Origin of the sequence: Actinomadura opuntiae (assembly GCF_030283205.1) — a bacterium.
Taxonomy (GTDB): Bacteria; Actinomycetota; Actinomycetes; order Streptosporangiales; family Streptosporangiaceae; genus Spirillospora.
Genome location: NZ_JASNWF010000032.1, coordinates 1 through 57,671 on the forward strand (window position 1 = coordinate 1; position 57,671 = coordinate 57,671).

General features: G+C 71.9%; 52 protein-coding genes (1 of these 52 running past the window's edge). 22 read left to right on the forward strand and 30 right to left on the reverse strand.

Going from position 1 to position 57,671, the window contains the following annotated elements:
* Window positions 1-772 (forward strand): ComEA family DNA-binding protein (locus tag QP089_RS43750; protein ID WP_285920472.1); only part of this gene is annotated, 772 nt, incomplete at its 5' end.
* Between the two features lie 12 nt (window positions 773-784).
* Here the strand turns inward: QP089_RS43750 and QP089_RS43755 are convergent.
* From QP089_RS43755 to QP089_RS43770, 4 genes are read right to left on the reverse strand one after another with little or no spacing between them, the layout of a single operon-like run.
* On the reverse strand, window positions 785-1,741 hold the full coding sequence (locus QP089_RS43755) for a complex I subunit 1/NuoH family protein (protein ID WP_285920473.1): 957 nt from the start codon (window positions 1,739-1,741) through the stop codon (window positions 785-787).
* Window positions 1,734-2,348 (reverse strand): NADH-quinone oxidoreductase subunit C, encoded by a 615-nt coding sequence (locus QP089_RS43760; protein ID WP_285920474.1) that lies wholly within the window; start codon window positions 2,346-2,348, stop codon window positions 1,734-1,736. Before QP089_RS43760 ends, QP089_RS43755 begins: the two co-directional genes overlap by 8 nt.
* On the reverse strand, window positions 2,345-3,406 hold the full coding sequence (locus QP089_RS49090; RefSeq protein ID WP_285920475.1) for an NADH-quinone oxidoreductase subunit B: 1,062 nt from the start codon (window positions 3,404-3,406) through the stop codon (window positions 2,345-2,347). Before QP089_RS49090 ends, QP089_RS43760 begins: the two co-directional genes overlap by 4 nt.
* A 39-nt stretch (window positions 3,407-3,445) precedes the next feature.
* The gene (locus tag QP089_RS43770; RefSeq protein ID WP_285920476.1) at window positions 3,446-3,817 is read right to left on the reverse strand and encodes an NADH-quinone oxidoreductase subunit A; all 372 of its coding nucleotides are present in this window, start codon (window positions 3,815-3,817) and stop codon (window positions 3,446-3,448) included.
* A gap of 152 nt (window positions 3,818-3,969) precedes the next feature.
* On the opposite strand from QP089_RS43770, the gene QP089_RS43775 reads away from it, so the two are divergent.
* The 7 genes from QP089_RS43775 to QP089_RS43800 all read left to right on the forward strand — a co-directional run bounded on the left by QP089_RS43775 (window position 3,970) and on the right by QP089_RS43800 (window position 12,951).
* Entirely contained in the window at window positions 3,970-5,313 is a 1,344-nt protein-coding gene (locus tag QP089_RS43775; protein WP_285920477.1) for a hypothetical protein, read from the forward strand.
* Between the two features lie 119 nt (window positions 5,314-5,432).
* Window positions 5,433-7,037, forward strand: a complete 1,605-nt coding sequence (locus tag QP089_RS43780) for a hypothetical protein (RefSeq protein WP_285920478.1) — start codon at window positions 5,433-5,435, stop codon at window positions 7,035-7,037.
* Between the two features lie 75 nt (window positions 7,038-7,112).
* The gene (locus QP089_RS48970; RefSeq protein WP_353070687.1) at window positions 7,113-7,250 is read left to right on the forward strand and encodes a putative leader peptide; all 138 of its coding nucleotides are present in this window, start codon (window positions 7,113-7,115) and stop codon (window positions 7,248-7,250) included.
* 332 nt (window positions 7,251-7,582) lie between these two features.
* Window positions 7,583-9,424, forward strand: a complete 1,842-nt coding sequence (locus QP089_RS43785) for a 2-oxoacid:acceptor oxidoreductase subunit alpha (RefSeq protein ID WP_285920479.1) — start codon at window positions 7,583-7,585, stop codon at window positions 9,422-9,424.
* On the forward strand, window positions 9,417-10,496 hold the full coding sequence (locus QP089_RS43790; protein WP_285920481.1) for a 2-oxoacid:ferredoxin oxidoreductase subunit beta: 1,080 nt from the start codon (window positions 9,417-9,419) through the stop codon (window positions 10,494-10,496). Before QP089_RS43785 ends, QP089_RS43790 begins: the two co-directional genes overlap by 8 nt.
* A gap of 199 nt (window positions 10,497-10,695) precedes the next feature.
* Complete coding sequence (locus QP089_RS43795; RefSeq protein WP_285920483.1) at window positions 10,696-11,940, forward strand: SecDF P1 head subdomain-containing protein; 1,245 nt, start codon at window positions 10,696-10,698, stop codon at window positions 11,938-11,940.
* Window positions 11,941-11,982: 42 nt separating this feature from the next.
* A complete protein-coding gene (locus tag QP089_RS43800) occupies window positions 11,983-12,951 on the forward strand; it encodes a LysR family transcriptional regulator (protein WP_285920484.1) in 969 nt (322 codons plus the stop codon).
* Here QP089_RS43800 and QP089_RS43805 read toward each other — a convergent pair.
* Window positions 12,948-13,775 carry a YceI family protein gene (locus QP089_RS43805; RefSeq protein ID WP_285920486.1) on the reverse strand — a complete coding sequence of 276 codons (828 nt, stop codon included), beginning with the start codon at window positions 13,773-13,775 and terminating at the stop codon, window positions 12,948-12,950. The two genes, QP089_RS43800 and QP089_RS43805, sit on opposite strands and share 4 nt — an antisense overlap.
* 82 nt (window positions 13,776-13,857) lie before the next feature.
* On the reverse strand, window positions 13,858-16,512 hold the full coding sequence (locus QP089_RS48975; protein WP_353070685.1) for an MFS transporter: 2,655 nt from the start codon (window positions 16,510-16,512) through the stop codon (window positions 13,858-13,860).
* Between the two features lie 59 nt (window positions 16,513-16,571).
* On the opposite strand from QP089_RS48975, the gene QP089_RS43820 reads away from it, so the two are divergent.
* From QP089_RS43820 to QP089_RS43830, 3 genes are all read left to right on the forward strand, one after another.
* Complete coding sequence (locus QP089_RS43820) at window positions 16,572-17,237, forward strand: TetR/AcrR family transcriptional regulator (protein ID WP_285920488.1); 666 nt, start codon at window positions 16,572-16,574, stop codon at window positions 17,235-17,237.
* Window positions 17,238-17,349: 112 nt separating this feature from the next.
* Window positions 17,350-19,818 carry an alpha/beta fold hydrolase gene (locus tag QP089_RS43825; RefSeq protein WP_285920489.1) on the forward strand — a complete coding sequence of 823 codons (2,469 nt, stop codon included), beginning with the start codon at window positions 17,350-17,352 and terminating at the stop codon, window positions 19,816-19,818.
* Entirely contained in the window at window positions 19,815-20,702 is an 888-nt protein-coding gene (locus tag QP089_RS43830) for an ABC transporter permease (RefSeq protein WP_285920490.1), read from the forward strand. Before QP089_RS43825 ends, QP089_RS43830 begins: the two co-directional genes overlap by 4 nt.
* 364 nt (window positions 20,703-21,066) lie before the next feature.
* On the opposite strand, the gene QP089_RS43835 is transcribed toward QP089_RS43830, so the two are convergent.
* Window positions 21,067-21,384, reverse strand: coding sequence for a GNAT family N-acetyltransferase (locus tag QP089_RS43835; RefSeq protein WP_285920491.1), 318 nt, complete (start codon window positions 21,382-21,384; stop codon window positions 21,067-21,069).
* Window positions 21,385-21,413: 29 nt separating this feature from the next.
* On the opposite strand from QP089_RS43835, the gene QP089_RS43840 reads away from it, so the two are divergent.
* The 10 genes from QP089_RS43840 (at window position 21,414) to QP089_RS43885 (ending at window position 32,488) form a co-directional block, all read left to right on the forward strand.
* A complete protein-coding gene (locus QP089_RS43840) occupies window positions 21,414-21,962 on the forward strand; it encodes a TetR/AcrR family transcriptional regulator (RefSeq protein WP_285920492.1) in 549 nt (182 codons plus the stop codon).
* Between the two features lie 259 nt (window positions 21,963-22,221).
* Window positions 22,222-22,779, forward strand: coding sequence for a dihydrofolate reductase family protein (locus tag QP089_RS43845; protein WP_285920493.1), 558 nt, complete (start codon window positions 22,222-22,224; stop codon window positions 22,777-22,779).
* Window positions 22,780-23,570: 791 nt separating this feature from the next.
* Window positions 23,571-23,951: a hypothetical protein gene (locus tag QP089_RS43850; RefSeq protein WP_285920495.1), complete on the forward strand. Its 381-nt coding sequence runs from the start codon at window positions 23,571-23,573 to the stop codon at window positions 23,949-23,951.
* Window positions 23,952-24,298: 347 nt separating this feature from the next.
* Window positions 24,299-25,666 carry a cytochrome P450 gene (locus tag QP089_RS43855; RefSeq protein ID WP_285920496.1) on the forward strand — a complete coding sequence of 456 codons (1,368 nt, stop codon included), beginning with the start codon at window positions 24,299-24,301 and terminating at the stop codon, window positions 25,664-25,666.
* Window positions 25,666-26,577, forward strand: coding sequence for a terpene synthase family protein (locus QP089_RS43860; RefSeq protein WP_285920498.1), 912 nt, complete (start codon window positions 25,666-25,668; stop codon window positions 26,575-26,577). The genes QP089_RS43855 and QP089_RS43860 overlap by 1 nt, the downstream gene beginning before the upstream one ends.
* Complete coding sequence (locus QP089_RS43865; protein ID WP_285920499.1) at window positions 26,574-28,274, forward strand: prenyltransferase/squalene oxidase repeat-containing protein; 1,701 nt, start codon at window positions 26,574-26,576, stop codon at window positions 28,272-28,274. The genes QP089_RS43860 and QP089_RS43865 overlap by 4 nt, the downstream gene beginning before the upstream one ends.
* Before the next feature lie 312 nt (window positions 28,275-28,586).
* Window positions 28,587-31,034 carry a sensor histidine kinase gene (locus QP089_RS43870; protein WP_285920500.1) on the forward strand — a complete coding sequence of 816 codons (2,448 nt, stop codon included), beginning with the start codon at window positions 28,587-28,589 and terminating at the stop codon, window positions 31,032-31,034.
* On the forward strand, window positions 31,031-31,456 hold the full coding sequence (locus tag QP089_RS43875; RefSeq protein ID WP_285920502.1) for a roadblock/LC7 domain-containing protein: 426 nt from the start codon (window positions 31,031-31,033) through the stop codon (window positions 31,454-31,456). Before QP089_RS43870 ends, QP089_RS43875 begins: the two co-directional genes overlap by 4 nt.
* Window positions 31,453-31,881 (forward strand): DUF742 domain-containing protein, encoded by a 429-nt coding sequence (locus QP089_RS43880; protein ID WP_285920503.1) that lies wholly within the window; start codon window positions 31,453-31,455, stop codon window positions 31,879-31,881. The genes QP089_RS43875 and QP089_RS43880 overlap by 4 nt, the downstream gene beginning before the upstream one ends.
* Window positions 31,862-32,488 (forward strand): GTP-binding protein, encoded by a 627-nt coding sequence (locus QP089_RS43885; RefSeq protein ID WP_285920504.1) that lies wholly within the window; start codon window positions 31,862-31,864, stop codon window positions 32,486-32,488. The genes QP089_RS43880 and QP089_RS43885 overlap by 20 nt, the downstream gene beginning before the upstream one ends.
* Before the next feature lie 288 nt (window positions 32,489-32,776).
* Here the strand turns inward: QP089_RS43885 and QP089_RS43890 are convergent, their stop codons facing one another.
* The 19 genes from QP089_RS43890 to QP089_RS43980 form a co-directional block, all read right to left on the reverse strand.
* Complete coding sequence (locus QP089_RS43890) at window positions 32,777-33,805, reverse strand: polyprenyl synthetase family protein (RefSeq protein ID WP_285920552.1); 1,029 nt, start codon at window positions 33,803-33,805, stop codon at window positions 32,777-32,779.
* 22 nt (window positions 33,806-33,827) lie between these two features.
* Window positions 33,828-35,435 (reverse strand): NADH-quinone oxidoreductase subunit NuoN, encoded by a 1,608-nt coding sequence (nuoN, locus tag QP089_RS43895; RefSeq protein ID WP_285920505.1) that lies wholly within the window; start codon window positions 35,433-35,435, stop codon window positions 33,828-33,830.
* Window positions 35,432-37,021: an NADH-quinone oxidoreductase subunit M gene (locus QP089_RS43900; protein WP_285920506.1), complete on the reverse strand. Its 1,590-nt coding sequence runs from the start codon at window positions 37,019-37,021 to the stop codon at window positions 35,432-35,434. The genes nuoN and QP089_RS43900 overlap by 4 nt, the downstream gene beginning before the upstream one ends.
* Complete coding sequence (gene nuoL / locus QP089_RS43905; protein ID WP_285920507.1) at window positions 37,018-38,934, reverse strand: NADH-quinone oxidoreductase subunit L; 1,917 nt, start codon at window positions 38,932-38,934, stop codon at window positions 37,018-37,020. The genes QP089_RS43900 and nuoL overlap by 4 nt, the downstream gene beginning before the upstream one ends.
* 10 nt (window positions 38,935-38,944) lie before the next feature.
* On the reverse strand, window positions 38,945-39,244 hold the full coding sequence (nuoK, locus tag QP089_RS43910) for an NADH-quinone oxidoreductase subunit NuoK (protein WP_151543260.1): 300 nt from the start codon (window positions 39,242-39,244) through the stop codon (window positions 38,945-38,947).
* The gene (locus QP089_RS43915; RefSeq protein WP_285920508.1) at window positions 39,241-40,197 is read right to left on the reverse strand and encodes an NADH-quinone oxidoreductase subunit J; all 957 of its coding nucleotides are present in this window, start codon (window positions 40,195-40,197) and stop codon (window positions 39,241-39,243) included. The genes nuoK and QP089_RS43915 overlap by 4 nt, the downstream gene beginning before the upstream one ends.
* On the reverse strand, window positions 40,194-40,805 hold the full coding sequence (nuoI, locus tag QP089_RS43920) for an NADH-quinone oxidoreductase subunit NuoI (RefSeq protein WP_446474138.1): 612 nt from the start codon (window positions 40,803-40,805) through the stop codon (window positions 40,194-40,196). The genes QP089_RS43915 and nuoI overlap by 4 nt, the downstream gene beginning before the upstream one ends.
* Window positions 40,792-42,129 carry an NADH-quinone oxidoreductase subunit NuoH gene (gene nuoH / locus QP089_RS43925; RefSeq protein ID WP_285920509.1) on the reverse strand — a complete coding sequence of 446 codons (1,338 nt, stop codon included), beginning with the start codon at window positions 42,127-42,129 and terminating at the stop codon, window positions 40,792-40,794. The genes nuoI and nuoH overlap by 14 nt, the downstream gene beginning before the upstream one ends.
* Window positions 42,126-44,591: an NADH-quinone oxidoreductase subunit G gene (locus QP089_RS43930; RefSeq protein ID WP_285920510.1), complete on the reverse strand. Its 2,466-nt coding sequence runs from the start codon at window positions 44,589-44,591 to the stop codon at window positions 42,126-42,128. Before QP089_RS43930 ends, nuoH begins: the two co-directional genes overlap by 4 nt.
* A complete protein-coding gene (gene nuoF / locus QP089_RS43935) occupies window positions 44,588-45,886 on the reverse strand; it encodes an NADH-quinone oxidoreductase subunit NuoF (RefSeq protein ID WP_285920511.1) in 1,299 nt (432 codons plus the stop codon). The genes QP089_RS43930 and nuoF overlap by 4 nt, the downstream gene beginning before the upstream one ends.
* Window positions 45,883-46,665 carry an NADH-quinone oxidoreductase subunit NuoE gene (gene nuoE / locus QP089_RS43940; RefSeq protein WP_285920512.1) on the reverse strand — a complete coding sequence of 261 codons (783 nt, stop codon included), beginning with the start codon at window positions 46,663-46,665 and terminating at the stop codon, window positions 45,883-45,885. The genes nuoF and nuoE overlap by 4 nt, the downstream gene beginning before the upstream one ends.
* The gene (locus QP089_RS43945) at window positions 46,662-48,008 is read right to left on the reverse strand and encodes an NADH-quinone oxidoreductase subunit D (RefSeq protein ID WP_285920513.1); all 1,347 of its coding nucleotides are present in this window, start codon (window positions 48,006-48,008) and stop codon (window positions 46,662-46,664) included. The genes nuoE and QP089_RS43945 overlap by 4 nt, the downstream gene beginning before the upstream one ends.
* The gene (locus QP089_RS43950; protein WP_285920514.1) at window positions 48,005-48,751 is read right to left on the reverse strand and encodes an NADH-quinone oxidoreductase subunit C; all 747 of its coding nucleotides are present in this window, start codon (window positions 48,749-48,751) and stop codon (window positions 48,005-48,007) included. The genes QP089_RS43945 and QP089_RS43950 overlap by 4 nt, the downstream gene beginning before the upstream one ends.
* Window positions 48,752-49,300, reverse strand: coding sequence for a NuoB/complex I 20 kDa subunit family protein (locus tag QP089_RS43955; protein ID WP_285920515.1), 549 nt, complete (start codon window positions 49,298-49,300; stop codon window positions 48,752-48,754).
* A 1-nt stretch (window position 49,301) separates the two neighbouring features.
* Window positions 49,302-49,661, reverse strand: coding sequence for an NADH-quinone oxidoreductase subunit A (locus QP089_RS43960; RefSeq protein WP_285920516.1), 360 nt, complete (start codon window positions 49,659-49,661; stop codon window positions 49,302-49,304).
* Window positions 49,662-49,902: 241 nt separating this feature from the next.
* Complete coding sequence (locus QP089_RS43965) at window positions 49,903-51,159, reverse strand: geranylgeranyl reductase family protein (RefSeq protein ID WP_285920517.1); 1,257 nt, start codon at window positions 51,157-51,159, stop codon at window positions 49,903-49,905.
* Between the two features lie 135 nt (window positions 51,160-51,294).
* Window positions 51,295-51,996, reverse strand: a complete 702-nt coding sequence (locus QP089_RS43970; RefSeq protein WP_285920518.1) for a demethylmenaquinone methyltransferase — start codon at window positions 51,994-51,996, stop codon at window positions 51,295-51,297.
* Window positions 51,997-52,068: 72 nt separating this feature from the next.
* Window positions 52,069-52,308 (reverse strand): DUF4229 domain-containing protein, encoded by a 240-nt coding sequence (locus QP089_RS43975; protein WP_285920520.1) that lies wholly within the window; start codon window positions 52,306-52,308, stop codon window positions 52,069-52,071.
* 76 nt (window positions 52,309-52,384) lie between these two features.
* On the reverse strand, window positions 52,385-53,347 hold the full coding sequence (locus QP089_RS43980) for a threonine ammonia-lyase (RefSeq protein WP_285920521.1): 963 nt from the start codon (window positions 53,345-53,347) through the stop codon (window positions 52,385-52,387).
* 257 nt (window positions 53,348-53,604) lie between these two features.
* Here QP089_RS43980 and QP089_RS43985 point away from each other — a divergent pair, with 257 nt between their 5' ends.
* A complete protein-coding gene (locus QP089_RS43985) occupies window positions 53,605-53,808 on the forward strand; it encodes a BldC family transcriptional regulator (RefSeq protein ID WP_151543245.1) in 204 nt (67 codons plus the stop codon).
* A 181-nt stretch (window positions 53,809-53,989) separates the two neighbouring features.
* On the opposite strand, the gene QP089_RS43990 is transcribed toward QP089_RS43985, so the two are convergent.
* The 4 genes from QP089_RS43990 to resB form a co-directional block, all read right to left on the reverse strand.
* Window positions 53,990-54,286: a hypothetical protein gene (locus QP089_RS43990; protein WP_285920522.1), complete on the reverse strand. Its 297-nt coding sequence runs from the start codon at window positions 54,284-54,286 to the stop codon at window positions 53,990-53,992.
* A gap of 47 nt (window positions 54,287-54,333) precedes the next feature.
* A complete protein-coding gene (locus QP089_RS43995; RefSeq protein ID WP_285920523.1) occupies window positions 54,334-55,308 on the reverse strand; it encodes a hypothetical protein in 975 nt (324 codons plus the stop codon).
* A gap of 185 nt (window positions 55,309-55,493) precedes the next feature.
* Window positions 55,494-56,486, reverse strand: coding sequence for a c-type cytochrome biogenesis protein CcsB (gene ccsB / locus QP089_RS44000; protein WP_285920524.1), 993 nt, complete (start codon window positions 56,484-56,486; stop codon window positions 55,494-55,496).
* A gap of 4 nt (window positions 56,487-56,490) precedes the next feature.
* A protein-coding gene (resB, locus tag QP089_RS44005; RefSeq protein WP_285920525.1) for a cytochrome c biogenesis protein ResB crosses the window boundary here: on the reverse strand, window positions 56,491-57,671 show its 3' portion. Its footprint extends 601 nt past the window's final position; only the last 1,181 of its 1,782 coding nucleotides appear in the window; its start codon lies off the right edge, out of view — the gene reads right to left on this strand; the stop codon is at window positions 56,491-56,493.

Genomic DNA, 57,671 nt, shown 5'->3' on the forward strand with positions numbered 1-57,671 from the left:
CGCGCCGCGTCCACCGGCGCCGCCGCGGCCCGCCGCGCCGCCGCGCCCTCCGCGTCCGGGCCTGCCGGTCGACCGGCCCGACCGGTCTCCGGGCTGGGGATCGGGGGGATACCCGGTCCCGCCGCTGCGTCCGGTGCCGCCGCTCCCGCAGCCGAACGGCGTCCTGTGGGCGATCCTGCCGTTGATCACGTTCGGTTTCGCGACGCCCGCGACGTTCTTCTACGCCGCCGTCAAGCGCAACTCGTGGAACTACGGCGCCGCCTCGGCCGCCTACGGGTTCGGCCTGGTGACGATGCTGGCCGCCCTCGACAGCGGCAACGCGCTGCTGATCGTGCTCGGCACGATCCTGATGCTGACGCTGTGGCCCGTGGGAACCGCGCACGCCTTCGCCGTCCGCCGGAGGGTGTACCCCCGCGAGACGCCGGGCAGCCACCACAACAAGAGCGCCGTCGAGTACGCCAAGTACCGGCGGAACCTGCGCGCCGACGCCCGCGCCATCGCCGCCGACGACCCGGCGCTCGCGCACGAGCTGCGGATCGGCCGCCCGGACGTGCCCCGCGCCTACGACGACGGCGGGCTCGTCGACGTCAACCACGCCCCGCTGGAGATCGTCGCCGCGCTGCCGGGGATGACGGACGCGCTGGCGGAGCGGGTCGTCCGGCACCGCGACGAGCACGGCACGTTCGTCTCGGTGGAGGAGATGGCCATGGACTGCGACCTGCCGCCCGCGGTCATGCCGCAGCTCGCCGAGTACACGATCTTCCTGCCCTGACCCCGCGGACGCTCAGGCGAAGGCGACCTTGAGCACGCCGGTCAGCGCCAGCTGCGCCAGCGACAGCGGGACGAGCCACGCCCAGGCGAGCTTCTGCAGCTGGTCCTCGCGCATCCGCGGGTAGCTGACCCGCAGCCAGATCACGCAGAACGCCAGCACCGCGACCTTGACCAGCGTCCAGAGCCAGCCCAGCTCGGTGTTGAGGAACGGGCCCTTCCAGCCGCCGAGGAACAGCACGGTCGTCAGCGCGCACAGCACCACGATCCCGGCGTACTCCGCCAGGATGAACAGCGCGAACCGCAGCCCGCCGTACTCGGTGTACGGACCGAAGATGATCTCCGAGTCGGCGACCGGCATGTCGAACGGCGGGCGCCGCAGCTCCGCCAGGCCCGCCACGAAGAACACCACCGCGCCGACCGCCTGCCAGGGCAGCCACCACCAGCGCCACTCCACGACGATGCCCTGCAGCGACAGCGTGCCCGCCGCCATCGCCACCGACGACGCGGCGAACACCATCGGCAGCTCGTAGGACATCAGCTGCGCCGCGACCCGGATCCCGCCGAGCAGCGCGTACTTGTTCGCGCTCGCCCAGCCCGCCATGATCGCGCCGATCACGCCGACGCCCATCACCGCGAGCGCGAAGAACACCCCGACGCCGAGGTCGAGCGCGACCTGCCCGTCCGGGCCGACCGGCACCACGGTCAGGACCAGCAGGTACGGCACGAGAGCGACGCCCGGCGCCAGCTTGAACACCCACCGGTCGGCGTCGCGCGGGACGACGTCCTCCTTCTGCGCGAACTTCACGCCGTCCGCGACGAGCTGCGCCCAGCCGTGGAACCCGCCCGCGTACATCGGGCCGAGGCGGCCCTGCATGTGCGCCATCACCTTGTGCTCGGCCTGCCCGACCAGCAGCGGCAGCAGCGCGAACGCCGCCGCGACCAGCACCAGCTTGCCGATGATCTCAAGCATCCGGGTCCCGCTCCTCCCGCGGGCGAGCGGCGGCCCGGCGGCGCTCCGCCGCCTCCGCCCACGGGCCCTCGTCGGGCACGCCGGGCGGGCGGACGCGGCGGCGGCTGGGCGCTCCGTGCCCCGACTCGCCCGGCTCCTTCGCGCCCGGCCAGGGCTTGGCGACGCGCGCGGCGAGCACGAAGTCCTTGCGCAGCGGATGCCCCTCGAAGCCGTCCGGCAGCAGCAGCGGGACGAGGTTCGGGTGCCCCTCGAACACGATGCCGAACATCTCCGCCGTCTCCCGCTCGTGCCACGCCGCGCCCCGGTAGACGCCCGTCGCGGTCGGCAGGGCCGGCGCCTCCCGCGGCACCCGCGTCCGGACGAGCATGTGGTGGCGCCGCTCCAGCGAGTACACGTGGACCACGACGGCGAACCCGGCCTCCAGCTCGTCGACGCCGGTCAGCCAGTCGAAGAACCCGCAGGCCAGCTCGTCGCGGGCGAAGGTGAGCGCCTCCACCCACCGCTCCGGCGGCACGCCGACGGCCAGCCCGCCGGCCGTCTCCTCGGTCGTCACGTCGTCGCCGAACCGGTCGGTCCAGGCGGCGACCGGCTCCGCCGGGGCGCTCACCGGTTCCGGCCGATCTCGTCGTCGTTCCCGTCGTCGTCGAGGCCCGGGATGATCGACGGATCGTGCTCGTGGCGGGCCCGCCTGCCCGGCGGCTGTTCCTCGGCGGCCGGATCCGGCCGCGCCGCGTCATCCGGCTCCACAGTCGGCAACGGCCGCGTCGTCCCCTCGGCGGGCGACGCTTCCGGTTCGACAGTAGGCACGGGCCGCGTCTCCTCGTCCGGTCCCGCGGCATCGGCGGCCGACGCGTGCTGCCCCTCCGGCTCCACATCCGGAAGCGGCCGCGTCGGTTCGTCCGGGCGCACGGCCTCAGGGGGCGGCGCGTCGTTGCGCTCCCCTTCCGCCGCCGCGGTCGGCACCGGGCGCGTGGCCGCATCCGGCCGCGCAGTTTCGGAGGGCGGCGCATCGTCGCCGCGGCCCTCGGGCTCCACGGCCGCGGGTTCGGACGGTGGCGGCGGGACGGGCTGCGTCGCGTCCTCGGGCGGCGGCTGGAGGGGGCGGCGCAGGACGGTGGCCGAGAACGGACGCGGCGCGGGCGGCGGGCTCGTCGGGTCGCCGCCGTCGTAGCGGTCGCCGAGCGACTCGGCGGCGATCTTCTCCTGGAGGTGGACGATGCCCTGCAGCAGCGCCTCGGGCCGGGGCGGGCAGCCCGGCACGTACACGTCCACCGGGATGATCTGGTCGACGCCCTTGGTCACGCAGTAGGAGTCCCAGTACGGGCCGCCGCAGTTGGAGCAGGCGCCGAACGAGATCACGTACTTGGGCTCGGGCATCTGCTCGTAGAGCCGCCGGACGGCGGGCGCCATCTTGTCGCTGACGGTGCCGGACACCACCATCAGGTCGGCCTGGCGGGGCCCGGGCGCGAACGGGATGACGCCGAGCCGGATGAAGTCGTGCCTGCTCATCGAGGTGGCGATGAACTCGATCGCGCAGCATGCCAGGCCGAAGTTGAAGACCCACAGCGAGTAGCGGCGGCCCCAGTTGAGCACGAACTTGACCGGCTTGGGCGCGAGCCGCGACAGGGGTCCGACGCTCGGCGGCGGGAGATCGATGGTGCCCACGCAAGCATTGTTACAGCCCGGGGAAGGCCCGCCGCGGCCTCAGACCCAGGACAGGACGCCCTTCTTGCCCGCGTAGAGCAGCCCGACGGCCAGGAACGCCAGGAAGACGAACATCTCGCCGAGCGTGGTGGCGCCGTAGCCGGGGGCGGAGAAGACCGTCGCCCAGGGGAAGAGGAACACCGCGTCCACCGCGAACACCACGTAGAGGTAGGCGAACACGTAGTAGCGGATGTAGGAGTGGGCCCAGCCGCCGCCGACCGGGTCGACGCCGCACTCGTACGTGGTGAGCTTCTCCACAGTCGGGCGGTGCGGACGGAGCATCCGGTTCGCGGCCAGGCCGCCGCCGACGATCCCGCCGCCGGCGACCAGCAGCGCGGCAAGCCCGACATATGAGTCGAAATAGTTATGCACCGCCACCCTCCCATCCGCGTCCAAGCAAGTATCCCCGAAAGGGGCGTGCGGAGTGTGGCGTCGTACCTCCACCGCGGAGGATCACAATGTCATCGTTTTGCTGCACACTAGAGGATGCATTGGGGTCAGTTGACCTGGAAGGACGTGACCGGATGAGCAACCCCCCGCCGAACCCGGGCTGGGAGAACCCGGGTGGCGCCTCGTGGCCGCCTCCGCCGCCGCCCGCGGGGCCCGGCGGTTCCCCTGGTCCGGGCGGCCCCGGCTACCCGGGCGGCCAGGGCGCTCCGGGCGGCCCCGGTTATCCGGGCGGGCAGGGCGCGCCCGGCGGCCCCGGCGCTCCGCCTCCCCCCGGCGGGTACGGCGGCCCGGGCACGCCGCCGCCCTTCTTCCCGCCCCCGCCCGGCGCCCCGATGGGCCCGGGCATGCCGCCGCCCAAGCGCAGCAGCGGGCCGCTGATCGCGGCCCTGGTCGGCGGCGCCGTCGTGGTGATCCTCATCATCGGCGTCGTGGTGTTCGTGGTGGCGTCCAAGGGCGGCGGCAAGTCGCCCGAGGAGAAGCTGCGCGCCGCGGCCGACTCGATGTCCGCCGGGCGCGCCGTCGGCCTGAAGGGCACCTTCGGCGGCGGCGCCGACAGCATCCAGGGCCAGCTGGACGTCACCAAGGGCGGCCGCGCGACCGGCCCGGTGACCTGGAACAGCGACAACGTGACCCTGCTGTCGGCGGACGGCAAGCTGTTCGTGAAGGCCGACCAGTCGTACTGGCGCGACCAGATCGACAACGTCGAGGGCACGCCGTACTACCTCAAGAGCGGGCAGCAGTGGGGCCGGCTGAGCTCCGACAAGCTCGACGTCGACTTCAAGAACGAGCTGTCGCCGACCGCGCTGGCCGCCAAGCTCCGCGCGGCCGCCACCGCCAAGGTCAAGCCGCTGAAGACGACGTGGTCGGGCAAGAAGGCGCTGAAGTTCAGCACCTTCACCTCGACCCTCTACATCACCGACGCCGACGACGCCGAGCTGCTGCGCTACGAGGCGACCACGCCGCGGGTCGCGCTGGACGTCACGCCGAAGTCCTCGTCCGAGGCGTCCACGGTCATCTCGAACATGCGCACCAGCATGGGCGAGCTGAAGGACTCCTTCGACGCCTCGGCGCGCCCCTCGGTCGACGAGTGGAAGAAGGGCGGCTGCAACAGCAACTCCGGCTGCACCGTCGAGGCGAAGATCCGCCCGCCGTACGGTGCGTCCACGCCGATCACGATCGACGTCCGGTTCAACATCACCGCCGGCACGCTGACCGGCCGGGACCTCGGCAACTGCACCGACACGATCACGATCAACGGCAGCGACTCGGTGTGGGCGAGCTGCCGCGTCGCCACCTCCGCCTGGCAGAGCTGGGCCAAGTCCACCGGCGGCACGTTCTACAAGCACGCCCAGTACAAGGTGATCGGCGCCACGGCGTCGGAGGTCGCCTCGCTGCAGAGCGGCCTCGACAGCGAGTGACACCGCAGGTGGGGGCGGTCGGCGCGGAGGCCGGCCGCCCCCGCCCGCGGTGCCGGTATGCCCGGCGATGGCACGGTTTCCGGTCCGGCCGCTCGCATCGTCGGGCATCCTTGTGCCTTGTGAGCGCTGATCAGGACGACCCTTCCGCGGAGTCCGGACCTGCCCGGCCCGCACCGGACGACGTCCTCGTCGCGGGCGGCCCGCCCCGGCGGCCCGCGTCCGCCCCGCCGCAGGCCGACACCACGGTCGCCGACGGCCTCGCCGTCCCCGGCGGCGGCACCGCGGGCACCACTTCGCCGGACGGATTCCCGGCGCGAAGCGGCTACACCCCGCAGGACGGCTACGCCCCGCACGACGGCTACGCCCCGCAGGACGCTCACCCGGCGCAGACCGCGCCCCAGGCCGGTTACGCGCAACACGACGCCTACCCGCCGCAGGACGGGTTCGAATTCCAGGACGGCTACGCGCCGGGGTGGGACGGCGACATGGGCCAGGGTCCGGTGCCGCCGCAGGGGCCCGGTATCCCCGGCATGCCGCTGCCGCCCGGCATCGGCGGGCCGCAGCCGCGAGGCGGGAAGCTCAAGAAGCGGCTGGTGACCGGCGCAGGGGTCGCCGCGGTCGTGGCGGCGGCCGCGACGGTCGCCATGGTGTTCGTCCACGACGACGAAGGGCCCGGCAAGCCGCGCCCGAAGCCGTCCTCGACGGCGCCCGCGGCGTGGGCGCTGAAGGCGGGACGGCAGCTCACCTCCGGTCCCGGGTTCCACTACCGCGGGACGCTCACCGGTGCCAACGGCGCTCAGATCCAGGCCGACCTGCAGGTCACGACGGCGGGCTCAGCGGTCGGCACGCTGACGGCGGGAGCGTTGAAGGCCGACGTCGTGGCGGTGGACGGCGAGACCTACATCAAGGCGGGCCTGGGATTCTGGCGCGAGTACGCGGGCGAGCGGTCGCACCCCGAGAACTTCGCGGGCCGCTGGTCCAAGGCGCCCGCGGCCGTTCCCGGTTTCGACGTCCCGGACGTCCTGGGCGCGCAGGCGATCGCCGAGTCGCTCACCAAGGCGGCGGCGAATCCGCCCACCCAGACCGTGAACGGCGTCCGCACCTACAGGATCGCGGCCAAGGGCGCGACGTACCTGGTGTCGGCGGAGGCGCCGTACCGGCTGCTCGGCGTGCAGGCGGCCGGGACGGACGGCGCCCGGTTCAGCGTCGCCGACCTGCCCGATGCCGGCACGCTGTTCACCCGGCTGCGGCCGCGCGTGAAGGCGCTCGCCGGCGCCGCCGACCCGAACCTGCACTTCGACCCGGGCACGCTGACCTTCGTCGACTGCGACCAGAACACGGCGGGATGCACGGTGCGGGTGCCGGCGACGCTGTCGGCGCCGCAGGCGGTGCCGGACGGGGCGCGCGCCGCCCTGCGCGCGTCGATCGCGACCCGCGGCACCGCGCTCGGGTCCTGCGCCGCGTCCGCCCCGGTGCCGTCCGACCGGTCGCTCGTGCTGTCCTGCACCGTCACGGGACGGGCCTGGCGGACGTGGGTGAAGTCGGCGCTCGACCATCCCGGCTCCTACCCGTACTCGGCGCAGGCACGGGTGATCGGCGAGGCGCTGACCCGGGCGGACGTCAGGGCGCTGCTGGCCAAGGTCGACCGGGAGCGGAGCAAGATGGTCAAGAGCTCGCTGTCCGGCGCGTCCGGCTCCCCGTCGCCGGGGACGGGCGGGCACTGAAAGCCCTGCCGGGCCGCCGGGGGCCGGTGGAACAGAACGGAATTCAGCCTGTCTACACTTCGGGCTGTGAACTCCGTGCCCTCGGGGAGCGACGGCTCCCCGGCCCATCCAGCCCGGCTGGTCAGGCGACTGCACGTCGACCTGTGCCGGCTGGCCAGCTCCCTGTGTTCAGTGGTGAACCCGGGGACCAGTCCGGCTCGTAGCACCGGTTAGGACCCGCCCGAATCCAGCCGGGACGCGTGATCTTCCGCCTGAGGTGATAACCCTTGTGATACGGGGTCATGACCTCCCTGAGGGCGGGATGTCGCACATGACGGGCGGAGCGACGGCCGCGGTCTGCGCCTCTCAGACCACGGCCACCACCAGCGGACGCCGAGCGGCGGACGGCATCGGGCCGCACGCCCGGCGCCGCCGTACCGCGGGGCGGCCCGATCCCCGAGACCAGCATTCCATCCCGGACATACCATGAAGGTAAGCCTTAGTAGCATCACGATCCTGGGCGCCTCCCCCAGGACGGGTGCTGCGCGTCGAGGAGGTCTTCCTCTGTGACCAAACAGGTCCAGCAGCTCGACCGCGTCATCATCCGCTTCGCCGGGGACTCCGGTGACGGGATGCAGTTGACCGGCGACCGCTTCACCCAGGAGACGGCGGCGTTCGGCAACGACTTGTCGACCCTGCCGAACTTCCCGGCCGAGATCCGCGCCCCCGCCGGGACGCTCCCCGGCGTGTCGAGCTTCCAGCTGCACTTCGCCGACCACGACATCCTGACCCCGGGCGACGCACCCGACGTGCTGGTCGCGATGAACCCGGCCGCCCTCAAGGCCAACCTCGGGGACCTGCCCCGCGGGGCGGACCTGATCGTCAACACCGACGAGTTCAGCAAGCGCAACCTCGCCAAGGTCGGCTACGCCGCCGACCCCGTCACCGACGGCTCGCTCGACGAGTACCGGGTGCACGCGCTGCCGCTCACCTCGATGACGGTGACCGCCCTCGAGGGCTACGACATCTCCAAGAAGGACGCCGAGCGCGCGAAGAACATGTTCGCGCTCGGACTGCTGTCGTGGCTGTACCACCGTCCCACCGAGGGGACGGTCGGCTTCCTGGAGAAGAAGTTCGCCAAGAAGCCCGAGATCATGAAGGCCAACATCGCCGCGTTCCAGGCGGGCTGGAGCTACGGCGAGACCACCGAGGCGTTCTCGGTGCAGTACGAGGTCAAGCCCGCCGAGCACGACGCCGGCCTGTACCGCAACATCACCGGCAACGCCGCGCTGTCGCTCGGCATCGTCGCCGCCGGCGTGCAGAGCGGCCTGCCCGTCTACCTCGGCTCGTACCCGATCACCCCGGCCTCCGACATCCTGCACGAGCTGTCCAAGCACAAGCGGTTCGGCGTGCGGACGTTCCAGGCCGAGGACGAGATCGCCGCGGTCGGCGCGGCGCTCGGCGCCTCGTTCGGCGGGTCGCTCGGCGTCACCACGACGTCCGGGCCGGGCATCGCGCTGAAGAGCGAGACGATCGGCCTGGCGGTCGCGACGGAGCTGCCGCTGCTGGTCATCGACGTGCAGCGGGCAGGGCCGTCCACCGGCATGCCGACCAAGACCGAGCAGGCCGACCTGATGCAGGCCATGTACGGCCGCAACGGCGAGGCGCCCGTCCCGGTGATCGCGCCGCAGTCCCCCGCGGACTGCTTCGACGCGGCGCTGGAGGCGGCCCGCATCGCGGTGACGTACCGCACCCCCGTCATCCTGCTGTCGGACGGCTACCTCGCCAACGGCTCCGAGCCGTGGAAGCTGCCGGACGTGGCGTCGCTGCCGACGATCGAGCCGAACTTCGCCGCGCCGTCCGAGGACGGCTTCGAACCGTTCCGGCGCGACCCGCAGACCCTGGCGCGCCCGTGGGCGATCCCGGGCACCGCGGGGCTGGAGCACCGGATCGGCGGCCTGGAGAAGGCCGACGTCACCGGCAACATCTCCTACGACCCGGCGAACCACGACACCATGGTCCGGCTGCGCCAGGCCAAGGTCGACGGCATCGCCAACGACATCGCGCCGCTCGCGGTGGACGACCCGTCCGGCGCGGCCCGCGTCCTGGTGATGGGCTGGGGCGGCACCTACGGCGCGATCTCCGCCGCGGTCCGCCGCGTCCGGGCGGAGGGGCGCGACGTGGCGCAGGCGCACCTGCGGCACCTCAACCCGTTCCCCGCGAACCTGCCGGAGGTGCTGCGCTCCTACGACAAGGTCGTGGTCCCGGAGATCAACCTCGGCCAGCTGGCGATGCTGCTGCGCGGCCGGCTGCTGGTCGACGTGATCGGCTACAACCAGGTCCGGGGCCTGCCGTTCAAGGCCGAGGAGCTCCAGGACGTGATCCAGGAAGTGATCGACAGTGAGTGACACCAACGGGACCGGCGCCGCGAACGGCAACGGGAAGAGCCTGCTGTCGCTGGTCCCCAAGACCGACGCCAAGCAGACGATGAAGGACTTCAAGACCGACCAGGAGGTGCGCTGGTGCCCCGGGTGCGGTGACTACGCGATCCTCGCGGCCGTCCAGTCCTTCCTGCCCGAGCTCGGACTGCGCCGCGAGAACATCACGTTCATCTCCGGCATCGGCTGCTCGTCGCGGTTCCCGTACTACATGAACACCTACGGCTTCCACTCGATCCACGGCCGCGCGCCCGCGATCGCGACGGGCCTGGCGACCTCCCGCCCCGACCTGTCGGTGTGGGTCGTCACCGGCGACGGCGACGCGCTGTCCATCGGCGGCAACCACCTGATCCACGCGCTGCGCCGCAACGTCAACCTGAAGATCCTGCTGTTCAACAACCGGATCTACGGGCTGACCAAGGGCCAGTACTCGCCCACCTCCGAGGTCGGCAAGATCACCAAGTCGACGCCGATGGGCTCGCTGGACTCCCCGTTCAACCCGCTGTCGCTGGCGATCGGCGCGGAGGGCACCTTCGTCGCCCGCACCATCGACTCCGACCGCAAGCACCTGCAGTCGGTGCTGCGCGCCGCCGCCGAGCACCGCGGCACCGCGCTGGTCGAGATCTACCAGAACTGCAACATCTTCAACGACGGCGCGTTCGACCCGCTGAAGGACGCCGCCGTCCGCGACGACATCACGATCCGCCTGGAGCACGGGCAGCCGGTCGTCTTCGGCGCCGACCGGCAGAAGGCGCTGCGCCGGACGCCGTCGGGCTCGTTCGAGGTGGTGAACGTCGCCGACGTCCCCGCGTCGGACATCGTCGTGCACGACGCCTCGAACCCGGACCCGTCGGCGGCGTTCGCGCTGTCGCGGCTGGACCAGCCGGCGTTCGAGCACACCCCGATCGGCATCTTCCGCAACGTGGACCGCCCGTCCTACGACGAGCTGATGCGCGCGCAGGTCGACGAGGCCGTCGAGACGCAGGGCAGGGGCGACCTCGCCGCGCTCCTCGGCAGCGGCGACACCTGGCGCATCGACTGATCCGTCCGCGTTCCGCAAAGCCCGTCCCCGCATGCGCGCGGGGACGGGCTTTCGGCGCTTTGGAACCGCCCGGACGGGGCAGTGTTCATCACGTGACGAGCAATCCGCGATCGTTGGCCGGGTTCGGCCGCGACACGGTGCGGGGCACCGTCTCATCCTGAAAGACTGTTGGAGATCTTGTCAGCCCGGGGAGGTGACGATGCGGGTCGTTCCGCGCCGCAGGAAGGATCGTCGGCAGCCAGAGGACGCCGCCCCTGCCCCGCAACCGCCCCCGCCCGCCCGGCCGGACCGGGCCCTGTCCTGGCCCCCGCCTCCCGTTCCCCTCGTCCCGCCTTCCGAGGCCGCCCCGCCCGAGCAGCCCACGCCGCCCGACCAGCCCGCGCCGCCCGAGCAGCCCACGCCGCCCGACCAGCCCGCGCCGCCCGAGCAGCCCGCACCGTCCGACCAGCCGACACAACCCGCGCCGTTCGGGCAGGACGCGCCGCTTGGCCAAGCGGCATCGCCCGACCAGGCCGCGTCCACCGGGCAGGCCGCGCCGTTCGGGGAGGGCGCATCGGAACGCGGGGGGCGCTACGAGCACGAGTCGGCCGCCGCGGTGCTCGGGCAGGACGATCTGAGCGGCCGGGCGCCGACCGAGCCGATCCCGCCGGTACCGGGCCCGACGCTGATCCCGGAGCCGGAACGGCAGGCCGCGCCGCCTCCTCCCGGGCCGGCGAGGCCGGCGCGGGCGGCGGGGTTCGCGCCGTCCGGCGGCCCGGAGCGCGCGACGGCGGTGCTGCCCGCGGCCGACGTCCCGGACGCCGACCGGCGGCGGCGCGCCCGCGCCGAGCAGCGGCGGCGGGCGGCCGCCGAGACCAAGCGCAGCCGCGCCGCGCGCCGCCAGGGCCTGGCCTACCGCGAGCGGCCCGTCCCGGCGCCGGCCGCGGCCGCCGACCAGCACCGGTCCGCGCTGGTGATCATGGTGCTGACGCTCGGGCTGCTGATCGCCGCGGTCGCGGTGACCGGCGGGCTGATCGCGGCGTCGATGCGGACCAAGCCGGTGACGCTGGCCGCGCCGCTGCACGTGTACCCGGTGACGCAGGCGTCGCCGGGGCAGTGCCAGGCCGGGACGCCGGGGATCACCGGGCAGTCCGCCGCCGGGGTGACCTGCTACCGGCTCGCCCAGGGCATCGCGATCCGCAAGGTCGCCGACCTGCGGGTGCAGAAGTCGCGCGGGCCGTCCGCCGGGTACGACGTGGCGCTCACGCTGCGGCCGGTGGACCGGCACGCGTTCGCGCGGCTGACCCGCGCGACCGTGGGCCGCGACCTGGCCTTCGTGGTGCGCGACCGCCTCGTCACGCTGCCCCGCGTCGACATGCCGATCCTGGACGGGAAGGTCGTCGTGACCGGCCCGCCGAACCGCGCCGCCGCGAACACCCTCGTCCGCGAGCTCAAGGGGCACTGATCCCTTTTTGACAACCGCCGGTCGTCGGGCAGGGTGGACGCCGTGGACCTGGATCTCGCGCAGGTGCGGGCGTTCGTCGCGACCGCCGAGCACCTGCATTTCGGGCGCGCCGCCGGCGAGCTGTTCCTCACCCAGCAGGCGCTGTCGAAGCGGATCGCGCGGCTGGAGGACGTCCTCGGCGTGCGGCTGTTCGACCGCACCGGGCACGCGGTGGCGCTGACGGCGGCTGGCGAGCGGTTCCTGGAGCCGGCGCGGCGCGCCCTCGCGGCGGCGGACGACGCGATCGTGGCGGCCCGGCGCGACGACCGGCCGCTGCGGCTGGACGTGTGGGGCCACCTGTTCGACCCGATGCGCACGATCGGGCAGGTCGTCGCGCGCCGTCCCGACCTGCCGATCGAACCGAACCTGAAGCGCGGCCTGCCCGAGGTCGTGACCGCGCTGCGGCGCGGCGACGGCGATGCGGGCTTCGGCCGCGTCCACGCCCTGGACGAGCCGCTGCCCGGCGGGCTGGCGCACCGGCTGGTGCGGCTCGCGCCGATGGCGGCGGTGATGAGCGAGGAGCATCCGCTGGCGGGCGCGGCGTCGCTGCGTCCCGCCGACCTGAGCGGCACGACGATGTGGTTCCCCGCCGAGATCGGCAAGCTGGACTTCCTCGACCGGTTCCTCGCCGACTTCGGGCTGGCCGGGGAGTTCGGCGGGGTCAACCTCGGGCTGGAGTTCTTCCTCGGCCACCTGCGCGCCGAGACCGGGCACGTGTCGCTGCTGCCGGCGGACGTGCCGGTGCCCGCGGGCGTCCGGTCGGTGCCCCTGGCCGATCCCGTCCCGCTGTACTCGTGGTCGCTGATCTGGCGGGCCCGCGAGCAGCACCCGGTGCTGCGGTCGCTGCTCGCGGAGTTCGCGGCGGCGGCGCGGGAGCACGGCTGGCTCGACTACGACCCGGCCGTGCACTGGCTCCCGGCCACCGAGCTGGACGCCCGCCCCGCCGGGCGCCCCGCTCCCGGCGACCGTTAGGCCTGCGGCAGTTCGGTTCCCTGGACGGCCTGGATCTCCAGCTCGACCTTGAGGCTCTCGCCGACCATCGCGATCCCCGCCTCCAGCAGCTGGTTGTAGCGGATCGCGAAGTCGGTGCGGCGCAGCTCCGCGGTCGCGCGGAACGCCGCGCGCGTCCCGCCCCACGGGTCGGCGCCGCTGCCGAGGTACAGCAGGTCCAGGTCGACGGGCTGGGTGATCCCGTTGAGGGTGAGGCGGCCGTGCACCGTCCAGCGGTCCGGGCCGGTCGCGGTCAGCCCCTCGCCCTCGTAGGTGATCACCGGGTGCTGGTCGACGTTGAGGAAGTCGGCCGAGCGCAGGTGGTCGTCGCGCAGCTTGTTGCCGGTGTCGATGGAGGCCGCCTCGATCCGGGCCGTCACCCGGGACGCCTCCACCGGCTCGGTGATCTCGATGCCGCCCTCGAACGCGGCGAACCGGCCGCGCACGCTGGACAGCCCGAGGTGCTGCGCGACCGCCCCGACGTTGGAGTGCGCCGGGTCGATCGTCCACGGGCCGGGCGGCGGCAGCTCGGTGCCGCCCGCGCGGGCCAGCACCAGCGTGCCGAGGTCCGCCGCGCCGGACCCGTGCACGATCAGCGTCGACGCCGCCGGCTGGAACCCCATCGCCGTGACGATCACCGTGTAGGTGCCGGCGGGCAGCGGGCCGGCGGCGAGCACGCCGTCCTCCCCGGTCTGCTCCCGCGCGACCTGCCGGCCCGCCAGGTCCGTGACCGTGACGATGGCGTGCCGCACCGCCCAGCCGTCCTTCGTCCGCACCGATCCGCGCAGACCGCGCCTGTCATCCATCAACGACCCGCACTTTCCGTTCCGTGGCTCGTGTGATTGCGCCTGCCGGGGCCGCCCCGGTCGGGCGGCCCCGGGACCGGCCCTACTCGTCGGGGTAGCCGAGCTTCAGGTCGTGGTCGTCCAGGCCGCCGCCGGCCAGCGACAGCCCGGTCGCGACCGGCGGGTAGCCGGAGGCGATCACGGTGTACTGCCCGCCGGTCAGGTCGGTGAACGCGTACTCTCCGTCCGGGCCGGTGATCGCCATCGCGACGACGTTGCCGGCCGCGTCGACCAGCGTGACGCGGGCGTCGCCGACCGGTTCGCCGTCCTCGTTGCGGACCGTTCCGCGCACCCGCGCACCGGCCGGCATCTCGACGTCCTGCCGGGTCTGCCCGCCGCCGGCCACCTCCACCGGCAGCGCGACCGGACGGTGCGCCGCCGCGCTCACCGCGAGCGTGTACGCGCCGGTCACGACGTCCTTGAAGGCGTACTGGCCGGACGCGTCGGTCCGTCCGGTGCCGACGACCTCGCCGCGCACGTCGGTGACGACGACCATCGCGTTCGCGATCGGGCTGCCGTCGGCGCTGCGGACCGTCCCGCCGAGGCCGCCGTTGCCGGCCAGCATCAGGTCGAAGTCGACCGGCCGGTCGCCGACGACGAGGGTCGCGGCCTGCGGCTCGTGCTCGCCGGTCGCGGCGATCAGCACGTAGGTGCCGGGGCCGGGGGTCGGCAGCGCGTACCGGCCGTCGTCCTGGGTGATCGCGCGGCCGAGCTGGTGCCCGTCCACCCCGATCAGCGTCAGCGCGGCGGACGGGACGGGCGCGCCGTCGCCGGCCCGCACCACGCCCCGGACGGGGACGCCGCCGCCGTGCGCGTTCTGCGCCTGGGCGTTCTGCTGCGCGAGCAGCCGGGCCTGCGCGGCGGGATCGGCCGCCCGGGCCCCGCCGGAAGCGGCGGCCATGCCGTTGGGCGACAGTCCGTTCGCGGGCATCTCGTTCATCGCACCGACCATCTCCTTGGGAACCGTACCCGCCGCGACCGACGCCAGCTGCTGCTCGGCGAGGTGCTGTTCGTGTCCGCGGGCGTGCCTGCCGACCGCGGACGCGGCGCCGCCGGGGGCGGTGGACGCGGGCGGCCGGACGACGCCGTCGTCCACCGGCGGGGTGGTGGGGACGGTGGCCTGCGGGGCGCCCCGGCCCGTGCCGGCCTTGCCGCGCAGCGGCAGCTCCTTCATCGCCAGCACTGTAATGAGGCCGACGGCCGCCACCGGCACGCCGAAGATGAAGACCTGCTCCAGCGAGTTCGTGAACGCGGTGAGCACGATCGACTTGAACGGCTCGGGCAGCGCGTGCACCTGGGCGGGGGTGCCGAGGGAGCCGCCGCCCTTCGGCATCGGCAGGTGCGCCTCGCGCAGGCCCTTGGCGAGCTCGCCGGGCAGCTTGTTGTTCAGGATCGCGCCGAACGCGGCGACGCCGACCGCGCCGCCGAGGTTGCGGAAGAACGAGACACCGGACGTCGTGGACGCCAGGTCCTCCATCTTCGCGGCGTTCTGCGCGGCGAGGATCAGGATCTGCATGCTGAGGCCGAGCCCGACGCCGAGCAGCGCGAGGTAGCCCCCGATCTCCACCCTGGACGAGTCGACGTGCAGCCGCGACAGCAGGAACAGCCCCGCGCCGACGCACACCAGGCCGATCACCGGGTAGATCTTGTACCTGCCGGTCCGGGTGACGAGCTGGCCGGAGCCGATGGAGGCGATCAGCATGCCGACCACCAGCGGCAGCGTCATCAGGCCGGACGCGGTGGGGCTCAGGCCCTTGACGATCTGCAGGTACTGCGGCATGTAGATCATGACGCCGAACATCGCCATGCCGACGCAGAGCGACCCGAGGCTGGTCAGCACGAACGTCGGGTTGCGGAACAGCCGGGGCGGCAGGATCGGCTGCCGCGCGGCCCGCTCGGCGAACACCGCCGCGACCACCAGCAGGACCGTGAGCCCGATGAGCGCGTACGTCCAGGTGGAGGCCCACTCGAACTCGTTGCCGCCCATCGACAGCAGCAGCATCAGGGTCGTGGCGGCGCCGGTGATGGTGAACGCGCCGAACACGTCGATCCGGGTGTCGCGCTTCACCTTCGGCAGCTTGAGCACCTTCTGGATCACCAGGAAGGCGACGATGGCGAGCGGGGCGCAGACGTAGAAGCACCAGCGCCAGCCGAGGCCGTCGGCGTCCACGATGAACCCGCCGAGCAGGGGGCCGGCGACGGTGGCGACGCCGAACACGGCGCCGATGTAGCCGGAGTAGCGGCCGCGCTGCCGGGGCTCGACGATGTCGCCGAGGATGACCTGCGCCAGCGCGGACAGCCCGCCGGCGCCGAGGCCCTGGACGGCGCGGGCCGCGATCAGCATGCCGATGTTCTGCGACAGCCCGCCTCCCACGGAGGCGACCACGAAGATCAGCAGTGCGGCCTGGAAGGAGACCTTCCGGCCGATGATGTCGGACACCTTGCCCCACAGCGGGGTCGAGGCCGTCATCGTGAGCAGCGTGGCGCTCGCCACCCAGGACAGCTGGTCCTGGCCGCCGAGGTCGCCGACGATGGTCGGCAGGGCCGTGCTGACCACCGTGGACGAGATCATCGACGTCAGCAGCGCCATCATCAGGCCGGAGAGGATCTCCAGGATCTGGCGGTGCGTGTACTGCGGTCGCGCTTGCTCTGGCGCCGCCGGCCCGGCCGACGGCGCCACGCTCGCTTGAGCCACCATGCCCCCATGGAACGAAATTACCTGTGTTTTGCATATATGCTATGTACACGCTTGTTTACTTGCAACTCGGGGGATACTGGGGCGGTTCGGTGATCCACACGGGGACGGATCGGGATTCGATGATGCGCGCCGAGCAGGCCGAGCAGCACGAGCAGCGCGAGCACCGCAAGCGCGACCGGGAGGCCACCCGGCGCCGCATCCTGGACGCCGCCCGCGACCTGTTCGGCGAGCACGGGTACGACGACGTCACCGTCCGCATGATCGCCGCCGCGGCCGACGCCAACACCGCGCTGGTCAACCGCTACTTCGGCTCGAAGGCGGCGCTGTTCGGCGAGGTCCTGGCGGGCGAGTCCGCGCTGCGCGGCGTCATCGCCGGCGACCCCGCCGGGCTGCCCCGCCGGCTCGCCGAGCACTTCGTCCGGCAGATCGGCCGGCACCCGCCGACCCCGATGACCCGGATGATCGACCGCTCCGCCGGCAGCCCCGAGGTCAAGCAGATCCTGCTCGGCTACCTCGAGGACGTGATCGTCGAGCCGCTCGTCGCGCAGCTGGACGGCCCGAACCCGCGCGCCCGCGCCCTGCTGGCGTCCACGATCATCATGGGCGGCGGGCCCGTCCGGCGCCTGCTCGGCCTCAACGACCTGCGCAGCGCCGACCCCGCCGAACTCACCGACCGCCTCACCGCCATGTTCACCGCCGCCCTCTCCGCCCCGGGCCAGCCTTAGGCGCGGTACGCCGGAGGGTGTAACGGCGGGACGGGCCGTACGGCGGTGGGCGCAGGGCGGATCGACGCGAGGGCGGAGGGGCGTGCGGCGGGGCCGCGCATAGGCTGCTGACATGACGGTGGGCGGCGCGGTCCGGGCGCGATGGGACAGGACGAGCCGGAGGTCGCGCTGGACCGCCGCGGGGATCGCGGTGGCGCTCGCCGCCGGGGGCACCGCGTGGAGCGTCGGCGACGGCGGCCCGCCCCGCGTGCGCACCGTCGAGCAGCGCGTCCAGGTCGTCGACGGCCCGCACGACGACCAGCACGTCACGCTCGACACCACGTTCTACAGGCCGGTCGGGCGCGCGAAGGCACCCGCGATCATGCTCGGGCACGGGTTCGGCGGCGACAAGAACGGCGTCGCGGACGAGGCGCGCGACCTGGCCCGCGCCGGATACTCCGTGCTGACCTGGACGGCCCGCGGGTTCGGCGCGTCCACCGGGCAGATCGCGCTCGACTCCCCCGACTACGAGGTCAAGGACACCCGGCAGCTCATCGACTGGCTGGCGAAACAGCCCGAGGTGCAGCTGGACGGCCCCGGCGACCCGCGCCTCGGCATGGCCGGCGAGTCCTACGGCGGCGCGATCGCGCTGATGACCGCCGCCTACGACCGGCGCGTCGACGCCATCGCCCCGGAGATCACCTGGAACAGCCTGCCGGACGTGCTGTTCCCCAACGCGGCCGGCGCGGGCCCCGACCAGGGCGTGTTCAAGAAGCTGTGGGCCGGCGTCTTCTTCACCAGCGGCTCCCTCGGCGCCGGCTGCGGACGGTTCCTGCCGTCCATATGCGCGATGTACCAGAAGGTCGCCGAGCAGGGCGGACCGACGTCGGACGCCATCGCCACGCTGCGCCGGTCGAGCCCCGCCTCCGTCGCCGACCGGATCAGGGTGCCCGCGCTGCTCGTCCAGGGGCAGTCCGACTCGCTGTTCCCGCTCGACCAGGCGGACGCGAACGCGCGGGCCATCGCCCGCAACGGCGCGCCGGTCTCGGTCGTCTGGTACCAGGGCGGGCATGACGGCGGCGATCCCGAGACCGGGCGCATCCGGGGGCTCGTCCGCGACTTCTTCGACGCACGGCTGAAGCACGCCGACGCGTCCGGCACCCGGTTCATGGTGACCCGCGCGGGCGGCCTCGACTCGTCCACCCAGCAGGTCGTCGTGCAGGAGGCGCGAGCCCGCACGTATCCCGGGCTGTCCGGCGCCCCGCAGAACCTGCCGCTGGCCGGACGCGAGCAGACGATCTACAACCCGGCCGGCGGAACCCCCGCAGCCGTCTCCGCGCTTCCCGGACTCGGCGCGCTCGGCTCGCTCGGCTCCGCCGCCGGCGGCCTTCCGTCCGACATGCCCGGACAGACCGCCACGTTCGACACCCGACCGCTGGACCGTCCCCTCCGCATCACCGGCGCCGCCACCGTCCGCCTCAAGACGACCGAAGACGCCGCCACCGAGGGCGGCCCGCTCTTCGCCAAGCTCTACGACGTGTCCCCGGACGGCAACGCCACGCCCGCCCGGCGCATCGCCGCCCCCTTCCGCGCCACCGGCGGCGAGGCCACCGTCACCCTGCCCGCGATGGACCACCGGTTCGACCGCGGTCACCGCCTCCGGGTCGTCATCGCCACCACCGACATGGGCTTCGCGACGCCGCCGCGGCCCGCCGCCTACAAGGTGCGCGCCGTGTCCGGGCTGACCGTCCCGACCGACCCGTCCCTGGTCACCGCGCCCGCCCCGATCCCCGGGTGGGTGTGGGTCCTGCCCCTGATCGGCCTCGCGATCGCCGCGGCGCTGCTGCTCGGCGTCCGCCGCGGCCGCTCCCACGACCGCGGCACCGACGTCCCGCTGGAGATCACCGGGCTGACCAAGGCGTACGGGAACGGCCACCTCGCCGTCGCCGACCTGTCGTTCCGCGTCGAGAAGGGCCAGGTCCTCGGCCTGCTCGGCCCGAACGGCGCCGGAAAGACGACCACCCTGCGCATGCTCATGGGCCTCATCCGCCCCGACGCCGGCGAGATCCGCATCTTCGGCCACCGCGTCACGCCCGGGGCTCCCGTCCTTTCGCGGCTCGGCTCGTTCGTCGAAGGCCCCGGCTTCCTGCCCCACCTGTCCGGACGCGACAACCTCGACCTGTACTGGCGCGCCACCGGCCGCCCCTCCACCGAATCGCACCTGGACGAGGCGCTCGCGATCGCCGGCCTCGGCGCCGCGCTCGACCGGCCCGTCCGCACGTACTCGCAGGGCATGCGGCAGCGGCTCGCCATCGCGCAGGCGATGCTCGGCCTGCCCGACCTGCTCGTCCTGGACGAGCCCACCAACGGGCTCGACCCGCCGCAGATCCGCGAGATGCGGGAGGTCCTCGTCCGGTACGCCGCCGCCGGCCGCACCGTGATCGTCTCCAGCCACCTGCTCGCCGAGGTCGAGCAGACCTGCACGCACGCCGTCGTCATGGCCGGCGGCCGCCGCGTCGCCGCCGGCCCCGTCACCGAGATCGTCGGCTCGGGCCGCCGCCTCGAGGACGCGTTCCTGGAGATCATCGGGGAGACCTCATGACCGACGCGCCCCCCACCGACGAGCAGGCGGCCGACACCGCACCCGCGTCCGACCGCTCCGGCTACAGCGTGCGGCGCACCCTTCCGCTGCGCGTCGAGGCGATCCGCCAGTTCCGCCGCCGGCGCACCCTCATCGCCTTCGGCATCCTGCTCGTCCTGCCCTGGGTGCTGGTCGGCGCGTTCAAGATCGGCGGCTCCCCGTCCGGGAACGGCGCCCCGAGCCTGGTGGACGTCGCCACCGCCGGCGCCCTCAACTTCGCCTTGTTCGCGCTGTTCGTGTCGACCGGGTTCCTCCTCGTCGTCGCCGTCGCCCTGTTCTGCGGCGACACCGTGGCCAGCGAGGCCGGCTGGTCGTCCCTGCGGTACCTGCTCGCCGCGCCCGTCCCGCGCGCCCGCCTCCTCCGCCAGAAACTGATCGTCGCCCTCGCCTACGCCGTCGCCGCGGTCGTCAGCCTCCCCCTCATGTCGCTGGTCGCGGGCACGGCCGGGTTCGGCTGGGCCGACGTCGAACTCCCGACCGGCGGCACCGTCCCCGCGTCCACCGCCCTCGGCCGCATGGCGATCGTCGTCGCCTACTCCCTGGTCGCCCAGCTCGTCGTCGCCGCCCTGGCGTTCCTCCTGTCCGTCGTCACGGACTCCCCGCTCGGCGCGGTCGGCGGCGCCGTCGGCCTGGTCATCGTCAGCAACATCCTGGACGCCGTCACCGCCCTCGGCTCCTGGCGCGACTTCCTGCCGACCCACTGGATGTACGCGTGGATGGACGCCCTCCAGCCGCAGATCCAATGGACGGGCATGGCCAAGGGAGCGGCCATCTCCGTCACCTATGCCGCCGTCCTGTTCGCCCTCGCGTTCCGCCGCTTCCACACCCGCGACATCGTCTCCTGACCCCCATACCGCAGGACGGCCCCGCCGCGGAACGATCTTCATCGGCCACTCCCGGTCAGCACCGGACGTGACCGCCTGACCACGTCCGGTCGACCGGGCTTCCCGAAAAACGGTCGAACCGGCAGAGGATGTCGCATAAGCTCGCGGAACCTCGCCTGCGGCGCCCGCGTCGTAGTGAAGTGCAGGTGACATCGGCTCGATCGACGGGTTAAACCCGGCCCGACGGGGGAGATGATCAACATGGCACGGCAGCAGCTCATCAAGCGCCCCAGGCCCCCACGTCAACCGAGCCCGCCGGACCTGAGGACCCCCTCAGGCCGCCTCCTGCCGTACTGACCCCACCGCCCCGTCAAACCCCCGCCCACTAGAACCGCTTTTCAAACCGCACATGGTCGTGCCCGGCCTGGGGTTCGTGGACGTCAAAACCCATGGCCCGGTGGAACGCGATGGCCCCCGCATTGGCGGGCGACGCGACGGCCTTGACCTTCGTACGGCCGACCGCCGCGGCCTCCTCGAAGAACCTCTCGTACAGGGCCCGCGCCACACCGTCCTCACGACACCTGGGGTCTACCCCAACAAAATGGATGTAGGCCTCGTCCGGGTGATCCGCCGAAAGGAACCCCGGCTCCGTGCTCCCGCGCTCGATAGCCCCCAGACTCCTGGCTTGGCCAGCGCCGTACACTGACCAGGGAATTCACGGTCAGGAGAGCCATGCCCAGGGCGGACGCACAACGCAACCGCGACCTCATCCTCGCGACGGCCAAAAGGCTCTTCGCCGAACGCGGAGCAAGCGCCCCCCTGGACGACATCGCCCGTCACGCCGGCGTGGGCAACGCCACCCTGTACCGGCATTTCCCCACCCGCCGCGACCTGCTCATCGCCGTCTACGCCGACGAGGTAGCCGACCTCACCGCCAAGGCCGGGAAACTCCTCTCCCACCCCTCCCCGGCGGACGCCCTGTTCACCTGGCTCGACGCGTTCATCGCCCACATCGCCGACAAGAGCGACCTGGCCCACGCCATCCCGGAGGAGGGACGCACCCCCCTCTTCTCCGAATGGCACGAGGCCATGCGAATGACCCTGTCATCCCTCCTGGAAAGAGCCCAGGAAACCGGCACCGTCCGCCCCGAAACCAACGCAGCGGACCTTCTCGCGCTGGCCAACGGAATAGCCCTAGCCGGAGCCGACAAAGCCCAGACCACCCGGCTACTTCAACTGGCACGCGAGGGCATCACAACACACCCCCCAACCGACCGGTAATCCGCCCCAGGTCACTCTGCGGCTCGAAGCCGTCAACCATGAGGCCCGCACACCAGCGACGCACCCTCATGCTGGACGGCCGACGGCCCGCCCTCCGCCGAGCGCGAAGTGTCGATGGCGCGGAGCGCGATGAGTTTTGAGGGAACCGGCGGTCTGAGTGTGCGAGTGACCGACCACGGGCCACGAGCGGTAGACGCTGATCGATGAGGAGCCCGTGCCGAGACCGTCCCGGCACGGCAAGAACAAACGGAGGCACCGAATGCGGAAGCTGATTCTGGGCTTTTACGTCTCGCTCGACGGTAAGAGCGCTGACGGGGACAACGGAATCCGGGACGTCATGATGAACATCGACGACCCCGAGCAGGAGGAGTACTTCGTCAGCCGGCTGTGGGAGGCCGGTGCCTTCCTCATGGGCCGGAATACCTACGAGATCATGGCGGGATTCTGGCCCAACTCCGACCACCCGTCCGCCCAGGCCATGAACGAGATCCCCAAGGTCGTGTTCTCCCGCACCCTCAAGACCGCCGACGACTGGCCCGAGACCCGGATCGCCGCCGGTGACACGGCGGAGGAGATCGCCAAGCTCAAGGCCGAGCCCGGCAAGGACCTCGTCGCCGCCGGCGGCACCGCGTTCATGCACTCCCTGATCAAGCTCGGCGTGGTCGACGAGTACCGGCTGTGGGTCCTGCCCGCCGCCACCGGCAAGGGTGCGCCGCTGTTCCCCGAACTCGATCAGCCCCTGAACCTGCGCCTGGTGAAAAGCAGGGCCTTCCCGTCCGGAACTCTCGAACTGGTATACACGCCCGCCGACAAGTAGGCCCCGACGCACGGCCACAGCGGCACCGGGGCAAGTGCCAGCCCGGGTGCCGCCCACTCCCCAGCCAAGGCCCGCACCGACCACCACCCCCTGTCCGCCGAAGTCCGCTCACGAACGCTCAACTCAACAGCTCCCGCCCCGGCTAAGCACCTTGCAACGGGAGCAGCGCCCGCGAAGGCGAACCACAGTTCCCCGCCACAGCACCGGCGCCCCGAACGCCGCCGGGACCGCAAGCAGCGGCTCGGACTCCGCCACCTCCACCGCGTACCCATGCACCTTGAGCGCCTCCGTCAACCGCGATGCGCGCAAGAGCCAGCGGCAGTTGGCGGAGTCGTTGTGCCGCATCTCGGGAACGGCGTCCGTGACGCGCCATGAGATCAGCCGTTGGGAGCGAGGCGAGCGCATCCCCGACGTATAGCTTCCCTCCCTCGCTGTGGCGCTGGACGTCCCCCTGCAAACGCTTGAACGGGCAGCGGGCCACGCCCGCGGCGAGGACCTCGGCACCGGGACGCGTAGCCCCGCCGAGGCACTCGCCTATTTCCTGCCTGAGGACGTAGAGGCCACCCGCACGCGCGAACGCGCGCACTCGCCCTCTGCCTCTCATCGCCCTGGTGGACGCCAACGAGCAGGTGGTGGGTGCCGACGCCATTGCCCTGGGTGAGGCTTGGGACTTTTCGTGCCGTCGGGAAGGGCGGCCGGTACGCGGTGCGGGGACGGAAACGGCGCATTGAAAGGCGCTCGGCGGAGCCACTAAAGTGCCGGACGTCACACGCCGCATCCAAGGAGTCCCGTTGCGTTTGCTGAGCGTCACCGTGCTGGGGTCGGCACTCGTCGCGGCGGGCCTGCTGGCGCCGGCGACGGGTCAGGCAACCACAAAGGCGACGGGACGCGGCGGGGTCGCGATCGAGCCTGGCGTGGCCCGGGCCGGGGACACGGTGAGCGTGTCGGCGCCCGGCTGCGGCGGCGGGCGGCACCGGGCGTCGTCGGAGGCGTTCGGCCGCCAGGTCCGGCTGGACGGCTCACGCGGCACCGCCGTGATCGACGACGACGCCAAGCCGGGCACCTACCTCGTGCGGGTGCGCTGCGGGTCCCGCACGGCGTCCGGGACGGTGCGGGTGGCGGGGAGGCTCGCCTGGCCCGCGCTGCTGCCGGGCGCCCGCGACGGTCTCTAGGAAGCCGAGAGCTCTGCCTCGTCGGTGCATCCTGCGCTTCGACGGTGAGATGTGCAGCTAGCAGGACATCTGTCCATATATGCCATCAATCCTGGCGAATGGCAAGAGAGTTGACGGAGTGACTCATGTCACTAGTCAGACGCATGTATCGGACACTATCGATCTTGATCCACCGCTAGGTCGATGTGATACTTCCACAATATTGACCAGGTTTCGGCAAACTTATACCGGTACTTCCGGGATGCCCTTTTTGCCGCGAGAGGGGCTTCCCGCCGGAAGTTTTCCCGCACGACTCGTCGAACACCGTCCTTCGCGCGAGAGACGTCCAGTCTGAGGGGCACGTCACGATGACCGTCACCGCCGTCCCCGCACGGTCCCGGAAACCGAAGAACTTCCCTCTCTACCGCACGGTTTCCCGCTTCGTCCGCGACCCGCTGAGAGAGATCGAGCGGATCAGCGCCGCGGCGGGGGGTGAGATAGCGCGGCTCGACCTCGGCGCCTCGCACCCCTATGTGGTGACCCATCCCGACCACGTCCAGCAGGTGCTGCGCAAGGAGTCGGAGAACTTCGTCCGCGACGGGACCTTCTGGCGCCCCCTGCACGGCCTCTTCGGCGACAGCATCATGTCCGAGTACGCCGAGTGGGAGCTGAGCAAGCGCATCCTGCAGCCGGTCTTCTCCACCCGCACCATCAGGTCCTTGAGCGACCACATGGCACGTGCCATCAACGACGCCGTAGCGGAGCTGGACGAGCCGGCGCGCGAGGGCCGGTCCATCGAGGTGCTGCCGGAGATGGGGCGGATCGTCCACGACACCGTCATCAAGGTGCTCTTCGGCGACAAGATAAGGAAGGCCGAGGCCGACCGGCTCATCCCGGCGATGGAGCGCCTCGCCACATCGATCGCGTTCCGCTTCCTGCTGCCGTTCGTCCCTCGCTCCATCCCGCTGCCGGGCGACCGCGCGTTCTCCGCCGGCCTTCAGGTCATGGACGAGACGCTGTACGAGCTCGTGGACCGGTTCCGGTACGACCCGGGCGAGGGCTACGACATCTTCACCGCGCTCTGCAAGGCCCGGATGACGGAGGGCAGCGGCCTCGACGACAACTGGGTCCGCGACAACCTGCTCGCCATGTGGGCCACCAGCACCGAGACGACGACGGTCGCGCTGACCTGGATCTGGCCGATGCTCGACGCCCATCCGGACGTCACCGCGCGGCTGCGCGCCGAGATCGAGGACGTCGTGGGCGGCGAGGCGGTGCGGCCCGATCACCTGCACCGGCTCCCCTATGTGAAGCAGGTCGTGCAGGAGCTACTGCGCCTGTATCCGGTGGGCTGGATCTTCCCGCGGATCGCGTTGAACGACACCGTCATCGGCGACGTGCCCGTCAAGGAGGGCCAGACCGTCCTGATCAGCCCGTTCCTGACGCACCGCCTGGAGTCGGTGTGGGAGCGGCCGCTGGAGTTCGATCCCGAACGCTTCACTCCGGAGCGAGCGCGCGGGCGTCACCGCTACGCCTACTTCCCCTTCGGCGGTGGACCGCACCAGTGCATCGGGCGGCACGTGTTCAACATGGAGGCCGAGTTGATCCTCACCGCCATCCTCAGCCGCCACCGTCCGGAGCTGGCACCGACGGACGGGCCGGTACAGGCGCGGATCGGAGCGACGCTCCGCCCCGACCAGCCGCTCCACCTCGTCCTGCACCCGGCCGAGCGCTGATGGAGGGCACCGGCGGCGAAACGGCCGCCCCTCCGGCGTTCACGCCCGCCCTGGAAGCCGGGACGATCTGCGCGGTCGCCGGGCAGGCGCAGCGGCAGATGCGCTCCTGGGCGGCCGCCTATCCCGCGCTCTATGACGCGAAGGCGTTCGACCCGGCGCTGTTCAGCACCCTCGCGCTCGCGGCGGCGTTCAGCGGGCCGGGGCTCGGCGCGGACCGTCTCGCCATGGCCAACAAGGTCTGCCTCTGGTGCTTCGGGCTGGACTGGTCGATCGACTACGCGGCGTCGTCCCGGGCCGTGGTCGCCGGCCTGGTCCGGCGGTGCGCCGCCGTGGCCGACGGCGAGGAGCCCGAACCGGGGACGCCCGCCGAGAGCGAACTCTCCCGGTTCCTCGCCGACATCAGGGACGGGCTTCGCACCGAACCGGCCTTCCCGCGGTTGCGCGGCGTATGGCGCGACGAGCTGCAGCGAATGCTCGACGCGATGGCCCTCGAATGGGACTGGAAGGCCGCACGCGAAAACGGCGGGGCCGCCCCCTCGTTCGAGGACTATCTCGCGAACGCCGACAACCTGGGTTTCGCGTTCGTGTTCGTCTCTCACTGGATCGCCTCCGGTGGCGGTGGGGACGTGGCGGCCGTCCGCGAGGCGGGCTGGGCCGTCCAGCGGGTGATCCGGCTGCTCAACGACCTCGGGACCTACGAGCGCGACCTGGAATGGGGCGATCTCAACGCGCTCCTGCTCGGCCGCCCCCGCGCGGAGGTCCAGGAGCGGATCGCGGCGCTGACCGCGGAAGCGCGCGTTCTCATAGAGCGCGCGAGAGAAGGCGCCCCCGGCCTCGCCGACTACATGGAACGGCAGATGGACTTCTGTGCCGGCTTCTACGGGGTGACCGACTTCTGGGGTTCCTTGTGAGCATCGACGACCGGCCCATGTCGGAGACGGACGTCCCTTCACCTCCGCATGAAACCGTCCGCACGCTCCGCGAACCCGACGCCGGCCTTTCCGACGCCGAGCTCCGCCGCGCCACCGCCCGGATCATCGACGGGATGACCGAGCACCCCTGGGGCCGGACGTCGCCGTCGATCTACGAGACGGGCCGGCTGGTGACGCTCGCGCCCTGGTTGAGCGGGCACGAGAGGCGGGTCTCCTACCTGCTCGAGCGGCAGCGGCCGGACGGCATGTGGGGCGCCCCGGACCCCGGGTACGCGCTCGTCCCGACGCTCAGCGCCGTCGAGGCCCTGCTGACGGTGCTCACCCGGGACGGCGGGACGGCCGGCATCGGCCGCGACCGCCTCGCCCGCGCCGCGGATCGGGCGCTCGGCGCCGCCGCGGCCCGCCTGTGCGGCCCGTCCGCCCCCGCCTTCCCGCTGCCCGACCTGCCCGCGATCGAACTGATCACGCCGGCGCTCGTCGAGGGGATCAACGCGTCGCTGGAGCGGCTGCGGGACGCGCCCGTCGCCGGGCTCGGCGCGTGGGCGGGGCGCATCCTGAACCCGCCGGCCGGGATGGACGGCGCCAAGCTCGGGTTCGTCCGCTCGCTGCTCGCCTCCGGCGCGGCCGTCCCGCAGAAGCTCATGCACGCTCTGGAGGTCGCCGGTACGGCGGCGGCCGGGCTGCCGCACGCCCGCCCCGAGCCGACCGGGACCATCGGCGCGTCCCCCGCCGCGACGGCCGCCTGGCTGGGGGCCGGCGGGGCGCCCGAACCCGGCGATCCGGCGCGCTGGTACCTGGAGGCGGTCGTCGCCCGGCACGGCGGGCCGGTCCCGTGCGGCTTCCCGCTGACGGTGTTCGAGCGCGGATGGGTGCTGGCGTGGCTGGCGCGCGCGGGCGTCCCGTTCACCGTGCCGCCCGAAGTCGTCCTCAGCCTGACGGCCCCGCTCGGGCCGGCGGGCACCGCCGCCGCGGCCGGGCTTCCCTCCGACGCCGACACCACCGCCGGCGCGCTGTACGCGCTGGCCCTGATGGACGCGCCCTGCCGCCCCGACTCCCTGCTCCCCTACGAGCTGGACGAGCACTTCTGCACCTGGCAGGGCGAGGACGGGGCGTCCATCACGACGAACGCCCACGTCCTGGAGGCCTTCGGCCAGTACCTCGCGACCATGCGGGACCGCATCGGCGCGGCGTCGGCGGAGCGGTACGCCGACGCGGCCGTGAAGGCGGCGTCCTGGCTGTGCGGACAGCAGCGGCCGGACGGCAGCTGGGAGGACCGGTGGCACGCCTCGCCGTTCTACGCGACGGCGTGCGCCGCCATCGCGCTGGCCGCGTTCGGCGGGGAGCGGTCCGCGCCGGCCGTCGCGGCGGCGCGCCGCTGGGTCCTCGCCACGCAGCGCGCGGACGGGTCCTGGGGACGCTGGGACGGGACGGCGGAGGAGACGTCGTACGCGGTCCAACTCCTGCTGCTGACGGGTGACGCCCCCGATCCCGCCGCCACGGCGGCCGCCGCCCGTGCAAGGCCGCACCTGCTGCGCGGTCTGACCAGCGAGGACGATCGGGGGGACGAGGAGCCGGCCCTCTGGCATGACAAGGACCTCTACAGGCCCGGCGCGATCGTCCGGGCCGGGATCGTCGCGGCCCTTCATCTCGGCCGCGGGTCCGGTGTGTTTCGGTGAGGTGAATTTCGCCACACCGGTTCCGCCGCGCACGCCCCTCAAATGCGACAAAATCGCTTGTGTTGATGATTCACCTTGAGGGGGTATGGCCCTGTTGCTAGTCTTCTACGCCGTACGGAACGGCGACTAGCCGCCGCCCCTGCGGACCACGACACCAGCACGCCCGCCTCCGCGAATCACATGTGCACGCGGTTGCGAGCCAATTCACATATTGTTGGGGCGATTGTAATGCGCTTCCGCAACTCGCGCCTGCGAACCAAGATCACAGCGCTGTTGCTGTCCCTGACCGCACTCTGGGTTTTCGCGGCCTGGGTGACCCTGCGGGAAGGCGTCAATCTGCTCGGCGTCACGACCCTGGACAGCGCGATCGCCCAGCCGACCGACCCGCTCCTGGCCGAGCTCCAGAAGGAGCGGCGGCTGTCGATGATCGAATTCTCCCGGCCGGGCGCGTCGGTCCGCAGCGCGCTCGCCGCGCAGCGCGCCCGCACCGACGACGCGAGCGCCGAGGCCGTCAGGCGCGCCCGTGACGGCAAGGTGAAATGGTTCGCCGGGAACCTGCTCGAGCACCGCATCGACGAGATGATCGGCAGGTTGCGGGGGGTGGACGCGCTCCGCCGCTCCGTCGACGGGCGCACCGCCGACCGGACCCGAATCGCCGCCGGATATTCGGACGTCATCGAATCGATTTTCCGGGTCTACGACTCCCTGGCCACGCTGGACGACAAGGATTTCGCCGCCGACACCCGGACCGAAGTCGAGCTGAACCGCACCTGGGAACTGCTTTCCCAGGAAGACGCGCTGGTCGCCGGTGCGCTCACGGCCGGCCGTTTCAACCAGGCCGAACTCATCACGTTCACCCAGACGGCCGGCACCCGGCGGCACAACATCTCCGCCGCGCTCATCGCCATTCAGGACTCGGACGGCGCCCTTTACGACGCGCTGACGAAGAACGCGAAACTCGCGCAGGTCCAGTCCCTCGAGGACCAGATCATGCAGAACCGCCGGATCACCACCGGCAAGCCGCCGCACACCGTCACCCGGCCGGCGGTCACCCTCGACCAGTGGTCCGCGGCGGCGACGCCCGCGCTGAGCCAGGTGCGCGACAGCATCCAGGCGGGCGGCGACCGGCTCGTGGACCGCGCCAAGCCGATCGCCGCCGGGGTGATCCTGCGGCTGCTGCTGGCCGGTGGTCTGGGGTTGCTCGCGGTCATCGCGTCGGTCGTCGTGTCGATCACCACGGCCCGCGCCCTGGTGCGGCAGCTGGAGCGGCTGCGCGCCGCCGCCTGGGAGCTGGCCGAGCAGCGGCTGCCCGGCGTCGTCGAACGGCTCGGGCACGGCGAGAAGGTGGACGTCTCGGTCGAGGCGCCCCCGCTGCAGTTCGGCACCGACGAGATCGGGCAGGTGGGACGCGCGTTCAACGCCGTCCAGGAGACCGCGATCCGCACCGCCGTCGAGCAGGCCGAGCTGCGCCGCGGCATCCGCGACGTCCTGCTGAGCCTGGCCCGCCGCACCCAGACCCTCGTGCACCGGCAGCTGACCATGCTGGACACCATGGAGCGCCGCCGCGACATCGAGGTCAAGGAGCTGGAGGAGCTGTTCCGGCTCGACCACCTGGCGACCCGGATGCGGCGCAACGCCGAGAACCTCATCGTGCTGTCGGGCGCGCTGCCCGCCCGCGGCTGGCGCAGCTCGGTGCCGATGATCGACGTCGTGCGCGCCGCGGTCGGCGAGGTCGAGGACTACACCCGCGTCACCGTGCTGCCGTTCGGCCCGGTCGAGCTGGCCGGGCGCGCGGTCGGCGACGTCACCCACCTGCTCGCCGAGCTGATCGAGAACGCCGTGACGTTCTCCCCGCCCGACACCGTCGTGCAGGTCGGCGGGCACCTGGTCGCCAACGGCTTCGCGATCGACATCGAGGACCGCGGGCTCGGCATGACCGACGAGAAGCTCGCCGAGATCAACGAGCGGATCGAGAACCCGCCCGACTTCAACCTGCAGAGCTCGGTGCAGCTCGGCCTGTTCGTGGTCAGCAAGCTCGCCGAGCGGTACGGGCTGCGGGTCTCGCTGAAGCGGTCCGCCTACGGCGGCACCACCGCGGTCGTCGTCATCCCCAAGGAACTGGTCGTCGAGGACAGCGACCGGGTGCGGGTGCCCGCGACCGCCGCCGCCACCACGCGGAACGGCCTGGAGGTGCGCCGTCCCACCGCGGTCGGCGCCGGACGGTCCGCCGGCACGGGCGGCACCGCGACGCTCACCGCCGGCGGCACCGGGCCGCAGCAGCAGCCGTCCGGACCCGCTCTGGTGGCGGTGCCCGCGCCCGCGTCAGAACCGCCCGCCGCCGAACCGCCCGCCCATGCGCCGGCGGCGACCGGCGGCGACCCCGAACCCGGCCTGCCCGACGGGCAGGACGCGCCCCCCGCGGACGAGCCGCGCTCCCACGACGGCGACCCGTCCACTCCGTCCGGTGCGGGCGGCGGGCATCCCGACCCCAGCCAGCCGGAGGACCAGCCGCCCGTGCCCGACATCTCCACCACGCCTTCCGGCCTGCCCGTCCGCGTGCCGCAGGCGAACCTCGCCGAACCGCTGCGCACCGACGAGCCGGTCGTGGCCGCCGAGCCGGACGAGCCCGACGACCCGGGCCGCTCGCCCGAGGAGATCCAGCGGATCATGGGCTCGTACCAGCGCGGGACCCGGCAGGGACGTTCGGACGCGGCCGAGGCCCTCGGCAATCGAGCAGCGGAAGGCGAGGAAGGTCAGTGACGCAGAAGACCGGTTCATCGTCCGATCTGGGCTTTTTGCTCGACGATCTGGTCCACCGGTTGCCGCACGCGCGCAACGCGGTGGTGCTGTCGGCCGACGGCCTGCTGATGGCCTCCTCGGCGGGCATGAGCCAGGACGACGGCGAGCACCTGTCCGCGGTGGCGGCGGGCATCCAGAGCCTCGCCAAGGGCGCCGGCACCCGGTTCGGCGGCGGCCCCGTCCGGCAGACGATCGTCGAGATGCAGTCGGCGTTCCTGCTGGTGTCGGTGGCCGGCAAGGGCGCCTGCCTGGCGGTGCTGGCCGGCGAGGAGGCCGACGTGGGGCTGATCGCCTACGAGATGGCGATGCTCGTCACGAGCATGGGCCACCACCTCACCTCGCCGTCGCGCGCGGAGTCGGCCGCGGAGGGCCGGCCGACATGATGCCGCCGGAGGAGCCGGGCCAGGAGCCCTGGCCCGAGGATCCCGCGCTGCACACGCCCGGGCACGAGCGGGTCTTCGACGAGAGCGCCGGCCCGATGGTGCGGCCGTACGTGATGACCAGCGGCCGGATCGAGCCCGTGCACGGCCGGTTCGACCTCATCACGCTGGTGGTCGCGGTCGGCCCCGAGCCGGAGGGCGCGATCGGGCTCGGCCCCGAGCACCTGGCGATCATCCGGCTGTGCCAGCAGGTGATGTCGGTCGCCGAGCTCACCGGCCACCTCGACCTTCCCGTCGCGACCGTGCGGGTGCTGCTCGGCGACCTGCTGGGCAAGGGGTTCGTCTCGATGCAGGAACCCGAACCGGAGGCGGACATGCACGACATCAGGCTCTACAAGGCGGTGATCGATGGTCTCCGGGCCCTCTAACGCCGGGGGCGGGCGGCACGACGCGCGCGCCCGCCGGATGCCCACCGCGGTCAAGATCGTGATCGCGGGCGGTTTCGGGGTGGGCAAGACGACGATGGTCGGCACGGTCTCGGAGACGCGGCCGCTGCGCACCGAGGAGATCCTCACCGACGAGAGCGTCGGCGTCGACGACGTCTCCGGGGTGGAGCGCAAGAAGACCACCACCGTCGCGATGGACTTCGGCCGCCTCACCTTCCGCGACGAGTACGTCCTGTACCTGTTCGGCACGCCCGGGCAGGAGCGCTTCTGGTTCATGTGGGACGAGGTGGCGCTCGGCGCGCTCGGCGCCGTCGTGCTCGCCGACACCCGCCGCCTGTCGGACTGCTTCCCGTCCGTCGACTACTTCGAGCGGCGCGGCACCCCGTTCGTCGTGGCCGTCAACTGCTTCGAGGGCGCCAAGCAGTACGAGCTGGCGGAGATCCAGATGGCGCTGAACCTGGGGCCGAAGGTCCCCGTCATGCTCTGCGACGCCCGCCGCCTCGACTCCTGCAAGCAGGTGCTCATCGACCTCGTCCTGCACGCGATGAAGTCCCGCGGCCTCCCCGCCCTCGAAACCCAAGGCGCCTGAAGCCCGGAAGCGGGGCGTTGTGCCGCCGGCCGAAACCACCGGCAGCACAACGCCCCCGCGACCCCTACGTCTTCAAGCCCGACCGCCGGTACGTCTTTAAGCCCGGCCGCCGGTAGGTCTTTAAGCCCGACCGCCGGCGACCTCAACGTTGCGATCGCGTGCGAAGCCAAGTTCGAGCCTGCGAGAACTTGATCGCGCAGCGAGCCCCCAGGGCGAGTCGGAGCGATGCAGCGATCGCCGCACCGCCCGTTGAAGGAGGGCGCCCAGCGCCCGACGCCGAGGGCGGTGCTAGCCGGTTCTGGAGACGACGTAGTCGCAGAGGCCGGTGAAGGCGTCGCGGGCGGGGATGGCGGGGAGGGTGAGGAGTTCGGCGCGGGCGTCCTCCGCGCAGCGGCGCAGGTCGGCGCGGGCGCGGTCCATCGCGGGGTGGGCGCGCAGGAGCGCGAGGGCCTCGGCGTGCAGGGCGTCGTCGGACAGGTCCTGGACGAGCAGTTCGCGCAGCCGCGCGTCGTCGGGGCCGGAGCCGACGCCGCCGAGGACGAGGTGCATCGGGAGGGTGCGGATGCCTTCGCGCAGGTCGGTGCCGGGGGTCTTGCCCGACTCGTCGGTCTCGGAGGTGATGTCGAGGATGTCGTCCTGCAGCTGGAAGGCGACGCCGATCTTCTCGCACGCGGAGGTGATGGTGTCGACGACGTGCGGGGGGGCGCCCGACAGCAGCGCGCCGAACTGGCCGGACACCGTGATGAGGGAGGCGGTCTTGTCCGCGACGACCTGCAGGTAGTGCTTGAGGGGGTCGGCGCCCTCGGCGGGGCCGACGGTCTCCTGGATCTGGCCGCGCACCAGCCGGGCGAACGCGCGGGCCTGGATCCGGACGGCCTCGGGGCCGAGGTCGGCGAGCAGGTCGGACGCGCGGGCGAACAGGTAGTCGCCGGTGAGGATCGCGACGGTGTTGGTCCACCGGGAGTTCGCGGACGCCTGGCCGCGCCGGACGGTCGCCTCGTCCATGACGTCGTCGTGGTAGAGGGTGCCGAGGTGGGTCAGCTCGACGACGACGGCGGCGGGCACGACGCCGGGGGCGGCGGGGTCGCCGAAGTGCGAGGCGAGCAGCACCAGCATCGGCCGGAACCGCTTGCCGCCCGCCTCGACGAGGTGCTTGGAGGCCTGGGTGAGCAGCGGGTCCTCGCCCCGCACCGATTCCAGCAGCAGCTCCTCGACTGCGGCCAGCCGCTCCCTGGCGTCGGCCGCGAGGGCCGAGTCGACGGGAAGCCCGAACGGGCCGGGCTCCTGCCGAGCCGGCCCGCCGGACTTCTCAGCGATTGGGTCGCTCACCCAAGACTCCCTACCGGACGAACATGTGGGTCGTTGCGTGGCCCGCAAGGTCCAGAATGGGCTGCGGAATCACGCCGAGTACCACAGTAGCCGTCGCGCCGAGCGCCACCGCAGCCGCGGTCGCTGGGCCCGCGACGACGACGGGGCCGTCCGCCTCCGGCTCGCTGAAGAACATCACGACGATCACCTTCACGTAGAAGAAGGCGGCCACCGCGGAGGAGACGACGCCGACCACGACCAGCGGGGTCGCGCCGCTTTCGACGGCGGCCTTGAACACCGCGAACTTGCCGGTGAAGCCGCTGGTCAGCGGGATTCCGGCGAAGGCGAGCAGGAAGAAGGAGAACACCCCGGCGACGACCGGGGAGCGCTTGCCGAGGCCCGCCCAGCGCGACAGGTGCCCGGCCTCGCCGCCGGCGTCGCGCACCATCGTGACGACGGCGAAGGCGCCGATGGAGGTGAAGCCGTAGGCGACGAGGTAGAACATCGTGCTGGACAGGCCGTCGCGCGAGGTGGCGACGACGCCCATGAGCAGGAAGCCCGCGTGCGCGATGGACGAGTACGCCAGCATCCGCTTGATGTCGGACTGGGTGATCGCGATGATCGCGCCGACGACCATCGTGAGAATCGCCACTCCCCACATGTAGGGCCGCCAGTCCCACTTCATGGTCTCGAACCCGACGTAGTACACCCGCAGGATCCCGCCGAACGCGGCGACGACCGTGCAGGACGCCATCAGCGCGGTGATCGGGGTCGGGGCGCCCTGGTAGACGTCCGGCTTCCACATGTGGAAGGGGACGCCGCCGAGCTTGAACAGCAGCCCGACCGACAGCAGCGCGACGCCCGCCAGCAGCAGGGTCTCGCTGCCGGCGTCCTTGCTGACCTGCGCGGAGATGTCCGACAGCCGGACCGAGCCGGCGTAGCCGTACAGCAGCGCCGTCCCGTACAGGAAGAACGCCGAGGAGAACGCGCCGAGCAGGAAGTACTTGACGGCCGCCTCCTGGGAGAGCAGCCGCCGCCGGCGGGCGAGGCCGCACAGCAGGTACAGCGGCAGCGACATGACCTCCAGCGCCACGAACATGGTGAGCAGGTCGTTGGCGGCGGGGAACATCATCATGCCGCCGACCGCGAACATCATCAGCGGGAACACCTCGGTCTGGGTGATCCCGGCGGCGGCGCTGCGCTGCTCGGCCTCGCTGCCGGGCAGCGCGGACGCCTGCGGCGCGAAGTGGCCGCCGACGACGCCGCTGCGGCCGTTGCCGCGCTCGGCGATCAGCAGCAGGCTGACCAGGGCGAGGACCAGGATGGTGCCCTGCAGGAACAGGGTCGGGCCGTCCACTCCGAGGGCGCCCTGCGCGGCGACGTGGTGCGGGTCGTCGCGCCAGCCGAGCAGGATCGTCCACACGAACGCGCCCGCGAGGCCGAGGAACGCGACCGGCACCTGCACCGCGTACCGCCAGGTGCGGCCGACGAACGCCTCGACGAGGACGCCCGCGACGGCGATGCCGAGGACGAGCAGCAGCGGCCCGATCTGGCCGTACTCGATGTGCGGCGCGGGGATGTCACCCCCCTGGGCGAGCACCCCGTGAGCCGCCGGGCTCAGGTGACTGGTCGGGCTCATGGACGGGCTCCGTTCTCGGCGACGTTACCGGTGAGCGTCGGCGCCGGGTCGTGCCGGTCGACACGGGCGAGCGTCTCCTTCACCGACGGGTTGATCACATGCAGCACCGGCTGCGGGAAGAAGCCCATCGCCACGATGATCGCGATGATCGGGGCGACGGCCCACTTCTCGCGGGCCGTGAGGTCCTTCATGCCCTCGACGGCCGGGACCTTCGGGCCGCCCATCGTCCGCTGGTACATCCACAGGATGTAGACGGCGGCGAGGACGACGCCGGTGACGGCGAAGCACGCGGCCACCTTGTAGCGGCTGAACGTGCCGACCAGCACGAGGAACTCCGACACGAACGTCGACAGGCCGGGCAGCGACAGCCCGGACAGGCCGGCGACCAGGAAGGTCCCGGCGAGCACCGGGGCGGCCTTCTGCACCCCGCCGAAGTCGGTGATCCGCGCCGACCGGCGCCGGACGATCATGAAGCCGACGAGCAGGAACAGCGCGCCGGTGGAGAACCCGTGGTTCACCATGTACAGCGCGGCGCCGGACTGGCCCTGCGAGGTCATCGCGAAGATGCCGAGCACGATGAACCCGAAGTGCGACACCGAGGTGTAGGCGATGAGCCGCTTCATGTCGACCTGGCCGATCGCGAGGACCGCGCCGTAGATGATGCTGAGCACCGCGAACGCGAGCACGGCCGGGGTCGCCCACTTGGACGCGCCGGGGAACAGCTCCAGGCAGAACCGCAGCATCCCGTAGGTGCCGACCTTGTCGAGCACGCCGACGATCAGCACCAGCGCGCCGGGCGGGGACTGCTGCGCCGCGGTCGGCAGCCAGGTGTGCACCGGCACCATCGGCGCCTTGATCGCGAACGCGACGAAGAAGCCGAGGAACAGCCACTTGGCGGTGGTCGGGTCGACGTGCAGCCCGGTCAGCTCGGTGAACATGAAGGTGCCGTGGCCGAGGCCGCCCTCGCCGACCGGCTTGTTCGACAGCGGGTACAGCCAGATCACCGAGACGAGCATCAGCAGCCCGCCGAACAGCGAGTACAGCAGGAACTTCACCGCGGCGTAGGAGCGCTCGCGGGCGGCGCCGCCGCCGTAGTGCCCGATGATGAAGTACACCGGGATGAGCATCGCCTCGAAGAAGACGTAGAACAGGAACACGTCGGTCGCCGCGAAGACGCCGATCATCGCCGCCTCGAGGGACAGCAGCAGCGCGAAGTAGGTCTTCACCGACCGCTTCGCCGGGACGTCCACGCCGCCGGACCGCTCGTCCTCGTTCCAGGACGCGAGCATGACCAGCGGGACGAGGATGACCGACAGCAGGATCAGCACCAGCGCGACGCCGTCGACGCCGAGCGCCCAGTGGATCCCGAACTCCTTGATCCACCAGTACTTCTCGGTGAACTGGAACCGGTCGCCGCCGGCGTCGAAGCCGGCCGCCATCACCAGGGCGAGGACGCCCACGAGGGTGGAGACGCCGAACGAGAACCACTTGACCAGCGGCTCGTTGTCGCGCGGCAGCACGCTGACCGCGACGGCGCCCAGCAGCGGCAGCGCGATGAGGACGCTCAGCCAGGGAAAGTCACTCATGACACGTTCACCACCAGGAGAGCGGCGACCACGAGCGCAGCGCCGAAGAACATGGAGAGTGCGTAGGAGCGGGCGAAGCCGGTCTGGATCCGGCGGAACCGGCCGGACGTGCCGCCGATGAGGGCGGCGAGCCCGTTGACGGCGCCGTCGACGCCGCGTCCGTCGAACCAGACCGCGAGCCGGGTCAGCCACTGGCCGGGCCGCATCAGCAGCGACTCGTTGAGGGCGTCGCCGTACAGGTCCTTGCGGGCCGCGACGGTGACGAACGACCCCTTGGGCGCCTCGCGCGGCACGGGACGGCGCCCGTACTGCATCCACGCGATCGCGAAACCGGCGAGCATCAGGACGAAGACCACGATGCCCGGCAGCGTGACCCACTTGAATGATTCCGCGTGCTCGGGCTTGCCGGTGACGGGCTCCAGGAAGTCGGAGAACCCGCCGAGGATCAGCAGCCCGCCCGCGGCGAGCGAGCCGATCGCGAGGACCATCAGCGGGATCGTCATCACCTTGGGCGACTCGTGCGGGTGCACGCCCTCCTCCCAGCGCTTCTCGCCGAAGAAGGTCATGATCATCACGCGCGACATGTAGTACGCGGTGATGCCCGCGCCGACCACCGCGCAGACGCCGAGGATGGCGCCGGACGTGCCGCCCTTGTCGAACGCGGCCTCGATGATGGCGTCCTTGGTGAACCAGCCGGACAGGAACGGGAACCCGATGATCGCCAGGAACCCGAGCCCGAACGTCACATACGTCGCCATCATCACGCCGCGCAGCGCGCCGTAGTGGCGCATGTTGACGTCGTCGTTGGTGCCGTGCATGACCGAGCCGGCGCCGAGGAACAGGCCCGCCTTGAAGAAGCCGTGCGCGATGAGGTGCGCGATGGCGAACACGTACCCGGGACGGCCGAGGCCGGCGGCGAGCGTCATGTAGCCGATCTGCGACATCGTCGACCCGGCGAGGGCCTTCTTGATGTCGTCCTTGCCGCACCCGATGATCGCACCGGCGAGCAGCGTGGCCGCGCCGACGATCGTCACCACCAGCTGCGCGGTGTCGGACATCTCGAAGATCGGCCCGGACCGGACGATCAGGTAGACGCCCGCGGTCACCATCGTCGCCGCGTGGATCAGCGCCGACACCGGGGTCGGGCCCTCCATCGCGTCCAGCAGCCAGGACTGCAGCGGCAGCTGCGCCGACTTGCCGCACGCGCCGAGCAGGAGCAGCAGCCCGATCGCGGTCGCGGTGCCGGAGCTCAGCTTGGTCGCGAGGCCCGCGTGCTCGGCGCCCGCGCCGAGGATCGGCCCGAAGTCGACCGTGTTGAACGTGGCGAACATCAGCGCGATCGCGATGATCAGCCCCATGTCGCCGACGCGGTTGACGACGAACGCCTTCTTCGCCGCGGTCGCCGCGGTCGGCTTGTGCTGCCAGAACCCGATCAGCAGGTACGAGGCGAGGCCGACGCCCTCCCAGCCGAGGAACAGCACCAGGAAGTTGCCGCCGAGCACCAGCAGCAGCATCGCCGCGACGAACAGGTTCAGGTAGCCGAAGAACCGGCGCCGGTCGGGGTCCTCGGCCATGTAGCCGACGGAGTAGATGTGGATGAGCGAGCCCACCCCGGTGATCAGCAGTACGAAGCTGATGGACAGCGGGTCCACCAGCAGGTCCATGCCGATCTTGAACTGGCCGGCGCTGATGAAGTCCCACAGGTGCACGGTGCGGCGCCGTTCGGCGTCGCCGTAGCCGAGCATCTGGACGAGCATCGCCACGCCGATGGCGAACGACGCCACCGGCGTCAGCACGCCGAGCAGGTGCCCCCACTTGTCGGTGCGCCGCCCTCCGAGCAGGAGGACCGCGGCGCCCAGCAGGGGCAGTGCGACGAGAAGCCAGGACGCGGCCTGGATGCCTTCCGCTTTCATCCCCGACCTCTCAGTACTTCAGCAGGTTCGCGTCGTCCACCGACGAGGACCTGCGGGTCCGGAAGATGGTCATGATGATCGCCAGGCCGACCACGACCTCCGCGGCCGCCACCACCATCACGAAGAACGCGATGATCTGGCCGTCGAGGGTGCCGTGCATGCGGGAGAACGTCACGAACGCCAGGTTCGTGGCGTTCAGCATGAGCTCGACGCACATGAACACCACGATCGCGTTGCGGCGCACGAGGACGCCGAGGGCTCCGATGGTGAACAGGATCGCCGAGAGCGCCAGGTAGTGCCCCGGACTCATTGACCAGCCTCGCCTTCACGCTCGTTGCCGCCCGCGCCGCCGCCGGTACCGCCGGCGGCCGGCGTGCCGGCCCTGACGACGCGCGACTCGGCGTCCGCGTCCTTCGCCTCCTGCGTCGCCGCCTTCACCGCGGCGACGTCCTCGTCCACCGCGCCCTGCTCGGTGCCGCCGTACAGGTCGGCGTGCCGCTCGGCGGTGTCGGTGCGGGCCGCGATGACGGGGTTGACCGACAGCTCCGACGGCGTCCCGTCCGGCAGCAGCGCCGGCATGTCGACGGCGTTGTGCCTGGCGTAGGTGCCGGGGCCGGGCAGCGGCCCGGGGTGCTCGCCGGACGCGAAGCGCCGCTGCGACAGGTCCTTCTGGGTCGGCTTCGGCTCGGTGCGCTCGCGGTGCGCCAGCACCATCGCGCCCAGCGCCGCGGTGATCAGCAGCGCGCTGGTCGCCTCGAACGCGAACACGTACTTGGTGAACAGCAGCCGCGCCAGGCCGAGGACGTTGCCGTCGGCGTTGGCGGCCTTCAGCCCGGCCGAGTCGCCGAGCGCGGCGTTGCCGAGCCCGGTGCCGAGCAGCACGACGAACCCGATCGCGACGATCACCGCCCAGAACCGCTGGCCGCGGATCGTCTCCACCAGCGAGTCGGTAGAGGTGACGCCGACGAGCATCAGCACGAACAGGAACAGCATCAGCACCGCGCCGGTGTAGACGATCACCTGGACGAACGCCAGGAACGGCGCGTTCTGGATCGCGTACATCGCGGCGAGGCAGAGCATCACGGTCGCCAGCAGCAGCGCCGAGTGGACCGCCTTGCGGACCAGGATCATGCCGAGCGCGGCGCAGACCGACACGACGGCGAGCAGCCAGAAGAAGAACGGCTCCCCCGACTGCTTGTCGGCGACGTGCCCCGCAAGGACCCCGGCGGCCTGGAGATGCGCGGCCTGGAGGTGGGCGGTCACTTGCCCTCACCGCCCTCGGCCGCCTGCTCCCGCTTCACCGCGTTGTCGACGCTCGCCCGTCCGCCGCCCTGTGCCGGGACGGTCGGGGCGGCGTCCTCGGGCTGGAGGCCGAGGCGGTAGTAGTCCTCCTCGGTGTCGCCGAGCCGCATCTCGTGCGGCGGCGGCTCCATGCCCTCGCGCAGCGGGGCGAGCAGCATGTCCTTGGTGTAGATCAGGCTCTCGCGGCTGTCGTCGGCGAGCTCGTACTCGTTGGTCATCGTCAGCGCCCGCGTCGGGCACGCCTCGATGCACAGGCCGCACAGGATGCACCGCAGATAGTTGATCTGGTAGGTGCGGCCGTACCGCTCGCCGGGCGAGTACCGCTCGTCCTCGGTGTTGTCCGCGCCCTCGACGAAGATCGCGTCCGCGGGGCAGGCCCAGGCGCACAGCTCGCAGCCGATGCACTTCTCCAGCCCGTCCGGCCACCGGTTCAGCTGGTGCCGCCCGTGGAAGCGCGGGGCGGTCGGCTTCTTCACCTCGGGGTACTGAACGGTCTCGCTCTTCATGAACATCTGGTGGAACGAGACCCCGAACCCCTTGACCGGATTCAGGAAATCAGTGAGTCCCACTGGTGACCTCCTCGGAGGCGGATTCGATCGTGGCCGGGCGGGTGGGCTCCTCGCGGGCCCGGCCGTGGTAGTGGGGGGCGTCCATCGGCGGCACCGGGAACCCGCCGGCGGACGGGTCCCGGGGGGCGGGCGCGTCGGCGCCCGGGACGATCTCGCCGCCGTCGCCGCCGCGGACCATCTCCCAGACCACGGTGACCACCAGCACGACGGCGATGACCCCGGCGGTGATCCACAGGATCTGCTGGATGTCGTAGCCGTCGTTCTTGAACGCCTTGATGGTGGAGACCAGCAGGATCCAGGCCAGCGAGACCGGCATCAGGATCTTCCAGCCGAGCTTCATCAGCTGGTCGTAGCGCACCCGCGGCAGCGAGCCGCGCAGCCAGACGAAGAAGAAGATGAACAGCCAGAGCTTGACCAGGAACCACAGCACCGGCCACCAGCCGGAGTTGGCGCCCGACCACACGGTGGAGATCGGCGCGGGCGCCCGCCAGCCGCCGAGGAACAGCGTGGTGGCGAGGGCCGACAGCGTCGCCAGGTTGATGTACTCGGCGAGGAAGAACATCGCGAACTTCAGCGACGAGTACTCGGTGTGGAAGCCGCCGACCAGCTCGCCCTCGCCCTCGGGCAGGTCGAACGGGATGCGGTTCGACTCGCCCATCATCGTGATCACGTAGACCACGAACGACGGCGCGAGCAGCACCGCGAACCAGATGTGGTCCTGCTTGGCGACGATCTCCGAGGTGGACATCGACCCGGCGAACATGAACACCGCGACGAACGACAGCCCCATCGCGATCTCGTAGGAGATCATCTGCGCGGACGAGCGGAGCCCGCCGAGCAGCGAGTACGGCGACATCGACGACCAGCCCGCCAGCACGACCCCGTAGATGCCCATCGACGACATCGCCAGCACCAGCAGCACCGCGACCGGCAGGTCGGTGCCCTGCAGCGCGGTGTGGTGCCCGAAGATCGACACCGTCGGGCCGAACGGGATGATGACGAAGGAGATGAACGCCGGCACCGCCGACATCACCGGCGCGAGGACGAACACGACCTTGTCGACCTGGCGGGGGACGATGTCCTCCTTCAGCGCCAGCTTCACGCCGTCGGCCAGGCCCTGCAGCAGGCCCATGGGCCCGGCGCGGTTCGGGCCGACGCGCAGCTGCATCCGCCCGATGACCCGCCGCTCGACCCACATCGACAGCAGGACGGTCAGCACCAGGAAGACGAAGATGACCAGCACCTTGCCGCCGATCAGCCACCACGGGTCCTTGCCGAACGTGGCGAGCGTGGGATCGGCGGCGGGCGCCGCAAGCGGACTCATCGGGAACCTCCCGCGTTCTCGGTCGGGCGGGCGAGCGCGCCGCTCGCGATCGTGACGACGCCGCCCGCCGCCGCGCCCAGGTCCCGGTACAGGGCGCAGCCGGCCGAGTTCGTCGGCAGCCACACCACCCGGTCGGGCAGGTCGGCGGTGATCTCCAGCGGGAGCGTCGCCGCGCCGCGCGGCCCCGACACCGTGACGGCGCCGGTGGCGCCGATCTCCGCCGCGGTCGCGGGCGACAGCCGGGCCACCGCGGGCTTGGCGGTGCCGGCCAGGAACGGCTCGCCGTCCTGCAGCCGGCCCGCGTCCAGCAGCAGCCGCCAGGTCGCCACCAGCGCCTCGCCCTGCTCGGGCCGCGGGGGCAGCGCGTGCGCCACGTCCGGCGCGTCCGGCCGCGGGCCGCGGTAGGCGCCGAGCTGCGCCAGCTCGCGCCGCGCCGCCTCCGGCCCGGGCAGGCCGAGGTGGACGTCCATCTCGTCGGCGAGCGCCTGCAGGACCCGCAGGTCCGGCATCCGCCCGGCGGACTTCAGCACGACGTCGAACTGGCGGCCGCGGCCCTCCCAGTCGACGAACGTGCCGGACTTCTCGGCGACGGCCGCGACCGGCAGCACCACGTCGGCGCGGTCGGTGACCGCGCTCGGCCGCTGCTCCAGGCTCACCACGAACGGGGTGGCCTCCAGCGCCCGCAGCGCCGCGTCCGGGTCGGGCAGGTCGTAGGGGTCGACGCCGCCGACCAGCAGCGCGCCGCGCCGGCCCTCCGCCGCAGCCGCGAGGATGCCGGCGGTGTCCTCGCCGGGGCCGGCGGGCAGTTCCGCGACGCCCCAGGCGCGGGCGACCTCGGCGCGCGCCTCGGGGTCGGTGACCGGACGGCCGATCGGCAGCAGCCCGGGCAGCGCCCCGGCCTCGATCGCGCCGCGCTCCCCGGCCCGCCGCGGCACCCACGCCAGCCGGGCGCCGGTGACCTGCGCCAGCCGGACCGCCGAGGTCAGCGCGCCGGGGCTGGCGGCGAGCCGCTCGCCCACCATGATCACGGAGCCGGGGGTCTCCAGCAGCGTGCGGACGTCGGAGAGCGACGCGTCGCCGATCAGCGAGCCGAGCACCTCCGACTCCGAGCCGGGCACCGCCGGCAGCAGCGTCCCGCCGACCTTCTGCAGGCCGCGCGTCGCGAACGGCGCGATCCCGTACACCCTCAGCTTGTTCTTGCGGTGCGCCTTGCGCAGCCGCAGGAACACGATCGGGGACTCCTCCTCCGGCTCGAAGCCGGCGAGGACGACCACGGGCGCCTTCTCCAGGTCGGCGTACGACACCTCGATCGGGCGGCCCGCGACCGAGGACGCCAGGAACCGCGACTCCTCGTCCGACAGCGGCCGGGCGCGGAAGTCGACGTCGTTGGTGCCGAGCGCGATCCGGGCGAACTTGGCGTAGGCGTAGGCGTCCTCAAGGGTGACCCGGCCGCCGGTCAGCACGCCCGCCGAGCCGCGCGCCGCCGCGAGCCCGCGGGCCGCGACGGTCAGCGCCTCCGGCCACGACGCCACTTCCAGCTCGCCGCTCTCGTTGCGGATCAGCGGGTGCGTGAGCCGCTCGGGCCGCGTGCCGTAGGTGAACGCCCAGCGGCCCTTGTCGCAGTTCCACTCCTCGTTGACCTGCGGGTCGTCCCCGGCCAGCCGGCGGGTGATCTTCCCGCGCCGGTGGTCGGTGCGCAGCGCGCAGCCGGACGCGCAGTGCTCGCAGACGCTCGGCTGCGACACCAGGTCGAACGGCCGGGACCGGAACCGGTACGCGGCGCCGGTCAGCGCCCCGACCGGGCAGATCTGCACCGTGTTGCCGGAGAAGTAGGACTGGAACGGCTTGCCGTCGGCCGCGCCGACCTGCTCCTTGGCGCCGCGCTCGAACAGGTCGATGAACGCGTCGCCGGCGATCTGGTCGGAGAACCGGGTGCAGCGGGCGCACTGGATGCAGCGCTCCCGGTCGAGCAGCACCTGGCTGGACAGCGGGATCGGCTTGGGGAACGTCCGCTTGGTCTCGGTGAACCGCGTCTCGCCGCGCCCGTTGGACATCGCCTGGTTCTGCAGCGGGCACTCGCCGCCCTTGTCGCAGATCGGGCAGTCCAGCGGGTGGTTGATCAGCAGCAGCTCCATCACGCCGTGCTGCGCCTTGTCGGCGACCGGCGAGGTCAGCTGGGTCTTGACGACCATCCCCGGCATCACCGCGGTGGTGCAGGACGCCTGCGGCTTCGGCATGCCGCGGCCGTTGCCGGCGTCGGGGATCTCCACCAGGCACTGCCGGCAGGCCCCGACCGGGTCCAGCAGCGGGTGGTCGCAGAACCGCGGGATCTGGATGCCGAGCAGCTCGGCGGCCCGGATGATCAGCGTGCCCTTCGGCACCTCGATCTCGAAGCCGTCGATGGTGCACGCGACCATCTCGACCGGCTTCTCCACCGCCGCCTTGTCGTCGGTGACGGTCACTTGGCACCTCCCCAGAGGGTGGACTCGGCCGGGTCGAACGGGCAGCCGCCCTGCTCGAAGTGCTGGAGGTACTCGTCCCGGAACAGCTTGATCGACGAGACCACCGGGCTCGTCGCGCCGTCGCCGAGCGCGCAGAACGAGCGGCCGAGGATGTTGTCGGACAGGTCGAGGAGCGTCTCCAGGTCCTCCTCCTTGCCCTGGCCGGCCTCCAGCCGCTTGAGCATCTGCTTGTACCAGTACGTCCCTTCGCGGCACGGCGTGCACTTGCCGCACGACTCGTGCGCGTAGAACTCCGACCAGCGCAGCACGGCCCGCACGACGCAGGTCGTCTCGTCGAAGATCTGCAGGGCGCGGGTGCCGAGCATCGACCCGGCCGCGCCGACGGACTCGAAGTCCAGCGGGACGTCCAGGTGCTCGTCGGTGAAGATCGGCGTGGACGACCCGCCGGGCGTCCAGAACTTCAGCCGGTGCCCCTCGCGGATCCCGCCCGCCATGTCGAGCAGCTCCCGCAGCGTGATGCCGAGCGGCGCCTCGTACTGGCCGGGCCGGGTGACGTGCCCCGACAGCGAGAAGATGCCGAACCCGGCGGACTTCTCGGTGCCCATCGAGGTGAACCAGTCGGCGCCGTTCTCCACGATCGAGGGAACCGAGGCGATCGACTCGACGTTGTTGATGACGGTGGGGCCGCCGTAGAGGCCCGACACCGCCGGGAAGGGGGGCTTGAGCCTGGGCTGACCGCGGAACCCCTCGAGGGAGTCCAGCAGCGCCGTCTCCTCGCCGCAGATGTAGGCGCCGGCGCCGGTGTGCACGACTACGTCCAGGTCGTAGCCGGAGCCGAGGATGTCCGTGCCGATGTACCCGGCCTCGCGCGCCTCGGCGACCGCCTGCTGCAGCCGGCGGATCACGTGCAGCACCTCGCCGCGCACGTAGATGAACGCCTGGTTCGACTTGATGGCGTACGAGCTGATGATGACGCCCTCGACGAGGAGGTGCGGGTTGGCCATCATCAGCGGGATGTCCTTGCAGGTCCCCGGCTCGGACTCGTCGGCGTTGACGACGAGGTAGCGCGGGTTCGGGCTCTCGGCGGGCAGGAACCCCCACTTCATGCCGGTGGGGAACCCGGCGCCGCCGCGGCCGCGCAGGCCGGAGTCCTTGACCATCTGGACGATCTCGTCCGGCGCCATCCCGAGCGCGTTGCGCAGCGCCCGGTAGCCGCCCTCGCGCTCGTACCCGGCGAGGGTGAACGAGTCCTCCTGGTCCCAGGTCCGGGTGAGGATCGGGGTTAGCGTCGTCACTGGTTTCGACCCTCCTGGCTGCCCGGCTTCACGTCGCCGCCGATCGGCTTGCCCGGCTCGTTGGGCGGCGGGTCGGTGACCTCGTGCGCCTTGACCGGCTCTTCGGGCTGCTCGCGGTCGGCGTCGGCGGACGGCGCCTCCCAGCCGCGCTCCTTGGCCAGCGCCAGGCCGCGCAGCGACTCCGGCCCGGCCTGGACGCCCTCGTGGGCGCGGCCGTCGGGGAACCCGGCGAGGACGCGCGAGGCGTCCTTCCAGCTGCACAGCTTGTTCGGGCCGCGCGAAGGAAGCACTTCCTTACCAGCGCGCAGGTCGTCGACCAGCCGCTTGGCCTTCTCGGGAGTCATGTTGTCGAAGAACTCCCAGTTGACCATCATCACCGGCGCGAAGTCGCAGGCCGCGTTGCACTCGATCCGCTCCAGGCTGACCTTGCCGTCCGGGGTGGCCTCGTCGTGCCCGACGCCGGTGTGCTCGGTCAGCTCGTTCCAGATCTGGTCGCCGCCCATCACCGCGCACAGCGTGTTGATGCACACGCCCACGTGGTACTCGCCGACCGGCTCGTGCTTGTACTGCGTGTAGAACGTCGACACGCCCGTCACCTGCGCCGGCGTGATGCCGAGCTGCTCGGCGCAGAACTCGATGCCGTCCTGCGAGACGTGCCCCTCCTCCGACTGCACCAGGTGCAGCAGCGGCAGCAGCGCCGACCGCGGCCTCGGATACCGGCCGATGATCAGCTTGGCGTCGCGCTCGAGGCGCTCGCGCACTTCCGGTTCGAACGTCATCGGTCCACTCCCCCCATGACCGGGTCGATGCTCGCCACGGCCGCGATCACGTCGGCGACCATGCCGCCCTCGGCCATCGCCGGCGTGGCCTGCAGGTTGACGAAGGACGGCTCGCGGAAGTGCACGCGGTACGGGCGGGTGCCGCCGTCGCTGACCACGTGCGCGCCGAGCTCGCCGCGCGGCGACTCGATGTGCGAGTACGCCTGCCCCGCCGGCACCCGGAAGCCCTCCGTCACCAGCTTGAAGTGGTGGATCAGCGCCTCCATCGAGGTGCCCATGATGTGCGCGATGTGCCGCGGCGAGTTGCCCATCCCGTCCGCGCCGATCGCCAGCTGCGCCGGCCAGCCGATCTTCTTGTCCTCGATCATCACCGGGCCCTTGACCGACTGCAGCCGCTCCACGCACTGCTCGACGATCTTCAGCGACTCCTCCATCTCCTCCATCCGGACGAGATAGCGGCCGTACACGTCGCAGGTGTCCTGCGTCGCGACCTTGAAGTCGTAGGTCTCGTAGCCGCAGTAGGGCTGCGACTTGCGCAGGTCCCACGGCAGGCCGGTGGCCCGCAGCACGGGGCCGGTGACGCCCAGCGACATGCACCCGGTAAGGTCGAGGTACGCGACGTCCCTGGTCCGGGCGAGATAGACGGGGTTGGCGTCCATCAGCTTCCGCAGCGCCTGGATCCGCTTGGGCATCCGGTCGAGATAGTCGCGGATCTTGCTGAGCGCACCGCTCGGCAGGTCCTGGGCAACGCCGCCCGGACGGACATACGCCATGTTCATCCGCAGACCCGTGATCTCCTCGAAGAGGTCAAGGGTGTACTCGCGCTCGATGAACCCGTTCAGCATGACGGTCGTCGCGCCCAGTTCGAGGCCGAACGTGGCGATGGCGACCAGGTGGGAGGAGATCCGGTTCAGCTCCATCATCATCACGCGGATGATCTGGGCCCGCTCCGGCACCTGGTCGGCGACGTCCAGCAGCTTCTCCACGCCCAGGCAGTACGCCGTCTCGTTGAAGATCGGCGCCAGGTAGTCCATGCGCGTGCAGAACGTGGTGCCCTGCGTCCAGGTGCGGAACTCCATGTTCTTCTCGATGCCGGTGTGCAGGTAGCCGATGCCCACCCGGCAGTCGTCGACGGTCTCGCCGTCCAGCGTCAGGATCAGCCGCAGGACGCCGTGCGTGGACGGGTGCTGCGGGCCCATGTTGACCACGAGCCGCTCGTCCCCGAGGTCCTCGGCGCCGGCGACGACCTGGTCCCAGTCCTGGCCGTTGACGTCGAACACGCGGCCCTCGGCCGCCTCCTCGGCGGCGTAGGCGTCGTACTCGGTGTACTTCGTGGAGCTCATACGTACGACCGCCTCTCGTCCGGCGGGGGGATCTCCGCCCCTCGGTACTCGACGGGGATGCCGCCGAGCGGGTAGTCCTTGCGCTGCGGATGGCCGACCCAGTCGTCGGGCATCTCGATGCGGGTGAGCGCCGGGTGACCGTCGTAGACGATCCCGAAGAAGTCGTAGGTCTCGCGCTCGTGCCAGTCGCACGTGGGGTACACCGGCACCAGCGACGGGACGTGCGGGTCGGCGTCCGGGCAGGTCACTTCCAGCCGGACGCGCCGGTTGTGGGTGATCGACAGCAGGTGCACGACCGAGTGCAGCTCGGCGCCCTCGTCCTTCGGGTAGTGCACGCCGGACACGCCCGAGCACAGCTCGAACCGCAGCGACGGCTCGTCCCGCATGGTGCGCGCCACGTCCAGGAGGCGCTCGCGCTTGACGAAGAAGGTCAGCTCGCCGCGGTGCACGACGACGCGCTCGATCGCGTCGCCGAAGTCGGGGAGCGCGCGCTCCAGCTCGTCGGCGATCTCGTCGAACTCACCGGCCTCGGCCGCGCCGCCGGGCCCGCCGTAGGGGCGCGGCGCGGTGACCTTCGGGCTCTGCCGGATGACCAGCCGCCCGTACCCGGAGGTGTCGCCGGTCGTCTTGGCGCCGAACATGCCCTGGCGGGCGATCGGCTGCTCGCGGCGCTCCTCCTCGGCCTGCGCGGGCAGCCGGTCGGCGCCCTGCTCGGCCCTCTGCTCAGGATTCTCGGAGCTCATCTAAACCGTTCCCTGTCCCAGCAGCGGGAGCTGTCGGCGCTTGGCCTCTTCCAGCTCGGCGATCTGCTTCTTGCGCTGCGGGCCGAGCTTGGTGTTCTGGATCTTGTCGTGCAGCTTGAGGATCGCGTCCAGCAGCATCTCCGGCCGCGGCGGGCAGCCGGGCAGGTAGATGTCCACCGGGACGATGTGGTCGACGCCCTGCACGATCGCGTAGTTGTTGAACATGCCGCCGGACGAGGCGCACACGCCCATCGCGATGACCCACTTGGGCTCGGTCATCTGGTCGTAGATCTGCCGCAGCACCGGCGCCATCTTCTGGCTCACCCGGCCCGCGACGATCATCAGGTCGGCCTGCCGCGGCGTCGCCGAGGCGCGCTCCATCCCCCAGCGGGAGAAGTCGTGCCGCGGGTCGCCGGTCGCCATCATCTCGATCGCGCAGCACGCCAGGCCGAACGTCGCCGGCCACACCGAGCTCTTGCGCGCCCAACCGGCGACCTGCTCGACCGTCGTCAGCAGGAACCCGCTCGGAAGTTTCTCCTCAAGACCCATGTCAGTCCCACTCCAGACCACCGCGGCGCCAGATGTAGGCGTACGCGACGAGAACGGTGACGATGAAGAGGACCATCTCCACAAGGCCGAACATGCCCATGTGGTCGAAGGCGACGGCCCACGGGTACAGGAAGATGATCTCGATGTCGAAGACGATGAACAGCATCGCCGTCAGGTAGTACTTGACGGGGAACCGCCCGCCGCCGACCGGCTGCGGGGTCGGCTCGATGCCGCACTCGTAGGCGTCCAGCCGGGCGCGGTTCCACCGCTTGGGGCCGGTGAGCGAGGCCATCGCCACCGAGCCGACGGCGAACAGCGCGGCGAGCACTCCCAGCACGATGATCGGAACATAGAGATCCATGTCTCTACCGCCCCTCCTCGGTACGTACGACGCTGTACGGGGCGCGGGATCCGGGGCCGGACCGGCGCGCCTCGGCGGCGTGACCCTGCGCACGCTCGTGAAAATTCTCACGAGCACGGGTCGCCACCCTAGCCAAGGTGATCAATAGCACTCCCCTCAGGGGGTCGGGTAATGCACTGTAGTCCGCTCACCTGCGGCTTCGCGGGGAACGGCGATATCTTCGGGAGCGTGCGGACCTCGCTCATGCCGCCGGCGCCGCCTTCTGCATCGCGTTGATGACCCGGTCCATCGCGTCGCCGCCCTTCGGGTCGGTCAGGTTGGCGAGCAGCTTGAGGGTGAACCGCATCAGGGTGGGGTGCGGCAGCCCGTGCGCGGTCAGGAACTTCATGATCCGCGGGTCGCCGATGGCCTGCACGAACACGCGGGCCAGCGTGAAGTAGCCGCCGTGCTCGTCCTTCAGGATGCGCGGGTACTCGTACAGCGTCCGCTCGCGCTGCGCCGGGGTGCGGCGGGCCAGCGCCTGCACCATGATGTCGGCGGCCAGCCGGCCGGACTCCAGCGCGTAGTCGATGCCCTCGCCGTTGAACGGGTTGATCATGCCGCCGGCGTCGCCGACCAGCAGCATCCCGCGGGTGTAGTGCGGCTGCCGGTTGAAGCCCATCGGCAGCGCCGCGCCGCGGATCTTGGAGGTCGCGTGCTCCTCGTCGAACTGCCAGTCCTCCGGCATCTGCGCGCACCAGCGCTTCATCATGCCGCGGTAGTCGACGTTCTGGAACGCCTTGCTGGTGTTGAGCAGGCCGAGCCCGACGTTGGAGGTGCCGTCGCCGACGCCGAACACCCAGCCGTAGCCGGGCAGCAGGCGCTCGCCGTCCCACAGCTCGAGCCACGCCTCCATGTACTCGTCGTCGTGGCGCGGCGTCTGGAAGTAGCGCCGGACGGCGACGCCCATCGGGCGGTCCTCGCGGCGGCGCAGGCCCATCGCCAGCGACAGCCGGGTCGAGTTGCCGTCGGCCGCGACGACCAGCGGCGCGTGGAACTCGACCTCCTCGCCCTCGTAGGTCGCGGTGACGCCCTTGATCCGGTCGGTGCGCTCGTCGACGATCGGGCCGGTCACGTTGCAGCCCTGCAGCAGCTGCGCGCCCGCCTTCGCGGCGTGCTCGGCGAGCAGCTGGTCGAGGTCGGTGCGCTTGCGGACCAGGCCGAAGTCGGGGAAGCTCGCCAGCTCCGGCCAGGGCAGCTCGACCTTGACGCCGCCGCCGTAGATGCGCAGCCCCTTGTTGCGTCCCCAGCCGGGGTCGTTGATGTCGACGCCCATCCCGATGAGCGCGCGGACCGCGCGCGGGGTGAGCCCGTCGCCGCAGATCTTGTCGCGCGGGAAGGTGGCCTTCTCCAGCAGCAGCACGTCCAGCCCGGCCTGCGCGAGCCAGTAGGCGGTCGACGATCCGGCGGGGCCTGCCCCGACGACGATGGCGTCCGCGTGTCGGGTGGAGTCGGTCACGGCGTTCCTCTTTAGCTCGTTCGCTTGTGAAGTACTTCACAAGGATCCGGTGGGGAGTCTATTCCTTTATCACGACCGGTGGGTACTTCTGGGCCGGTTCCGTTTTGGACCGGTCCCGACCCACCGGCGCCGCGATCAGCCGGGGTTGATCGCGTGGTGCATCGCCGCGACCCCGAAGGTGAGGTCGCGCCAGCGCACCTTCGTCCAGCCCGCGTCCTGGACGAGCCGCGCCAGCCCCGCCTGGTCGGGCCAGGCGAGCGTCGACTCGGCGAGGTAGCGGTAGGAGTCGGGGTTGGAGCTGACCCGGGCCAGCAGCGGCAGCCCGTGCCTGAGGTGCATCTTGTGGCCGAGCGCCAGCAGCGCGTTCGGCGGATGGCTGACCTCGCAGATCAGCAGCCGCCCGCCGGGCTTGGCCACCCGCCGCAGCTCGCGCAGCGCCCGGCCGGTGTCGGCGACGTTGCGCAGCCCGAAGGAGATCGTCACGGCGTCGAACGAGCCGTCCTTGAACGGCAGCCGCAGGGCGTCGCCCGCCGCGAAGCTCAGCCGCGGCACGCCCGCCTGCCGGCGCACCCCCACCCGGAGCATGCCGAGGGAGAAGTCGCAGGCCACGGTCTGCGCGCCCGCCTCGGCGAACGGCACCGAGGACGTCCCGGTCCCGGCCGCGAGGTCGAGGATCCGCTCGCCCGGCCGCGCGTCCAGCGCCCGGACGGCCTCCCGCCGCCAGCGCCGGTCCTGCCCGCCGGTCATCAGCGTGTTCAGCAGGTCGTACCGCTCGGCGGTGCCGTCGAACATCGCCGCCACGTCGGCGGGCTTCTTATCCAAGGAGGCGCGGGTCATGGACCTCAGCCTATTGCCGCCCCGCCCGCGCCGGAGAGGGCGCCCATGCGGGTCGATGCCGGACGGTGCGCGCTAGGCGTCTTCCTTGGTCTGCGCGCGCTGGAACCTGGCGCGCTGGGAGCTCAGGCCGGAGGTCACCGCGGCCGACATCCGGTCCCGCTGGTTCGACAGCAGCACGAAGCTGACGATGCCGCTGATCAGCAGCGACAGCATCAGGAGCAGGAACCCGCGGGCCCCGAACAGCGCGAGCACCCCGGCGGTGGCCACGAAGATCGCCAGCCGCGCGGCGGTGTAAAGCAGTACGGAACGCATGACCCTCCGAGAGTACCCCCGGTGGTGTTGACCCAGGGGAGCGACCCCCTGGAATCCCCGCCAACGGTGGGGCGGGTCAGCGCAGGACGTCGAGGAAGAGTGCGGGGTCCACGTTGCCGCCGGAGAGGATCGAGACGTAGGTGTCGGCGGCCGGCAGTTCGTCGCGGTGGTAGAGGTAGGCGGCGGTGGCGACGGCGCCGGCGGGTTCGGCGATCAGGCGGGCCTCACGGGCGAGGCGGCGCATGGTGCGGCGGATGTCGTCCTCGGTGACGGTGACGATGCCGTCGACGTACGCCTGCATGTGCGCGAACGGCAGGTCGCCGACGCGCTGGACGCGCAGGGCGTCGGCGATGGTGCGGCCGGTCTTCTCGGCGTCCCAGGTGACGGGGCGGCCCTCGCGGAGCGAGTCGCGGGCGTCGGCGGCCAGCTCGGGCTCGACGCCGATCACCTTGGCCTCGGGGCGCAGCGCCTTCACGGCGGTGGCGACGCCGGAGATCAGTCCGCCGCCGCTGACCGGGACGAGCACGACGTCCACGTCCGGGCGGTCCTGGACGATCTCCAGCCCGGCGGTGCCCTGACCGGCGATGATCCGGGCGTCGTCGTAGGGCGGGACGAGGGTGAAGCCGTGCGCGGCGGCGAGCTTCGCCGCGGTCTCCTCGCGCGCCTGCGAGGTGGGCTCGACGTAGACGATCTCGGCGCCGAGCGCCATGCAGGCGTCCACCTTCACGCCGGGGGTGGTGTGCGGCATGACCAGGACGGCGGGGATGCCGAGCGCGCGGGCGGTGTAGGCGACGGCCTGGGCGTGGTTGCCGCTGGAGTGCGTGACGACGCCGCGCTCGCGCTGCTCCTCGGGCAGGGACGCGATGGTTGCGTACGCACCGCGCAGCTTGAACGCGCCGATCGGCTGCAGGGACTCGGCCTTCACCAGCAGGGCTCCGTCGCCGGCGCCGGGGAAGGGGACGAGCGGCGTGCGCAGCGCGACGCCGGCGAGGCGTTCGGCGGCGCGCTCGATCTCCGGCAGCGAAACAAGATCGGACATGGTCCCGAGCGTATTGGGTCCGCCGCGGCGGACCGTTCACGCGGCTGTCAGGACGGCGTTGCGGGCGTGACACGGCAGGTCAAGTGTGGTGTGAGAGCCCCCGGAGACCGGGGTGGCGAGCACCGACCGTCATCCCTGCTGCTCGGGTCACTACGCAGCGTGATGTTTTGCGAAAACAAGGGAGAAATCGGTCTTGACCCGCCACACTGTTAAACAGTCCACCCGCGCCGAGAGCGGGACAAAGGGGGAGAGAAAACGTGGAGAGCACGAGCGAGCGCCTGCTGACCCCAGGGGAAGTCGCCGCCCTCTTCCGGGTCGATCCGAAGACGGTCACCCGGTGGGCCGCGGCCGGCCGGATCAGCAGCATCCGGACTCCCGGCGGACACCGCCGGTTCCGGGAGTCCGAGGTCCACGCGCTGCTGCGCGGCGAGGAACCGGTCGCCGAGCACTCGGTCCACTGACCCCGGCGTAAGCCGACCGGGGGATGCGGGGTGTCGTCCCCCCTCGAACGACACTGACCCCGGCGTAAGCCGACCGGGGGATGCGGGGTGTCGTCCCCTCGAACGGCACCGGCTCCGGAGCGCCGCCCGGATCGGTGCGCGCGGGCGGTCCGTCCGGCCCGGGTCCGCGCGATCGGCACGGCTACTCCTCCGCCTCGCCGGCCCGCCATTCCTCGAACCGGCGCGCCAGCTCGGCGTCCTCGTCCCGCCAGCGGCGCCGCCTGTCCGCCAGCTCCTGCTCGGTCAGCGACCGGGCGAGGAGCCGGTCGTAGTCGGGGTCGCCGGGGCCGATCTCCACGTAGGCGTCGGCGATGATCCGCCCGCCCCGCTCCCGGTCCGCGTCCGGACCGTCGTCGTCCCCGGGACGGTCGTCGTCGGAGCCGGCGAGGACGCTGTGGGGCACCCGGAGCGTGCCGTCGGGGAGCCGGATCACGTACATCGTCGATCACCCTCGGAGTCCATCGCCTTCGCCGGCATCGCGGTGTCCTAGATGCCGTATCTGCGGTTGAAGAAGAGCATGACTTCCAGTGCCGTCCTGATGTTGCCGGCGAGCATATCCACCAGCGCCGGGCGCTGCCGGGAGGAGATCGCCGAGAACGCGTCGGCGAAGAACTCGCGCCGGCCGAGCGCGTCGGGCTGCTTGTGGAAGTCGCTGGCCAGGTGCGGGCGGCACAGCTCGTACAGCTCCCGGAAGGCGGGGCTGTCGGAGGTCCACCCGCCGCCCTCGCCGTCGATGTCGTCGAGCGCGTGCCCGACCTCGTGCAGCATCACGTCCGGGGTCGGCGACGGCCGGTCCCCCACGATGATCTTGCGGTCGCCGTAGGCGCCGGCGCAGATGTCCCAGGTCGCGCGGCCGGACGGCAGCGGACGGTCGCGCAGGTGGCCCATGTCGTCCAGCTGCGGGACGCCGCCCGGCCCGACGTAGATGCCGTCCAGGCCGCCCGCGAGCTTCTCCTTGAGCGGCTCGGGCAGCGACGCCAGGCTGTCGACGGCCCGGATCACCTCGGGGGTCGGCGGGCCCTGCCGCGCGTCCCACTGCCGGTACAGCACGCTCTCCAGCACCCCGCAGTGCCGCCGGCCGTCGGCGGCGTGCGGCATGCCCGGCGGGTGCGGCTCGGCGCGCAGGGCGTCGTCGAGCTCGAAGTCGCTCCACGCGTAGTCGCCGGCGCGCGGACGGCCCGCGCCGCGCCGCCCGTACCGTCCGGTGCGCGGCTCGGCGGTGTCCGGGCCGTCGGCGCCGGGGGCGAGCGCGAAGTCGTCGTCGCGGCCCGCCTTGCGGAACCGGCCGAACCTGTCGCGGGGCTGGTTGCTGCGCGGCCGCACGTGCCCGGGCTCGGGGCGCTGCCCCGCGTCCGGCGGCGACGGCGCGTACGCGGCGTCGTCCCTGCGGACCGCCGCGCCCCGGGAGGCCTCCCGATTCCTCAGCTCCCGGGGCTTTCGGTGGACGCCTTTGAAGCGCATCGGGCTCCTCTGTCAGCGGGGCCCGCGGTGTCGCCGAGCGAGTGGGCCCCCGAGGCAGGGTAAGCCGGAACCCGACACGGCGTCATCCCCGCGAGTCACCGCGAATCGGGCGGGCGCGGATGTGCGAGGACCGCGGCGCCCGCCGAAACGGTGGCCGCGGTCCCCGATGACTGCTCGGACCGTGCTCAGGCGTAGGAGTGCATGCCCGAGAACATGTAGTTGACGCCGAAGAAGTTGAACAGCAGGCAGGCGAAGCCGACCAGCGACAGGATCGCCGCCTTGCGGCCCTTCCAGCCGGCGGTCGCGCGCGCGTGCAGGTAGGCGGCGTAGACGATCCAGGTGACGAAGGACCAGACCTCCTTGGGGTCCCAGCCCCAGTAGCGGCCCCACGCCTGGTCGGCCCAGATGGCGCCCATGATGATGGCGGCCGTCCAGATCGGGAAGGCGAACATCGTCACCCGCATCGACAGCCGGTCCAGGTCCTCGGCGGACGGGATGCGCGACAGCACCCCGGTGCCGGCGCCGGCCGCGCCGCCCTCCGCGCGGGTCTTCAGCAGGTACAGGATCGTCGCGGCGCCCGCCACGGTGAACGAGCCGGTCGCGATGATCGCGGCGGTGACGTGGATCGCGATCCAGTAGGAGTTGAGCGCCGGGCTGACCGGGCCCGCCGAGTCGTACAGCCAGATGTTGTCGACGCCGAGCGCGATGACCACGGCGGCCATCACGAACGCGCCGAGGAAGCGGGCGTTGTACCGCAGCGCCACGACCATGAACGCGGTCACGGCGGCGAACGACAGGGCCGTCATGAACTCGTACATGTTGCCCCACGGCCAGCGGTGCACCGCCATGCCGCGGGTCACCAGGATGCCGAGGTGCGACGCCCAGCCGAGCACGTTCAGCACGATCGCCAGCCGCGCCCAGTCGGTCCGCCGGCGCTCGGGCTCGTCGTCCTCGCCGGCCTCCCCTGCGGCGGCGGCCTTGGCCGGGGCCTCCTCGACGGTCTCGGCGCCGGCCGCGCCGACGAGGACCTTCGCCTCGGCCCTCTCGCCGTCGGCGACCGCCGCGGAGCGGCGGCCGAAGCCGAGATCGGCCGCGTAGGCCACCAGCGCCACGATGTACAGCACCACGGTGGTCAGCATGAGCTTGTCGCTCAGGTTCGCGAGGTCGGCGTTGCTCACCTCGTCACTCCTTCGGTTCGGTTGCCGACCCGGAACCCCGATCGGCGCCTGGTTCCGCTTCGGACCCGTTCTGTTCCGGCCCGGTGCCGTCCCGCCCGGTGCCGCCGTCGTCCCGCGCGGCGTCGTCCGGTCCGGTGTCCCGTCCGGCCTCGTCCTGCCGTGATCCGCTCTCGTCCTGCCCGGAGGTCTCCGGCCCGTCGCCCGCGCCGCCGGGGCCGCGCAGGGCGGTCACGATGTCGTCGAACTCCGAGGTCGGGTTCCCGAGGGTGAGCCCGCCGACCTCCACCACCGTACGCCCGCCCTTCCCGGCGCCCGCACGGACCCACACCCTGCGCCGCCGGACGAGGAACGAGGTCGCCACGCCCAGCACCGCCAGCACCGCCGCGATCAGCGCGGGGATGCGCCCGGGGTCGTGGTTGACCGACAGGGTCGCGTACTCCGCCATCCCGTCGAACGTGATCGAGCCCGCGTTGCCCGGGAGCTTGAAGGTCTCCCCCGGCTCCAGCAGCTTCTCCCCGCCCTTGATCGGCTGGAGGGTCTTGCCGATGCCCTCCAGCTTGTACACCGACTGCGGGGTGCCGGAGTCCAGGCCGAGGTCGCCCTTGAACGACGACAGCGTGATGACCGGGCGCAGCGCGCCGGGGAACGCCGAGACGATCTGCTTGCCGTCCGGGCTGGCGACCGCCGTCGGCCACAGGATCGCGTAGAAGGCGAGCTGGTCGGGCTCGGCGTCGGGGACCTTGATGACGCCCTCGGACGTCAGGTTGCGCGGCTCCATCTCCAGGAACGGGACGGTGTCCTGGAAGGCGACGTTCCCCTTGGCGTCCTTCACGGTGAACTTCGGCGCGTAGCCGTGCCCGAGCAGGTACACCTTCGTGCCGCCGACCTTCAGCGGATGGTTGATCCGCAGGTCGTACTTCTCGTCCTTGCCGGACGGCTTGTCGCGGTAGTGGATCCAGGCGTCGAACGCCGTGGCCTGCCCGCGCTTGTCGCCCTCCAGCTCGTACTTGGCCTTGAAGTCGTCCAGGCCGATGGTGAACGGGGCGAGGTCGCCGTCGTCGAAGAGCCGTCCCGGGGTGAACTCGTCGTACTGGCCGAGCGAGTTGGCGAACGTCTTGCCCTCGGTGATCAGCACGCTGCCGCGGTAGCCGAACATGTTGCCCGCGCCGAGCGCGAAGAGCAGCC

Excerpts from the sequence above, each read along its gene's own strand:
- QP089_RS43950 (WP_285920514.1), bottom strand. The coding sequence starts at position 48,751 with ATGAGCTCCGAGAATCCTGAGCAGAGGGCCGAGCAGGGCGCCGACCGG.
- QP089_RS43825 (WP_285920489.1), top strand. The coding sequence starts at position 17,350 with ATGACGGTGGGCGGCGCGGTCCGGGCGCGATGGGACAGGACGAGCCGG.
- QP089_RS43945 (WP_285920513.1), bottom strand. The coding sequence starts at position 48,008 with ATGAGCTCCACGAAGTACACCGAGTACGACGCCTACGCCGCCGAGGAG.
- QP089_RS43805 (WP_285920486.1), bottom strand. The coding sequence starts at position 13,775 with ATGGATGACAGGCGCGGTCTGCGCGGATCGGTGCGGACGAAGGACGGC.
- QP089_RS43960 (WP_285920516.1), bottom strand. The coding sequence starts at position 49,661 with ATGGATCTCTATGTTCCGATCATCGTGCTGGGAGTGCTCGCCGCGCTG.
- nuoN (WP_285920505.1), bottom strand. The coding sequence starts at position 35,435 with ATGAGCCCGACCAGTCACCTGAGCCCGGCGGCTCACGGGGTGCTCGCC.
- QP089_RS43855 (WP_285920496.1), top strand. The coding sequence starts at position 24,299 with ATGACCGTCACCGCCGTCCCCGCACGGTCCCGGAAACCGAAGAACTTC.
- QP089_RS43955 (WP_285920515.1), bottom strand. The coding sequence starts at position 49,300 with ATGGGTCTTGAGGAGAAACTTCCGAGCGGGTTCCTGCTGACGACGGTC.
- QP089_RS43880 (WP_285920503.1), top strand. The coding sequence starts at position 31,453 with ATGATGCCGCCGGAGGAGCCGGGCCAGGAGCCCTGGCCCGAGGATCCC.
- nuoH (WP_285920509.1), bottom strand. The coding sequence starts at position 42,129 with ATGAGTCCGCTTGCGGCGCCCGCCGCCGATCCCACGCTCGCCACGTTC.
- nuoK (WP_151543260.1), bottom strand. The coding sequence starts at position 39,244 with ATGAGTCCGGGGCACTACCTGGCGCTCTCGGCGATCCTGTTCACCATC.
- QP089_RS43775 (WP_285920477.1), top strand. The coding sequence starts at position 3,970 with ATGAGCAACCCCCCGCCGAACCCGGGCTGGGAGAACCCGGGTGGCGCC.
- QP089_RS48975 (WP_353070685.1), bottom strand. The coding sequence starts at position 16,512 with ATGGTGGCTCAAGCGAGCGTGGCGCCGTCGGCCGGGCCGGCGGCGCCA.
- QP089_RS43990 (WP_285920522.1), bottom strand. The coding sequence starts at position 54,286 with ATGTACGTGATCCGGCTCCCCGACGGCACGCTCCGGGTGCCCCACAGC.
- QP089_RS43795 (WP_285920483.1), top strand. The coding sequence starts at position 10,696 with ATGCGGGTCGTTCCGCGCCGCAGGAAGGATCGTCGGCAGCCAGAGGAC.
- nuoL (WP_285920507.1), bottom strand. The coding sequence starts at position 38,934 with ATGAAAGCGGAAGGCATCCAGGCCGCGTCCTGGCTTCTCGTCGCACTG.
- QP089_RS43980 (WP_285920521.1), bottom strand. The coding sequence starts at position 53,347 with ATGTCCGATCTTGTTTCGCTGCCGGAGATCGAGCGCGCCGCCGAACGC.
- QP089_RS43995 (WP_285920523.1), bottom strand. The coding sequence starts at position 55,308 with ATGCGCTTCAAAGGCGTCCACCGAAAGCCCCGGGAGCTGAGGAATCGG.
- QP089_RS43830 (WP_285920490.1), top strand. The coding sequence starts at position 19,815 with ATGACCGACGCGCCCCCCACCGACGAGCAGGCGGCCGACACCGCACCC.
- QP089_RS43970 (WP_285920518.1), bottom strand. The coding sequence starts at position 51,996 with ATGACCCGCGCCTCCTTGGATAAGAAGCCCGCCGACGTGGCGGCGATG.
- QP089_RS43860 (WP_285920498.1), top strand. The coding sequence starts at position 25,666 with ATGGAGGGCACCGGCGGCGAAACGGCCGCCCCTCCGGCGTTCACGCCC.
- QP089_RS43845 (WP_285920493.1), top strand. The coding sequence starts at position 22,222 with ATGCGGAAGCTGATTCTGGGCTTTTACGTCTCGCTCGACGGTAAGAGC.
- QP089_RS43840 (WP_285920492.1), top strand. The coding sequence starts at position 21,414 with ATGCCCAGGGCGGACGCACAACGCAACCGCGACCTCATCCTCGCGACG.
- QP089_RS43885 (WP_285920504.1), top strand. The coding sequence starts at position 31,862 with ATGGTCTCCGGGCCCTCTAACGCCGGGGGCGGGCGGCACGACGCGCGC.
- QP089_RS43900 (WP_285920506.1), bottom strand. The coding sequence starts at position 37,021 with ATGAGTGACTTTCCCTGGCTGAGCGTCCTCATCGCGCTGCCGCTGCTG.
- QP089_RS43755 (WP_285920473.1), bottom strand. The coding sequence starts at position 1,741 with ATGCTTGAGATCATCGGCAAGCTGGTGCTGGTCGCGGCGGCGTTCGCG.
- QP089_RS43975 (WP_285920520.1), bottom strand. The coding sequence starts at position 52,308 with ATGCGTTCCGTACTGCTTTACACCGCCGCGCGGCTGGCGATCTTCGTG.
- nuoE (WP_285920512.1), bottom strand. The coding sequence starts at position 46,665 with ATGACGTTCGAACCGGAAGTGCGCGAGCGCCTCGAGCGCGACGCCAAG.